Source organism: Natronobiforma cellulositropha, from assembly GCF_025629245.1.
Lineage (GTDB): Archaea > Halobacteriota > Halobacteria > Halobacteriales > Natrialbaceae > Natronobiforma > Natronobiforma cellulositropha.
The window spans coordinates 1-55,658 of the sequence record NZ_JANZXN010000022.1 but is presented as its reverse complement, the minus strand read 5'-3'; the positions used below and the strand labels follow the sequence as shown (position 1 = coordinate 55,658).

Below are 55,658 nucleotides of genomic sequence, written 5' to 3'. Positions count from 1 at the left end.
CCTCGTGGCCGAACGCGAGGACCTGATCGCGGACGAAGTCCGCGCCGAGGCGCTGACGGGCGTCGAAGACGGCGACGCGAGCCACCGCAAGACCTGGGACGTCGACGGCGTCGAGATCGAACTCGCCATCTCACCGGTGTCGGCGTCGGCGGCCTGAGAAGCGGATCGGGCACTCGAGAGAGAGAGCACGAGCGGTTTTTGCAGGCGACCCGCCGAGCGTCGCCGACACACGACCCGCCGGTCAGAACGCGTTGCCACAAGAGCCATACTCGTTCACGCAACACGATAGGTCGTGACGAGACGGGCCCTCCTCGCGATCGTCCTCTGCTGTCTGTGTTGTCTGGGAGCCATCGCCGTCGGCGGCGGCGGCGTCGCGGGCGATGCGGGCGGCGTGTCTGACACCGCGGAGGGGGTCGAGTTCCGCTCGAGTGGCGACGACGCGCTCGGCGCGCTCACCACGGATACGGGCGAGCGCGAGACGATCGAGAAGGAGACGGTGGTGCGCCACCTCCCCGACAGCCCCGGCGAGTTCGAAGCCGAGGTCCACCTCTCGGTTCCCGAGACGGTGACGGAACTCGAGCTCAGGCCGGACGCACAGGCCACGGTGGTCTCGAGCGACGGCTTCGAGGCGGCGGGCGGCGTCTACCGGTGGGACGGCGAGACGGCCGCCCCGGCGCTCACCTACCGCGTCGCGGCGAACCGGACCCACCTCGAGCGCCACCACCACTCGCCGGAGCAGGGAGACGGCTACTACTTCGTCGACGCCGGGTCGTGGGCGCTCGTCGCGGTGCCGAGTGACTCACTCGAGTGGTGGCAGACCGCACCGACGGGCGTCGAGCGGACGGTGACGGTGGACGGTCCCGGCGCGACCGGCGGCTCGATCGCCTTCCTCGGGGAGGCAGCCACCTACGAGCGCGAGACGAGTCGCGAGTCGATCGAACTCGTCGTCCCCGCGACCGCCTCGATGAGCGAGTCGCCCGAAGACGTCCTGGACGCGCTCGAGGAGGCGAGTGACGCGCTCGGAACCGTGAGCTGGGGCGAGGAGGTGTTCTTCGTCGCCGCGCCGACCCGGGTCGAGTGGGCCGCCGGAGGCATCCAGTACGGCGAGCGCGACGCCTGGGTGCGCGACGACGCGCCGCTCGCCGTCGCCAACGGCGTCTGGCTCCACGAGTACGTCCACACCCAGCAGGACTTCGCGATTCACCACGCAACGGCGGCCGAGACGGCCTGGCTGGTCGAAGCCCAGGCGGAGTACTACGCGGCGTTGCTGGCGCTCGAGAGCGGGTTGATCGAGTACCGGCAGTTCGAGCGCTTCCTCAGCGGGGGCCAGCGCTCGCCGTACGCCGACGGGGTGCTCGCCGACCGCTCGAGCTGGCACCACGAGTCGACCGACTACGTGAAGGGACCGCTGGTCTACGGTGCGATCGACCGACAGCTTCGCCTCGCGAGCGACGGCGAGTACTCCTCGCTCGAGGTGTTCAGAGACCTGAACCAGGCGGGCGAGCGGGTGACCGCCGAGACCTACTACGCGGCGCTCGAGCGCTACGGCAACCCCGAGGTGAGGGCGTTCGCCGAGCGGTACGTCGAGACGGCCGCCGTCCCGGAGACGTGGTCCGCACACGAACACCGGACCGCCTTCGAGGGTGAGCGGGCGCTGTTCACCTACGGTCTCGGGGACGCGTCGCCGACGGTGTCCGGTCCCTACCGGACGGGTCCGATCGCCCTCGGACTCGAGCGGACGGGCGACGGCGGGGCGGCCGGCGCAGCCGCGCTCGTCCCGGGGGAGACGGTTCACCTCCCCGTGACCGTCGAGAACGTCGGCGAGCGCGACGGCACGTACGACGCACGAGTGGTCGTCGACGGTGCGCTCGCCGACCAGCAGCGCGGGGAACTCGCGGCCGGTGAACGAGACGAGACCACGCTCGCGTGGACGCCCTCGCGCCCGGGTTCGTACGAACTCCGAGTGGGCGACGAGCGCTTCGGCGTCGACGTTCGCTCGCCGGCGGACGTGCGGGTGAGTGACCTCACCGTCGAGCCCGACCGCGTCGACCCCGGCGAGCCAGCGCAGGTGGTCGCGACCGTCGCGAACGACGCCGACCGGCCGGCGAACGCGACGCTACGGGTGCGAACCCCCGACGGCATCGCAGACGAGTGGACGGTCGCGCTCGGACCGGGTGAGTCGGCGACGCTCGAGACGGCCGTCAGCTTCCCGGCCGAGGGACGGTACGAACTCGCCGTCGGCGAGCACACGGCCGTCCTCGACGTCGGTGGCTCGTCGATCGGTGCTCACGCCGAGAACGCAGCCGACGCCCTCCCCGGATTTGGGGTACTCCTGGCGAGCGCAGTGGTCGTACTCGTCGCCGTCGCTCGAGCGAGACGGACGAACTGAGGGCGTCACTCCGAAGGTCCTGACAGACGGCGTCACTCGAGCAACAGTCCCGACCGGTGGCGTCACTCGAGACGAACTTCGAACCGGGCGTCTTCGTCGCCCGTCTCGGAGATACGCGTGACCGTCACCGGTTCGTCGTAGGCGGCGGCGACACCCTCGAGCAGGCCGTGCGCCAGCGCCGGATACGAGCGGTCGGACCGGTAGCTGACCTGGAGGCGGTCGGTCTCGAGCCGTTCACACGCGAGCGTCGGCGGCTTCGTCTCCCCCCGTTCGGTGGCGAGCGCGTCAGCGACCTCGGCGAGTGACTCGAGGAGGTCCTCGAACTCCCACTCCGTCCGGAGGTAGCTGCGAAACGTCCCGACGAACGGTTCGGCGAGGAAGTAGCCGACGTCGCGCTCGATGGCGTCCCTGCCGTGGCCCGACATCGAGGCGAGCGCGTCGACGAGTGCGTCGAACTCGGCGTCCTCGTAGTGGGTGACCGGCAGGTAGAGTTTCGCGTCGACGCCCGCGCGTTCGCGGACGGTCTCCCAGCTTCGCTCGCCAGCTTTCTCCGAGATGTACTGTTTGAGTGTGCGGTGGACGAGTCCGTGCATGGGTATGGTGAGTGGGAGCCGAGTCGCCCGTCTGGAGGCGGCGACAGCCGGCAGCGATTGCTACTGGCGAGTTGGCGCAGCGGTGTGTAGTCCGTTTCGGTCCGCGCGTACGCCTCGCGGTCTCACTCGAGACGTTCCGCGAGGACGGGGGCGACGGAGACGGCGCTCGCCGGCCGCTCGACCGTGTCGGTGCCGTAGATGGTCTCGACGCCCGCTCGAGAGAGTTTCGTGTAGGCGTTCGTGGTCAGCAGCGGGTGGACACAGGTGACGTAGACGCGGCCGACGCCGCGCTCGCCGAGGATGGCGACCGCCTCGCTCATGGTCGAACCGGTCGCGATGATGTCGTCGGTGACGACGACGTCCCGGCCGGTCACGTCGGCGTCACTCGGCGAGATGTCGACCTCGTCGCCCGAGAGGCGGGTCTTCTCGAAGTAGTCGACCTCGCCCTCGCCGTAGGCATCACGGACGGTCTCGGCGATCGAAATCGCGCCCGCGTCGGGCGAGAGAAACACCGGGTCGGTGAGGTCCCTCGGGAGCGGGTCGGCGAGGACGCCCGCGGCGTCGACCGCCTCGGCGGTCGGCTCGAAAAAGTCACAGACAGCCCGCTCGTGAGGGTTGACGGTGAGCACGCGGTCGGTACCCGTCGAGACGGCCTTCGCGATGGCCCGCGAGGAGATCGGCTGGCCCGCCTCGAAGGCGGCGTCCTGGCGGCTGTAGCCCATGTAGGGGACGACGGTCGTCACCTCCGCACAGCCCGCCTCGGCGAGGGCGTCCTGTAGCTGGAGGAGTTCGACGTGGGCGTCACTCGAGAGCGTCGAGGCGACGATCACCGCCTCCTCGGCGTCGAAATCGGGGACCGAGGCGAGCAGTTCGCCGTCGGGAAAGCGCTGGTAGTCGACGGGCGCGAGCGGGCGCTCGAGTTCGCGCGCGAGCGAAGCGGCGAGCACCTGCGACGTTGAGCCACTGACGATCATGGTCGACACCACAGGCCGCTGGGTAAACCGGTTTTCGTTCTGGCCGTCAGTCGTCGCTCGAGACCCCGGCGGCGTCCGCCGCCGCGCAGGGACCGCCCTCGGGCGTCGCGAGAATCGAGAGTTCGCCCGAGCGGTCGACGAGTACCAGCAGGTTGAGACAGGCCGGGTCGTTCCAGGTCGCGGGCGTCACCTCCGCGAACGAGCCACTGTCGAGGCGTGCGCGCACTCTGAACGGACCCGGCTCCTCCTGCCAGTCGCGCTCGAGGTCGCTGCTCGAGGTGTCCTCGTCGAGGACGTGGGTCGACCAGTGGGTGAGTCCGCCGTGGAACTCGACCTGGACGTCGATGGTGTGTTCCTGGCCGTGGGCGTTCTGGACGGAGACGTCACCGAGGACCGTTCCCGTCGGTGACGACCCGTCGCCGTCGTCGGTCTCGCCACTGCTCTGACAGCCTGCCAGTGCGGCCAGTGCGGCGACGCCACCGGAAGCGAGCAGGTGGCGGCGCGTCGTATCACTCATGAAGAGGTGGTTGTAACCTGAGTGGATTCACTCTTTCGGCAGACGCCCGTCGGACAACCAGCCGGTCTACCGCCCGTCTCAGCGCGAGTGAGCGTGCCGGAATCCATTTGGTCGCTGCCTCCCCAGTATCAGCCGATGAACGTCTTCGGCTCGAGTGGGACGCGCGGGGTCGCGAACGAGGAGTTGACGCCGGAGTTCGTGTTGCGGATCGCGAAGTCGGTCGGAACGGCCTGGCGAGCGGAGCGGGTCGCCATCGCCAGGGACACGCGCCGAACCGGACGGATGCTCGCCGACGCGGCCGCGAGCGGGCTGGCGAGCGTCGGCGTCGACGTCGAGCGTCTCGGCGTGCTCCCCACGCCGGGTGCGCAGTTCTACGCCGAACGCGAGGGCGTCGGTGTGATGGTCATCACCGCCTCGCACAACCCGCCGCAGTACAACGGCGTCAAACTCGTCGGCGACGACGGCGTCGAACTCACCGTCGCCGACCTCAGAGAGATCGAATCGACGCTCCTCGCCGAAGCGTTCGACACCGCCCCCTGGCACGCCACCGGCCGCGTCCGCGAAATCGAGGGCGTTCGCGAGACCTACGTCGACGAGTTGCTCTCGAGCGTCGACCGTGAGACCATCGCCGAGGGCGGTCTCACCGTCGCGCTCGACCCCGGCCACGGCGCTGGCTCGCTCACCAGCCCCGCATTCTTGCGCGAACTCGGCTGTCGCGTCGTCACCGTCAACGGGCAGCCAGACGGCCACTTCCCGGGCCGGGACCCCGAGCCGATCCCCGAGAACCTCGAAGACCTCGGCCGGCTCGTCCGTGCGAGCGGGGCCGACGTCGGGATCGCCCACGACGGCGACGCCGACCGGGCCATCTTCTTCGACGAGACCGGCACCTACCTCGAGGGCGACGCCACCTTCGCCGCGCTCGCCGCCGCAGAACTCGAGGCGGGCGATACCACGGTGTCGGCGGTCAACGTCTCCCAGCGCCTCGTCGACGTCGCGACCGACGTCGGCGCGAACCTCGAACTGACGCCGATCGGGTCGACCAACATCATCACCCGCATCGAAGAACTCGAGGCGAACGGCCGGCGCGTCCCCATCGCGGGCGAGGGCAACGGCGGCATCTTCTTCCCCGGCTACAGGCTCGCTCGCGACGGGGCGTACACGGCGGCACGGTTTCTCGAACTCGTCGCCGAGCGTCGGGCGAGCGAGATCGTCGCGCCCTTCGACGGCTACGCGAACGTCCGGCGCAACATCCACTACGAGTCGACGGCCGAGCGCGACGCGATGTTAGACGCCGCGGCCAACCAGGCGCAGGCCGCTGACGCCGAGCTCAACACCCGCGACGGCTACCGCCTCGACTACGGCGACGCCTGGGTACTCGCGCGCCCCTCCGGCACCGAACCGCTCGTCCGCATCTACGCCGAAGCGCGCGAGGAGACGCGTGCGGAGACGCTCGCCGCAGACATGCACGCGGCGCTCGCCGACGCCAAGGCCGCCGCCTGAAACGGATCGGACCCCACCAGGTCGGCATCGGCGCGGGCGAGACAGCAGGAACCGGTTTTCAGGAGTTGCGGCCGCCACTCGAGCGGCCGCGTTCACCCCAGGAGGAGCAGCCGATGCGTCCCGACGAGCGCGACGACCGCCACGACGATCAGTGCCCCCTCGAGCGGCGTCGAGAGCAAGCCGAGCGCGACGATCAGCGTCGTCGCACACGCTGGCGGGTGGCGAACCCGGACGAACAACATCCCCGCGACGGTAAGCACGGTCGCGAGGACGCCGCTGGCGGCCAGTCTGAGCCCGTCGAGCGAGGCTGGCTCGAGTGCGTTCGTCATGACGATACCCTCGGCGAGGGCGTGGTAGGCGAGCAGGCCCGCCAGCACACCGACGAGGTGGCCGCCGATCACGCGCCGCGGCGCGCTGGCGTCGCTGTGTGGAAACATCGCGAGGACGAACGCCGAGGGACCGAGGCTCGGAAACAGCATCGGCAGCCCCGAGAGCCACGCCACGAGCGCCGTGACCGAGACGAGCAGCCCCGTGTGTACCGTGGTTCCGACTCTGCCGTCCATGGGAGCGGGTACAGACTCGAGTGAGAAACCCCCTCGGTTTCGAGGCGACGCTCAGCTAACGATCGTCACCGGACAGGAAGCACGGCGGGCGAGCGCCTCCGCGACGCTCCCGAGTAACACCCGCGAGACGCCGCCGCGGCCGGCGCTCCCCACGACGAGTTCGTCGACCGCCCGTCCGTTCGCGTACTCGAGAATCGCCGCCGCTGGCTGTGGCCCGCTCGTGAGGGCCGTCTCGACCCCGATGCCGTGGGCGGCCGCCAGTTCCTCGGCCGTCTCGAAGCACGACGGCGTGGTCTCCGTCGGCGAGCCGTCGCTCACGTCGGCCTGGCCGCCGTAGTGGCTCTCGAGTTCGTCGACGACGTGGAGCACCGTGAACCGGGCGTCGGGAACGGTCTCGAGTGCGTACTCGAGCGCCGCGCGGGCGGGCGCGGAGTCGTCCATCGCGACGAGGACGTGGCGTGTCATCTTGGTGTCTCGGACTCGAGCGCCCCCCGAAGCCGCTCGTGTTCCGCGCGCAACGACTCGAGTCGAGCGGCGACCCGCCCGTCGGCGAGGCGCTCGCGCTCGTCGGGCGTGAGCTGTGAGCGCGCCGCCGCCGCCGTCTGTAAGCGCTCGTACTCGTCGTCGTAGGTGAGACGACGGATCTCCCTGAGCAGGGCGACGGTCGACTCGTCGGCGACGCGGGCGACGAACGGCTGGCGTTCCCGGAGGCGGATGCGAAGGCTCACCGCGTCGTCCGGCGGCCACTCGAGCGACAGCGCCGTCGCGTCGATTCCCTCGAGATAGGTCTGCTGGGTCGCCACCCGGCGTTTGAGTTCGGCGGCGTCGTCGACGTAGTGGTCGAGTTTCGAGTGCGAATACGAGGCGTACTCGAGCAGCGTTGGAACGGTATTCGTCCCGGCCTCGTTCTCGAAGACGTAGGCGCGGAGGTCCGCTGGCGGGCGTTCGAACGGCACGAACGGGTAGAGACGGCTCCGCTCGAGCAGCGAGAAGAGCGCACGTGCCGAGCGCTCGTGGACGTAGGCGGTGAACGCCTCCTCGATCGCCGCGTTGTAGCGGTCGATCGGCTCGCGGAGGCGCTCGACCGGCGCGTCGAGGTCGGTCTCACCCAGTTTGAGGGTACGTTCTGCCGCCGAAATCTCCGTCTCGAGAGCGCGCAGCCGCTCGGTGGCGGCGGTTCGTGCGTCGGTGATCGCCTCCCGGGCGGCCTCGCGGTCGTCGAGGACGGACCGGAACACGCTCGCCGGCTCGAGCGCGTCTTCGGCACGCTCGAAGTCAGACTCGTTCAGCCGCCGCTTGTCGATGGCGTCGAACGCCGCCTCGAACGCCTCCCGGTGTGGGAGGTCCGCCGGGAGGTTCTCGACCAGCGTCGAGAAGTGACCCTCGAGTTCGACGTAGGCAGCGAACGTCGAACGGCCGGTGCCGGTGGCGCGGTCGACGTAGCGCTCGAGCAGCGTCGCGGCGGTGTCGTAGGTCTCGCCACCGCGTTCGACCTGCTCCGTCCCGCCGAGGTCGTCGATCCGTCGCTCGACCGTTTCGAGACGGTCACGAGCACGCTCGAGACGCTCGAGCGGGTGCTCGCTGTCGTCGTCGTGGTACTGCAGCGACTCGCCCATCAGTAGACGTCGTCGGGGTCGAACACGCGCTCGCCGACGTTCTCACCCTCGAGCGTCCGGTAGAAACACGAGCGGTGGCCCGTGTGACAGGCACCGGCCTCCTGCTCGACGACGTACAGCAGTGTGTCGGCGTCGCAGTCGACACGGATCTCTTCGACGCGCTGGACGTGGCCGCTCGTCTTCCCCTTCTGCCAGAGCTGGTCGCGACTGCGCGAGTAATAGTGGGCGAGACCGCTCTCACGCGTCCGCTCGAGCGCCTCGGCCGAGACGTACGCGAGCATCAACACCTCGCCCGTCTCCGCGTCCTGGGCGACGGCGGGGACGAGTCCGTCGTCGTCGAACGCGACCTCGACATCGGTGACGGCGTCTTCCATGCGCGAGAGAACGGCCGTCGGCGCGATAGGTCTTTTGCCGGTGGATGTCGCCAACACTCGAGCAGTCACCGCCGGGAATCCAGCAGATTTCCGGGGGTAGATACGCCCTTCCGAGAGATAGCTATTGGCGATTTCCAAAATACTATGGAGATATCTTTATGCACATTTCGTATCAACTACAGCATACATCACTCGAGATAGACATGACCGGCTTCGAAAAGAGTGCGATCTGCCCCGAGTGCGAGGGGAGGTTGCGAACGATCGATACCGAACTGATCTGTGAAGAGTGCGGTCTCGTCGTCGACACGGACGCGATCGATCGCGGTCCCGAATGGCGGTCGTTCGACGGCAGTTCCAACCGGAAGCGAACCGGCGCACCGCTGACGCGCTCGCGTCACGACCGGGGACTCTCGACGGAAATCGGCTACGAGACGAGTCTCCGCCTCACGGGCCGAAAACGCCAGCAGGTGGCGCGCATGCGCCGTGAACACAGCCGCGCCCGGTTCGAGTCGAAAGCCGCACGGAACCAGATGGCGGGCTTCAGCGAGATCCGACGCATCGTCGCCCGACTCTCCCTTCCCGTCTGGACCACCGAACGCTCCTGCGTCCTCTTCGAATCCGCACAGAACGCCGACCTGCTGCGTGGACGGTCGATCGAAGGCTTCGCCGCCGCCACCGTCTACGCCACCTGCCGAACCAGCGCCATCTCGCGAACCATCGACGAGGTCGTCGCCGTCGCCCACGCCGACGAGGCGGAACTGAAAGCGGCCTACCGGGCACTCAACCGCGAACTCGAGATCCAGACCGGTCCCATCGACCCCGCCGAGTACCTCCCCCGATACGCCTCCCGACTCGAGTTAGCACGCTGTGTCGAACACCGCGCCAGCCAGTACGTCGCCGACCTCCGTGATGCCGGACTCATCGACGGCAAGAACCCGAGCGGCGTCGCCGCCGCCTGTCTGTACGCCGCCGCCATGCGCGTCGAAGAGAGCGACCCGATCACCCAGGCGGCCGCCGCCGAAACCGGCAACGTCTCCCCCGTGACGATCCGCTCGACGTTCGAGACGCTCAGAGACCTCAAGTGCGAGAGTCACTGAGCGCTCGAGCGATACAGAGACACTCTCGGACCACCGAACGCTGCACCCGGCGAGGAAGCACACCGATCAGGTCGTCCGCAGGTGATCCGTACTCGGCTCGTACACCTCGCCTTTCTGCTTGAGTTTCTCGATCTCGTGTTCGGCTTTCGAGCCATCCATCCCGATGTCGCTCGCCCGCTCGAGGACGACGTCGATCGGCGCCCCCTCGTCGTACTCGTCTTCGATCTCGCTGATGAGGCTCTTGATGTTCTTGATCCGGTCGCGCTGGGACTTCGAGGCCCCCGCCTCGACGATATCGGCGTCGAACTCACCCGTCTCGGGGTCGACGCCGATGTCCTGCATACACGAGCGAACGATCTCGATCACCCGCTCTGCGTCGTCGAGTTCGACCGTATCCGAGAGGCGCACCCGCGCGCTCGCCTCCGAGAGCCGGACCAGTCCCTCGAGTTTGCGTGCGGTGACCGGCACCGGCGCGTCCTCGTCGACGCCCTTCGAGCGGAGGTCGACGTAGAAGTCCCGGATCGCCTCGCGAGCCCCCTCTGTCATCCGCGGGTGGCACTTCTGTTTCGCGTGGGCGATGTACTTCCTGAGCATCTCCGCGTCGATCTCCGGGTCGACCTTCGCGGTCATCTCGTCGATCTCCTCCATGCTCACGTCCAGCGCGTTCATCTCCCGGCGCTGGGTGGTCAACTCGCCCGCGTAGTTGGTGTTCAAAATGTGCTCGGCGAGGTCGCGATCCTTCTCGAGATCCGGCTGGTCGGTCACCGTAAAGATCAGGTCGAACCGCGAGATGAGCGCCGGCTCGAGGTCGATCTGCTCGCTGATCGGCTCGTAGCGGTCGAACCGGCCGTACTTCGGGTTGGCCGCCCCGAGCAGCGAACACCGCGAGCGGAGCGTGGCGTTGATCCCCGCCTTCGAGATCGAAATCTTCTGTTGCTCGAGCGCCTCGTGCATCGCCGAGCGGTCTTCGGAGTTGTGAACGACCATTCCGTTCGCGATGAAATTGTGTGTTCCATCGACGGTGAGGTCGTAGACTCGCTCACCCTCGTTCTCGAGCCGTTCGATGTGAGTTATTTCACAAGGACGAACATCCCGGCCCGATGCAGCGGGTGTATCGGAAGCTACGGCTGCACCGCCATCGGTCGCGACGTGGTCTGTGACGTGAGGGATGAGCGTTTTGTCACCGACCTCGAGTTCACCGGCGGCCCGCTCAGTAACCCCTGCATCGGTATCGATGAAAAACGGGTGATCGAGCGTGGTCCTGAGCTGGTCTCCGGTTTCTATCGTCACTTCGACCAACTCAGTCGGTGGGTCGTACTCGTGAATTGCGAGGACGTGACGGTCGACGAGCGAGCCGGTTTCGTCCATCGATCGAACAGTGAACGGGCATCCCCGAATCGTTCGCCCGTTCTCGAGTTCTTCGGTCGTTCCATCGGCGATCGATTCGTGAGCGAGTTCTCGGATCGGAACGAGTCGATCACCGGTCCGTACCAGCGTCTCACCCGTCACACACCGCATCTTATCGAGTTCGTCGACCGCAGCGATACCCTGGTCTGCCAAGACGAGTGCGCCAGCCTCGAGCGTCCACTGCTGGCCGTCGCCGAAGTCGTCGCGAACCGCAGCGGCAGTGTTGTGGGTGACGACGCCGTTCGCGACGAAGTTGTGCGTCTGGGGAACTGTGAGATCGAACACTTCTTTCTCACCGGTATCGGCGGTGTCGACGACCCGATCCCAGCAGAGGTCCGCCTCGACGGCTTCCCTGACGAGTGGTTCAGCACCACCCAACTCGAGGTCGGTGAGCATCCGCCGCGCCCGCTCCCGACCGGGGTTATCACCGTGGTGGACGTTCATGTAGTACTCGCCCGCAGAACCCTCGGCTGCCACGAGCGCACCGCCGATCGGAACTCGTTCCTGCCGACGGACAGCATCACCGACGATTCCGTCTAGGGCGGCCCGTTTCCTCGGACAGTCGAAGCCGACCGCTCGCGCAAACTGCTCGATGTCGCGGCCGTAGCACTCGAGGTCGTACTGGACGTGTTTCGACGTGATCTCGTAGCCGTTCTCGAGTACCGAGGTTCCGCGTCGGTCGCGCTCACGGACCCGGGCGCGGATACCATACGTCTCCAACATCAGCTGGACCTGCCGAGCGAGCGGCTCGCTGATGGTCGAGAAGTGAATACTCGAACCGCCGTCCGTCCGTGCAGAAACCGACCCATCCGCATCCATCAGCCCTCGGAGGAACGCGTCTGCATGTTCTGCAGTCGTCAGGTTGGCATCGAGTTCCAGGTCCTCCTTCGGCGTCTTCATCCCGAGGTTCGCGAAGAAGCGTGCGACGGTCGCACTGTGGAGCCGAATACTGGGAACTCGCTCGTCCTGATACTCGATCTCCGGCCGTTTGTCGAACGTCGACTCGATGATCTCGATCGCCCGCTCGAGTATCGTCTCGTCACCGTTCGAGATCCGGATGCAGCCTCGGTTCTTGCCCCGACGCGAGACCATGAGGTCGCCGTCACCAAAGACGAGACCGATGAGATAGCAGAGATCCTCGTCGAACGCGTCCGGGATGCGAACGCTCTCCCCGTGACGGAGCATCGCTCGTTCGACCGTCAGATCAGCGAGGTCGAGACCGACTGCATCGAGAACGACCCGGAGGCGCTCGAGCGGGACGTACCGATTCCGGAGCGTATCGTACACGAAATCCTCCGGCAGTCCGAGTTCGCGTGCAGCCGCCCGCAGTGTTCCGTACTCCTCACAGAGGCGTCGACGTATGGAAACGATCGAGTCGTCCGAGAGTCTGAGCTTCTCGTTGGTAAACTCGAGATAGTCAGCAACCGGCGGAGAGGATCGAACGGTGTCGGTGTATCTCGGAACGCCCACGTAGTCTCCGGGTTCGATTTCTGAAATCGGCTTCCACTCGAGACCACCCTCACTGCAGGTCAACACTGGAGTGTTTCGGGACGCTTCGAGTGCTTTCCCGCACGAGGTCTCGATCCGTCGACACGGCTTCGGTGGCATCCGCCACACGTGCGAAGTCGAGCGCACCTCGAGCGCCCCCGTGTCGCGGTCGAACGTGTAGAGTCCGACGGCGTCCTCGAGTGCGGTTTCCTCGGAAACCGGCTCTGGGAGGCGCTCAGTCACCACGTCGCGAATCGGCTCGAGTCCGTTCTCAGTGTGGACGAGCGTCTCGCCGGTGACACAGAGACCCGCCGAGGAAGACCCCTTCCCCGACGTGTAGACCGACCGGGGAGCGATGTTCTGGATGTAGCCGAGCATCTGGGAGTTGTGGGAAACGATGCCGTTCGAGACGTAGTTGTGAGTACGCGCTACTTCGAGATCGTACACCCAGTCGTAGTCGGGCTGGATAGTGTGAATCGAGTCGATTCGGTCGACATCGACGACAGGGACAGTCGTACCGCCGTCAGCGGCGATGCCGTCGCTCGAGATCGTACCCTCGCTCGAGTCCGACGTGGCAGCGATTCGATCACCCTCGGTCAATCCATCCGCGCGAACCGCCCGATACCCGGTCTCAGTCGGAACGAACAACGGGTGTGAAGGCGTCACCTCGAGTTCGCGACCACTCGACGTTCGAATCCGATACATGTTCGGAGGCGCTTCTCGCTTCCAGACTTTAGTCGCACGGTGGGCTGAAATCGAGCCATCCTGTCGAAGCGACGGGACGTCGAGGTCGACCGAGTCCCACCAGCCATCGTCGATCGGCTTCGGGTCAGTGAGGTTCGATTCGACGAGTTCCCGAATGGGGACCGCTCGGCCGTCCGCAAGTGCCACCTTCGTGTCCCCTTTCACACATTTCCCGGTACCCGGGTCACCGATGAGCAGCATGTGTAAGTCGCCGCGGATCCGCGAGCCGTCGGGGAGCTCCTTGGTCACTCCGGAGAACAGCTGGAGGATCATCGCGAGTTTCTCCTCCTCGTAGCCGAAGATGGCGGGGGCGATGGAGGCGACCATCTGCTCGTAGATGTCGTCTTCGGCCGAGAGGCGGATAATCTCCTCGAGATCCTCCTCGGTGATGTTCATGTCCTCGAACTGCTCTTCGTCGATCTCGACGGAGATGCCCTCCATGTAGAAGTCGAAGATGGGCGATTTCTCCTGCTGACTGCCCTGTTGCTCGAGGCGGAGGACGCCGCAGGCGGAGACGTGGTCGCCGGGGGTGACCTGGCCGGTGATGTCGTCTTCGATGTGGACGTCGAGCGCCTGGGGAGTCTCCCCGCCGCGTAAGCCCTCGGGGCTCTCCTGGATGCGCAGTTTCTGGGCGTCGACGAACTCGGACTGGTCGAAGTTGACCCGGAAGGGACCCTGGCGCTCACAGCCCTGACACTCGTGGGGTTCCTGGAAGTCGCTGTTCGACTGCGGAACGCGAGTGAGCGTCCCGCAGAGCTGACACTCGAAGGCGGCTTCTTCGATCTTCGGGCGGACGTCGGTCGCCTTCCGGATGATGCCCCGAACCTGCACGAGACGGTTCATGTAGCGCGCGCGAATGTCACGAATCTCGGGTGACTCGGCGTCCGGAAGCCCGCGAATGCGGACGTGTGCCTGGCCGAGGCTGACGTCGATGGGGAGGTCGTAGAGACGGAGCGCCTCCTCGGCGTAGCGCGTCAGCTGTTCGGGCTGGTTGATGAAGTCGTCGGCGAGATCGGGGTCGAAACGGTAGAGGTCCTGCCACTCGATCGAGAGCGAGCGCTGCTCGTTCGGGTAGCGCTGGGCAAGCTGTTTGATGTCGTTGTCGTAGTAGTTCCTGAAGAACTGCTCGAACGCGTCGACGAGTTCCGTACTTCCGGCTTGCGCCATTGCTCACGGTGTAGTGCGTCTTCGGCTATAAAGAGTCGCATGGCGAGGCGAAAGTGGTCGGTCTCGAGTGGAAACGAGGGGGGGGTTGGCGAACGAGCAGACGTTGGAGCCGGGTCCGGATCGGAGACCGCTCGCCCCCAGAAACTGGACATTCGTATTCGAATGAGGCTACAGAGAGGTTTTTATCCACTCGAGCGGTCTCTACGCCTGAGAGCCATGCATCCACGTGAGTTCCCGGCCGACCGTCGGACGAACGTCCGCGACCAACTCGAGCGTGTAGAGCGCCGTCTCGGACAACTCGAGCAGACGCTCGCTGCGGTTGCGAGCGAGAACGGGAGGGTTCGGGTTGCCGGTCCCTGCACTCGCTGTGAGCGGAGTTTACTCCTCGCACGCGGCGACACGCTGTACTGTCCGTGCTGTGAGTACCGCCGGTCGCTGTGACCACGGTGGCGGTCGCGCGAGTCCGGTGACATCGCCGTCACTGGGGAGGTTAGGTGGCTCCGGTCCCAACCGATGAGTATGAGCGAGGAGAATCCAGTGACGGCCGAGAAGCCGGACAGTCCCGTGCACATGAGTGGGACCGACCACGTCACCATCTGGGGGAGCAACGAGGCGGATACGGTGGCGTTCTACCGCGACCTGCTGGGCATGCCGCTGGTGCTCCGCCAGCCGAACCTCGACGACCCCTCACAGACACACCTCTTTTTCGACACCGGAGACGGCCGGATCATCACCTTCTTCGTCAGTGACGACCGGCCGTCGAACCGCGGTCCCCAGCGCGGCGGCGTCGGTGCCGTCCACCACCTCGCGTTCTCGTTCCCGCCGGAGGAGTTCGAGAACGTGATGGCGGCCTTAGACGCCGACGGCCGGAGCTACAACGTCTTCGACCGGGGCATCTTCCAGTCGCTCTACACCCACGACAACAACGGACTGGTGATCGAACTCGCCACCGACAAGTTCGCGATTCCCGACGACCGCCGTGGCGAGGTGCTCGCGAAGACCCAGGAGATTCGTGAGGCCGCCGGCGCGCAGTTCGCCGAGGAAGAACACATGGCACAGGCGCTCGAGGAACTGGGGCTCCCGGCCGAACCCACCGACTTACCCGACGCAGCGACCGGTACCGGCGTCGACTGACCGGGCGTCTCGGCGGACAGACTCGGTCCCACGACCGATACGAATCCCGGTGACGACAGCCGGGAACCTATCGGCTGTCGGACCGTTCGACCGAGATTTAAGTCCGTGCGCATCATTACCACACGTCGATGAACGTACGGGACGCACTCGAGGCCGACGCCGACGCACTGGCGGCGATCGCCGGGTCGCCGACGGACGTGATGCGAAACCTCGTCCACGACCGCACGGTTCGGGTCGCCGAGGAGAACGCCCCCGACGAGAACGCGTCCGTCTCGGTCGACGAGAGCAAGTTCGACGGCTCGGATCCGGACGACCTCCTCGGGTTCGTCAGCTTCGACGCCAGCGGCGGGACGGTTCACGTGACGCAGCTCAACGGGACGGCTGACGCCTGCGAGCGACTCCTCGACGAGCCGATTCGCTTCGCCGAGTGTGAGTCGATGGCCGTCGAAGTACTGGCTCCGCGAGACGACGACGCCGTCTCACACGCGATCGGCCGCTTCGACTTCGACGAACAGGGGCTCGGGCCGCGCTTCGACGGCGAGCGGACGGTCCGGTTTCGGCTCGAGCCCGAGGAGTGACCGAGAGTGGAGACGACGGGGAGAACCGTGTGAGCGATCGAACGGCCGTATGCGGAGCCGTTAGCTGAACTTCTGGACGGTGACGTCGAGCGTGTCGAGGTCGACGATGGGCGCGTAGCCCGAGTCGGGGTCGATGTTGACGGACTTCTGGAAGTCGGTCTGGGCCTGCCAGCAGCCGGAGTTGATCGCCAGCACGTTGTGGTACTTGCCGAAGCCGAGTTTGTGGACGTGGCCGGTGTGGAAGATGTCGGGTACCTCGTCGATGACGAGGTAGTCCTTCTCTTCGGGTGCGAGGCGGGTGTGGCCGCCGAACTGTGGGGCGACGTGGCGCTTCTTCAGGAGGTGGTACATCGCCTTGTGTGGCTCGTCGTAACTCGCCTTCTCCGCGGGGAGTTCGGCGATCACCTCGTCCAGAGAGACGCCGTGGTACATCAGGACGGAGACGCCCTCGAGCGTGACCATCGACGGATTGCTCACGATGGTCGCGTCGTGAGCGGTCATGAGACCGCGGAGGTGCTCGTCGAATCCCGGCTGTGGCTCGGCGAGGCGGACGGCGTCGTGGTTGCCGGGGATCATCACGATCTCGATGTCACCGGGGACGCCTTTGAGGTACTCACTGAACGCCTCGTACTGCTCGTAGATGTCGACGATGTCGAGTTCCTCGTCCTGGTTCGGGTAGACGCCGACGCCCTCGACCATATCGCCGGCGATCAGCAAGTACTCGACGTGCTCGGCCGCCTCGGTGTGGAGCCAGTCGGTGAACGTGTTCCAGGCGTCGCCCATGAACTCCTGGCTGCCGACGTGGACGTCGCTGATGAGCGCCGCCTGGACGTGTCTGTCGGCGGTCGACGGCGTGTGCGTCCGCGGCACGTCCGGGAAGTACATCGAGTCGACGAACGCGATTCCGGCGTCGTCAGAGAGGGTCCCCTCCATCGCCAGCACCTCGTCACAGAGCAGTTCGTCGACGAAGCCCGCGAACTCGCGATCTTTCATCACCAGCCACGGAAACGTCCCGGTCGCGTCCTCGAGTTCGATCAGCCAGTGGCCGCTCGCCGTCGACCGGATGTCGTTGACCAGGCCGACCATCCCGACCTCACCGCCGCCGGGCATCTTCTGGATGGCCGTCGCCGGACGGTGGTTGACCCGCCCGCGGAGCTTCGAGCCGAGGCGCTCGAGTCGGTCGCGAAACACCGCCACGAAGTCACGGTACTCGCCGGTCCCCGTACTCTGGCCGGTCATGTCGCCGACGATTTCGACGGCACGCTGGGAGCTGTCACCGGAACGTTCGAACCCACCAGACCCCCCTGTTTCAGGTGGAGAAACGCCTGCCCCAGAGGAGGTGGGAGTGGTGGGTCCAGTCGAAGGAGAGGGGTCTGAGCCGTCGCTCCCGTGAGCCGACCGGTTCCCGTTTTTACCGGTCGCTCGAGACGTCGCCGACATCTCGGTCTCGGGGGACGTCTCGGTCTCGGGGGGCGTCTCGGTCCCGGGAGGCGGATCACTCACGGAGGAGGGGTCACTCGTGGGCTCGGTTCCGGCCTCGCGAACCGCACGCACGAGGTCGGTTCGGACGACCAGTGCGTCCTCGGGTACTCCCTCGACGACGCGCGCTAAGAGCGCCTCCGGGTCCTCACTCGCAGCGATCAGCGTTACGGCCTCGCGTTCGGCATTGTAGCCGTGGCTGGTGAGTTCGCTGACGATCCGCGCAACCCCCTCGAGTGGCACGTCTTCGGCATTCACGGGCGGTGAGAAAAGGGTGGCGAATCCGACCCCTGGAGCCGGGTTCTCCGTCTCGAGCGGCCGTGAACGCCCGGCGACACTGAACAGAAGGTTGATTGTGCGCCCCCGCAAAGCGATGACAATGACCGGTCCCGGTTCCGATGGTCCCTCCACGGATCCGCCTCGAGATGGCAGCGATCCGCCGTCGGATGAGCAGCCCACAGGGGGTGGAACAGACGACAGCGGGCACAGTCCCGACGACGAGCGGGGCGAGACGCCCGCACACACCGAGACGGACGACGACTCAGTCGACGGCTCGCGAGTCGACACCAACCAGCCCGATACCCGACAGTCGGCCGAGCAGCCGACCGGTCGGCCGGCGGAGACGGCGGGTGGTCAGGGGACGGATCCAGCGCCCACAGAGACGGCATCTACGGAGATGCCGGAAACGGCGGTGGAGGGGGCGGCAACCGGTGAGACGAATTCGGGTGGCGACTCGAGTCCACCGAAACCGGCGACATCGAACGGCGTCACGATCGAAGACGACGGCGTCGTCCGCTGGTTCTTCAAAACAGACAACGGCACCGTGGTCGCGGTTCGCGACGTCCTCAGCAGCGTCGCTATCGTCGCCGTCATCGGCTTACTCCTGTTCGGTATCAGCGGCGTCTGGCCGCCGCTGGTCGCCGTCGAGAGCGGGAGCATGGAGCCGAATATGCACAAGGGAGACCTGATCTTCGTCGCCGACGAGAACCGCTTCACTGGCGACAACTCGGTCGACGGAACGGGAGTCGTCCCGCTCGCCGACGCCGGAAACAGCGAGTACGAGAAGTTCGGCGAGCCCGGGGACGTGATCATCTTCATGCCCAACGGCAACGACCGGGCGACACCGATCATCCACCGAGCGCACTTCTGGGTCGAAGAGGGTGAAGACTGGGTCGAGAAGTACGCCGACCCGGAGTACACGAACGGACGGACGTGTGATCAGATCAGACACTGTCCGGCGAATCACGCCGGCTTCATCACGAAGGGGGACAATCCCAACACGAACTCGGTGTACGATCAAGCAGGAGCCGTAAACACCGACGTCGTCGCCCCCGAGTGGATCACCGGTAAAGGAATGTTTCGTGTCCCGTGGCTCGGCCACGTCAGACTCACGTTCGACCGGTACTTCTCCGCCGGACCGGGAATCGTGACGGCGACACCGGACGGCGAGCCAACCGCTGGGACGCCCGACTACGTCGGCCAGCCACTGCCACCGTCCGAACACGCCACGACCGCCGTCGGCATAGCAGGGGGTGTCGGGGTCGGGACCGTCGCAATCGCCGGCTGGAGACGCTACGGGCGCTGATCACCGGGCCACCTTCAGCAGAGAAGACTGAATCTCAGAGACTGGGTACGCCGAGCGCAGACAGTACACTGGCAGGCAGCACAGACACGCAGACGACCGACGACAGGACCGACCGGAACGAGACCCCCACGACGGACCGGTCGGACGAGATCCAGGCACTCGAGTCGAACCCCCACCGAAAGTTCCCGAGCGGTCTCGCTGACGAGCAGTCGGGCGGTCTCGAGGGGAAACAGAGGGGTGGTCGGAGAGAGGAGAGGTGAGGGCGGAAGGTGAGAGCGGTGGGAGAGAGTGGAAGGTGAGAGCGGTGAGGAGGTGGCCGCGGAGAGACCGGGTCGGTCAGTTGTCGAAGCGCGCCTGGACGAACGGCTGGATGTCGTCGATGTCGGAGAGACGCGAGTCGGAGAGTAAGACGACCTCGGTGTCCTCGAGCGGGACCGAGAGGCTGATCTCTTTGGTGCGGCCGTAGCGCCCTTTCGAGACGACGACGGCGTTGACGATGCCGAGCATGTCGAGTTCGCTGATGAGATCCGTCACCCGCCGCTGGGTCAGGATGTCGGCGTTGATCTCCTCACAGAGGCGCTTGTAGATGTTGAACACCTCGCCGGTGTTGATGCTGTGAACGCCGTTTTTCTCGAGGAGGATGATCGCGAAGAGGACGAGTTTACTCTGCGTTGGCAGGGTGCGGACCACCTCGACGACGCGGTCGAGTTCGATCTTGTCCTGGGCCTGACGGACGTGTTCTTCGACGATGGTCTCCGTCTGGGAGCGTTCGGCGAGTTCGCCCGCAGTCCGCAGGAGGTCGAGCGCGCGCCGAGCGTCACCGTGTTCCTGGGCGGCGAAGGCCGCACACAGCGGGATGACGTCCGGCGAGAGCGCGTCACCTTTGAACGCGACCTCGGAACGGTGCTGGAGGATGTCCCGGAGCTGGTTCGCGTCGTACGGCGGGAAGACGATCTCTTCCTCGCCGAGACTCGATTTGACGCGCGGGTCGAGAAAGTCGGTGAACTTCAGGTCGTTGCTGATCCCGATGATCGACACCCGCGAGTTCTGCAGTTCCGAGTTCATCCGCGAGAGGTTGTAGAGCGTGTCGTCGCCCGACTTCTCGACGAGTTTGTCGATCTCGTCGAGCATGATGACGACGACCCGCTCGGAGTAGTCGACCGCCTCGAAGAAGACGCTGTAGACGCGGTCGGTCGGCCACCCCGTCATCGGCACCTCCTCGAACGACTCGCGGTCTGCCTCGAGTTGCTCGCGACGAGCGGAGACCTCGTCGAGCGAATCGAACGGTGTCTCCGTGAGTGGGTGAGGGGGTGCCTCCTCGAGTTCGGTTTCCGAACCCGGATCGTCGCCACTCTCGAACCCCCCTACTTCAGGTGGAGATCCGCTATTCGAAGCGTCACGATTCGGTTTGGAAGAGGTTTTACCTTCGACCCGAACAGATCGTTTGTCGTCGGTTCGACCATCGGCAGGCGACGCGTCGACGTCTCCGTCGGGTGTGGTATCGCCTCCGTAGGTGTCGACTTCCTCGAGGAGGGCGTCGAGCGAATCGAGTCGCTCGTCGATGAGCCGTTCGTTCTCCTCGATGAACTTGTTCGCGAGCTGTGCGAGGACGCGGTACTGGGTGTCCGTCACCTCACAGTTGATGTACTCGACTTCGCAGGGAACGCTGTACTTTTTCGAGGTGCTCTCGAGTTCCTTGCTGACGAACTTCGCACTCGCGGTCTTTCCGGTACCGGTCTTTCCGTAGATGAGGATGTTAGACGGCGTCTCTCCCCTGAGTGCTGCGACGAGAATCGTCGCCATCTTGTTGATCTGGTCGCTACGGTGGGGAAGTTCGTGTGGCGTATACGACGGGCGAAGGACCTCCTTGTTCTCGAAGATCGGTTCGCCGCTGAGCAGGTCGTCGAACAGCCCCTGGTTCGACTCGTCGTCAGTCGGATCCAGGGTCGTCTCGTCCGATCCGAACCGAGCCCCGGATCCGAAGTCGACGCCTCGACCCGAACCGGCCATCTGTGGATTATCGTCTGACATTCGTCGTACGTGTACCCCTCTATTTCGACTGGAGTTGCGGGCCCGAAGTCGTGGATGTGACGCCGTATGAGGGTTCAGGAGGGCAGATTCCACACACGAATCCGTCGTTCGGGTCCAGTTGATGCAGACGAACCAGAGGAAGACCTAGCTATTAAATTCTTCCTTTCATCTCGCGGGATGGTCGGTTCTTCGTGACGGCCGACTCGAGGTAGGCACCGCCTTCGGTTCGTGTGGCGTCTCGTCTCCCACCTCTAGCGAGCTTCTAGAGTTTGTTTTGCGTGTACGTGAAGAGACGGAGCAACCTACCGGGACGACGAGTGTGAGAGAAAGAGAGTGTTCAGCGAAACGAGAGTGGACCGAGAGACCGTCGGTTCACCTCGAGCGGTACGTGGTCGTCCAGGTTGGCTGTCAGCTATCGAAACCGATCCTCGTGACAGTCTGTACAAAGAGAGAGTTTGATTAAGTGAGGGGTTTGAGGGAGGGAGCTGCCCCAACCCCCCACCCCTTCGTTTCTGGTGGAACGATCTCCGAGGGTGACCCCCAGCGAGTGATTCTGGTTTGGGAATCTTTATGTAGATGGTTGGGTTATTGGTCCGTAGCATCAAACACAGATCGATTCTACTAGAAGAGAGAGAAATAGTTACTAGAGTCTACTAGAACCACGTCTCACAGCGATCTAGATTACTAGAACGCTGATCTCGTCGAATTCTCCTCTCTCGAGTCCTCTCTGTCCGCTCATCGCCCTTTTCCGGGTTCATTTCACAGTTCGTTGTCCAGTTAATCCGCTCTCGGGCCACACCTCTTCGCTCTTTTCCAGTGGAAACGAAGGGGTGGGGGTCTCCGATCGGGGTTACAACGATAAACTGGTTGTCCCGAGCGAGCTTGTGTATGTCACTCACACTGCGTCCGTAACCCCGCCACCCCCCGTTTCGACTGGAACTACCTGACCGACCGTCGACCGCTGCCAGTCGTAGGACCCGACCGCTGCCAGTTGGAGGTGTGACCCGCTCGATCGAATTACGTCGGCGGTTTCGTCGACGAAGTCGAGAAGCGTTCCCCGGGACGCTGCTCGAGACGGCCGACACCTTCTCTCACCTGCTGGTGTCCATCCCGTATCACGTGTCCATCCCGAGTCACTCGTGACGGTGATACGGTCATTGTTGTTGGTACTCTAATACGTCTGACGTAGGCTTAAGTGAATCCGGTGCAGTACTACGCGCAGACGCACCCCCGCTGGTGTGCGGAGGCCCCAAGGATGGGATTGTTTACAGAACTCAAAGATAGCATCTCCCGTGCAACGGATCGCCTGTTCTCGGAACAGGAACCGAAGCGCATCGGCATCTACGGCCCGCCGAACGCTGGAAAGACGACACTCGCAAACCGCATCGCTCGAGACTGGACCGGTGACGCCATCGGCACGGAGAGTCACATTCCACACGAAACACGGCGCGCTCGCCGGAAAGAGAACGTCGAAATCGAACGCAACGGCAAGACGGTGACGATCGACATCGTCGACACGCCCGGCGTGACGACCAAAGTCGACTACGAGGAGTTCACCGACGAGATGAGCAAAGACGACGCTGTCCGTCGCTCTCGTGAGGCGACCGAAGGCGTCGCCGAGGCGATGCACTGGCTACGTGAGGACGTCGACGGCGTCATCTACGTACTCGACAGCGCCGAAGACCCGATCACGCAGGTGAACACGATGCTCATCGGTATCATCGAATCTCGTGACCTGCCCGTGCTCATCTTCGCGAACAAGATCGACCTCGACGAGTCGAGTGTCAAACGCATCGCGGAGGCGTTCCCCCAGCACGAGACCGTTCCCTTATCGGCGAAGGAGGGTGAAAACATGGACGAAGTGTACGACAACATCGCGGAGTACTTCGGGTGAGATGATGCCGGAAGCTACAGAGAAAGAGACCCCTGACGGCGTGCAGATCGATCTCATCAGCGGCCAGCGCATGGACGAGCTGGCCAGCATGGAGAAGATCCGAATGATCTTAGATGGCGTCCACGCGGGCAACATCGTCATCTTAGAGGAGGGGCTGACCCCCGACGAGGAGAGTAAACTCATCGAAGTGACGATGGCGGAGATCAGTCCCGACGAGTTCAACGGCATCGAGATCGAGACCTACCCGCGTTCGGCGTCGAAAGACTCCTCGCTACTCGGACGGCTCATGGGCAACGACGGCCCACCCGCGAAACTGACCGTGATCGGCCCGGCCAACCAGATCGAAACGCTCCACAAAGACGAGACGCTCATCAGCGCACTCGTCTCGAGAAACTGAGGTCGAGACGCGATGCCTCACCAGTGTACGAACTGCGGCCACACGTTTCCCGACGGCTCGAAGGAGATGCTGTCTGGCTGTCCCGATTGCGGCGGCAACAAGTTCCAGTTTACGCCCGCCCGTCCGCCGGAACGGACGAGTGACAACACCCAGCAGGCGGGATCGAAGGCGGACACCGCTGGCTCGAGCGCCCAGCGGGGCGCTCCCGGTCACGAGCGAGGTGGTGCACACGGGCGCGTATCGAGAGCCACCGAAACGGTCCGCGACTGGGTGACCACCGGCCGCGAGCGCGAGGAGAGCGGGTCCAACTCGAGTGAGACGGCCGAACGCGAGCGTTCTGACTCGTTTCCCGAGTGGCCCGACAGCGCCCGCCCACCGTCGGAGCGTTCGGGCGAGTCTTCGACGGACGAACCGGCGGGGGGTGCCCGACGGAACTCCCCAACGCAGTCACCCCCTGCTTCGGAGTCGGCGCGTCGAGACCGCAGTGTTCGTACCGGTTCGCGGTCGACGGAGAACCCGGAGGACACCGCACAGGCCGATGCGCGCAGCGCGGTCGTCTCGCCGGACGAACTCCCGCCACACTCCGGAACCGCCGGTGAGGAAGCGGACGGCGCTGACAAAGCGGACCCACCCGACCATGGCCGCGTCGTCAAGGAACCGAGCGGCGAGCGCCCCTCGCTCGAGCAGTTACGCGAGGAACTCAACGACCAGTTCGAGAGCATCAAGGTCGTCAAGCCGGGTCAGTACGAGTTGAACCTGATGGAGCTGTACGACCGCGAGGAGTACATCGTCTCCCTCCAGGAGGACGGCCGCTACGTGATCGACGTGCCCGATTCGTGGCGAGAAGGCGCGGACGACTCTTGAAACGCGTCCCACGCTGACTGCTCTCGATCAGCGCCCAACCGGTGTCTGACTGCTCCCGACGGGCGTCTGAACGCTTCTGACCGGATCCACCTTCTCCCGACGGGCGTCTGAACGCTTCTGACCGGATCCACCTTCCCCCGACGGACGTCTGAACGCTTCTGACCGGATCCACCTTCCCCCGACGGACGTCTGAACGCTTCTGACCGGATCCACCTTCCCCCGACGGGCGACTCTGCCTCCCAGGTGCCCCGCTGACCTCTCCTGACCGACCTGCTGACCCTTTCCGATCGGTTTGCTGGCTTCGACACAGACCGCTCGAGTCCTGCGGGCTTCGACACAGCCCCCGCGAGTCCTGCGGGACTGGTTGGTCTCGCTGACACCGTACCGTCACAGCTTCCGCCACCTCACCTACCCTCCACCGCCTCACCTGCCCTCCACCGCCTCACCTGCCCTCCACCGCCTCACCTGCCTTCCACCGCCTCACCTGCCCTCCATCGCCTTACCCACCCCCCACTGCCTCACCCCACCCCTTCGTTTCCAGTGCAACCCACCCGACACCGTACACTCGCTCCTCACTGAGCACGTTCCACTCGAAACGATGGGGTGGGGGGTGGGTGGGGGGGGGGGGTGCGAACGAAACCGGTCGTCCGTGCGGGCGAGACTGTCGGAGCTGGAGTTGTGGGTACCGGAAAGGTGGTGCGGGGACTCGACGCTGTGAGAGCCGGAAGGATGGATTTAAGCGAGCGGACTCGAACCACGGAGTATGAGCACTGCAACCAAGATCGTGTTGACCACAGTCGGCATCTCGGCGCTGCTGTCGATCTTGCTCGTCTTCCAGAGCGTCTTCGTGTAGATGTTCTCGCCGCGAGCGCTCTCGGAGCCGGTCGAAAGCGTTCGGAGAGCGCACGCTCCGGAGGCGCTCGTCTTCGACTGTACGCGTGACTTCGAGACGCTCGCACCCGCACAGGCCGAGGAACTCGCGCTCGTCGTCGACGCGCTCGAGCCCGCGACGTACCCCGACTCGTGGCTCCCCGACGACGCACCGCGGCTCCTCGAGCGCTACGCTGGCGCCGAGTTCACGATCGGCATGCCCGGTGACGGCAGTATCGTCTGGACGCACCAGACCGAGCCACCGGTCGTCCTCGTCAAGGCACGCATCGAAGGCTCGCCGGAGGCGTTTCTCGACTTCTTACTCGCGGAGGCGCTCGTCGAGGTCGGTCTCGGCGTTCCCGAACACTTTCTGGGCTTCTTCGAAACGTCGTACCGCGATCTCGACGAGGCGGTCCCGCTCGACCCGGCTGGCACCTATCAGATCGCGGCCGCGCTGTACGACGGCTGGATCGGACTCGAGACGCGCGAGGTGTTCGCCGAGTGGCACTCGAGCCAGCCAGCGCTCGGCGACGCCTGGCAGGACGCCGGTGACCGCCTGAGTGGGCGTGTCGAGACGCTGCCGCGGGCGGTCGCTCGCGGGGAGACCGACTTCGCCGACGCGATGGAACTCGCCTGCGCGGCGATCAAACACGCTCTCGAACTGCCTGCCCCGTTCGCTGCACTCGAAACCGAGGCCTACCGCGACCACGGTCCCACCTACGCCGTTCGCTGGGCGGAGAAGACGTTCGACGCGCTCGCCGAGTGACGGATACAGTCGGGCAGAGTCGGATACGGTGGGCAGTCGTCGCACGCCTCGTGTCCGACGGTGAATCGAGCGCGCTCAGAACTCGGCGCTGACGCTTCCGTCTTCTTTCAGGTCGACGACGCCGTCGAACAGCGCCCGGAACTGGTCGACGACGGCGTCGTCGTGGACCTCTTCGGAGAGGTGGAAGATGCCGATCGCGTCGTGTTCCTCGAGCGTCTCGAGGATGCGTTCGACGGCCTCGAGTGCGGGTCCTTCACCGGCGTAGTAGGCGAGTTCGGTGATCGAGTCGAAGCTGACTCGGCGTTTGCCGTCGGTGTTCTCGAGGAAACAGGCGACCTGCTCGACGATGGCGTCGACGTCGTCGGGTGCGGCGACGTAGTGGACGTTGTCACTCGATCGCCGGGAGTAGCCGCGTTCGATGCTCAGGGTGTCGAGGATGTCGGCGCGGGATTCGTCGACGTCGTAGTACTCGAGTTTCTGTTTGACTTCGCGCGCGGTCGTCCGCGTGGAGACGACGAGAAAGCGGTCGGTGTCGGTTTTGAGAAACTCGGTGTCCATCCGGTCGGTTTCACCGGTGCTCGGATGCAGCAGTAGTACGCTCGTCCCCCCTGGGACGGTGTCCGGTGTGTCCTCGATCTCGAGCGAGTACTCCATGTTGGCGGAGACAACTTTCGGAATCACCTTAAGAGTGCGGGTGTGCGCCTGGGATTCGGTTTCAATCGATCCCCCGACCCTCCTGTCGCAACAGGATCAGCATCGAGAGTCCCGAGATGAAGATGAGCAACAGGGCGGGGACCGCTGCGTACCGGTACGCCAGTGTGCGCTGGGCTTCCCAGACGATGATCACGAGCGTCTCCGTCCCGACCGGCTGGAGCATCAGCGTCACCGGAAGCTCTTTCATCGTCGTCAGGAAGACGAGGATCGCTCCGACGACGACGCCGGGAGCGATGAGGGGGAGCGTCACGCGACGGAACGTCTCGAGCGGCCCGGCGTTGAGGGTTCTGGCCGCCTCGATCGTCTTCTCGTCGAGCTGTAAGACCGACGAGCGAACGCTGCCGACCGCCTGTGGCAGGAAGCGAACGACGTAGGCGAAGACGAGCAACCAGACGCCCTGTCGGTAGAGCGAGGGAAGTGTTCGCGTTCCGAGGAACACCAGCGCGAGCGCGATGACGATGCCGGGGACGGCGAACCCGACGTAGGTCGCCCGCTCGAGGAGTCTCGAGAAGAACGTGTTCCGTCGGGCGGCGTAGTAGGCCACCGGCAGGGCGAACAGGCTCGCGACGAGCGCGGCGAGCAGTGCGAGGTAGACCGAGTTGAGCGCGAACTCCCACTGGAACTCGAGGGAGGGGATCGGTTCGCCCTGACTGCGAACGAGCCAGTTGGTGAAGACGGCGACGGGAACGACGAGTGTCAGTACGCCCAGCAGTGAGACGAACCCCATCGCGGGCCACTTCCAGGCACCGAGTCTGATCGTGGTTCCGCTTCCCGCCGTGGTGCGTGCGTCTTCGTCCCGGCCGATCCCCGCCTCGATGACGAGGACGACGGCGACGAGTGCGACCAACTGCAAGGCGAGCAACGCGGCGTACTCGACGGCGAAGCCGCGAAACTCCCAGTAGATCGTACTCGTGAACACGCGCGCGCCCATGAACGCGGGCGTGCCGAAGTCGCTGACGGCGTAGAGTGCAGCCAGGAGCGCGCCTGCGGCGATACCGGGTCTGATCTGGGGGAAGGTGACGCGGCGAAACGCCTCGAGCGGGCCGGCGTTGAGCGTCCGGGCGGCGTCGACGAGCGAACTGTCCATCGAGAGGAGTGCTGCTCGCGCCGTCAGGAAGACGTACGGGTAGGTGTAGAGCGTGATGATGAAGATGGCGCCGGAGAGACCGTCGATCCGGGGAATCGTCGCCCCGAGAACGCTGTCTATCTCGCCGCCGGAGCCGAACATTCCGACGAACGTGATCGCGCCGATGTAGCTCGGAATCACGAGCGGGAGCGCCGCGACGACGGTCCAGAAGCGTGGGTAAGGGAGGTCGGTCCGTACCGTCAGGACGGCGAGTGGGACGCCCAGCACGATCGAAAAGAGCGTGACCAGTACCATCAACGTCAGACTGTTGAGCGTCACCTGGAGGGTCTGACTCGAGAACAGGAGACCGTAGGCGTGGGCGGGGTCCTCGATCAGCGTCGCCTGCCAGAGAAGCCACGCCATCGGCGAGACGACCAGGAGTGCGACGATCGTACTCAACACGCCGAGTACAGCCATCGGCCGGTCGACGGTCTCGAGTCGGTCCCGGACGGTCTCGAATCGGCCCGAGGATGTAGACAGTGGCGAATTAGATTTCATTGGACAGAGACCCAACGGTTTCCTGGCAGGGGTGGCGGAAGACCGGCCGACCCCAGCGGATCGCGGTCGGCCGTCGAACTGGAACTCTGGTGCTCAGCCGTCACACAGCGCGTACGGTGGTCTCCCGCTCCGCCGCCCCGTCGTTGCGAGGTGGGTTATTTCTCGAGGACGAAAAGTACTCCTGAATGCTCGTGCGGATGGATCCACGCAGCGACGAGCGCGCAGGTAGTTCACAGGCGAGCACTCGAGTAGTGTCTGCTCGGCGATGAGCACTCGAGTGGTGTCTTCCCGGTGTCCTCAGACGGTCATTCCCTCCTCGTTGAGGAGGTTCTGTGCGTCCTGGAGATCCATGTCGAAGTTGCTCAGGTCGAACTCCGGCGGCTGGATGTCCTCGAGGTCGGGCAGTGGTCCGACGTAGTCGATGCCTTCGACGACCGGGTACTCGCCGTTGGCGTCCATCATGAACTCCTGGCCCTCTTCGGCGATGAGGTGTCTGATGAACTCCGCGACGAGTTCCGGATCGTCGACCTCGTTCATCACGCCGACGCCAGCGACGCTGAACAGACAGCCCGCGTCGTTGACCGTGTAGGCAGTCCTGATCGGTGCGTCGGGGTCCTCGTTGAGGATTCGTGCGGCGTAGTAGCTGTTTCCGAGTCCGACGATCGGGTCGTCGTCACCGCCCTGGTTGACGGCGACAGCCTGGCTGGTGCCGCCCGAAAAGAGCTGTGCGTCCTGGTCTTCGACCATCGCCCGGACCCACTCGCGGGTCGCTTCTTCGCCCTCGAGTTCGACCATCGCCTGGATGAACCCACGGAACGTCCCCGAGTTGGGTCGCGTCGAGATGATGCCCTGGAAGCGCTCGTCGGTGGCGAACTCCATGATGTCGGTCGGGAGGTCGTCGGCGTCGCCGTCCCACCGCTCGCTGTTGTACTGAATCGAGCGGACACGGCCGGTCACACCGGTCCAGTCACCGTCTGGGTGGCGGTAGCTGCTGGGGACGGCGTCGATCACGTCCTCGGGAAGCGGCTGGAGAATACCGTTGTTGTTCAGTTCGTTGAGTGCGCCGGGGTCCTGTGAGTACATCAGGTCGGCGGGCGTCGCGTCACCCTCCTGGATGAGCTGGTTCACGTAGACGTCGTTGTCGTCGTAGAAGACGTTGAGCGTGAGTCCGTCGTAGTGGTCTTCGAGCGCCTCGAACACGGGATCGATCTGATCGCGCGTCCGGCCCGAGTAGATGGTGATCTCCCCCTCCAGGTCGCCCAGGTCGTCCCAGTTCACTGCCGTCGATCCGACCGGACTCGCCATCGGCTGTGCGTCTGCGACGGCAGTGACGCTCGAGGAGCCGTCATCGTCGTCGTGACTGTGGTCGTCGTCGTGACTGTGATCGTCGCCACCGTGGTCATCGTCGTCGCCGCCGCTCGTACAGCCTGCCAGTCCTACCACGCCAGCGACCGAAGCGCTCGAGGCGAGCAGAAACTGTCGGCGGTCGGTTGTGAAACGGTCCGTGTCTGTCCCGTCTGGTGTTGCCATGTCTAGTTTTAGGTCGACCTAAAACACATATAGCTTGCGATCTCACGCGCCAGAAGTGGGTGAAGGGGGAAGATAGCCATCGCTCGTCGTCGGCCTGCCTCCGATGCCCACGGATTTTCGGCCGACCTAAACCCTTCACTCGAGTTAATTTAGGCTACCCTAAAGAATCTACCGATCCGTGGTGTGGGCTCCGTCCCGCGCGAGTACCGGGGCGCGCACGAAGGTGTTTTACTCGGCCCAGCATACGGTTCACTCGAGATGAGCGTTCGCGAGGAGTTCGACGCCTGGGCGGCCGACGGTCGAGACAAAGGTATGGAAGCGCGCCACTGGCACACGGCGAAACACGCGCTCGCGCGGATGCCGGTCGAAGCCGGTGAGACGGTCCTCGATCTGGGCTGTGGCAGCGGCTACGCCGGGCGGGCGCTCTGTGAGACTTACGAGGCGGGGCGGGTCGTCGGTCTCGACGGCTCGCCCGAGATGGCGCGAAACGCCGCGGGCTACACCGACGACCCGCGAATCGACTACGTCGTCGGCGACTTCGATACGCTGCCGTTCGCGACCGACTCGGTCGACCACGTCTGGACGATGGAAGCGTTCTACTACGCGCGCGACCCCCACCGGACGCTGCGCGAAATCGCCCGTATCCTCCGCCCCGGAGGCACCCTCTACTGTGCGGTCAACTACTACGAGGAGAACGTCCACTCCCACGGCTGGCAGGAGTTCATCTCCGTCGAGATGACCCGCTGGAGCCGCGAGGAGTACCGCGAAGCGTTTCGCGACGCCGGTCTCGCCGTCGCCGAACAGGACAACGTCCCGGACCGCGAGACCGAGATTCCCGACGCCGCGGCGTTCCCGACCGACGAGTGGGAGACGCGCGAGGCGATGGTCGAACGCTACCGCGAACTCGGCACCTTACTCACCGTCGGTGTGAGCCGCTAACCCCTCTATTTCCACTCGAGACCCCCTCGGTGCCGCTGTATCGACTCGGGGCTCGGCGGCTCCGTGACTCACAGCCGACTGCACACTGCGCGAAAAAGGGTGTATGGACCGACGACGTGAGCGGGTTCGTTCCTCGAGGCTCACCTCGCTCCGTAGCCTGGGATGTACGTGCAGTCCGAACACTCTGTGGTGACACTCGAGACGATGAGCTTCCCCGTACACTCGGGGCAGGTGTAGGTCTGGGCCGATCGCTTGGTGTGTGAAACCATACCCAACTCTCTCGCTGATGGTGTATAAAGCTAGCATGCAGCACAATCTCGAGACTAGATACGTCCTCATATCCCTAATACGCGGCCGTCACGCCCCGTGTCTCCCGACCCTGCGCCCAGATTCTCTCTTCGCGCCCAGACTCTCTCTCTCCGCGCCGTGGTCTCCTCACGCTCGCTCGAGGCGTTCACCCGCGGCAATTGCGACTTCGAGCCAGTTCTCCTCCGGCGGGAGCGGGCAGTCGAACGTCTCGCTGTAGGCACAGAAGGGCGTGTACGCCAGGTTGAAATCGAGGACGAGTTCCGCGCCGTCCGTCAGGTCGCCCTCGACGGTGAGTTCCATGTAGCGCCCGCCCGCGTAGGTCTGCTGGCCCGTCGTCTTGTCGCGAAACGGGACGAACAGCGTGCGGTCGCGCTCGTCCTGGTGGTAGGCGGTGAGCGTCAGCGAGCGCCGCTCGCCGGTGCTCGAGGGCACTTCGAAGGCGAGTCTCGACGCCCTGACGTAGCGGACCTCTCGCCCCGCGGTCGTCTCCATCAACACCGGTTCCTCGGGGTCGACGTCGCGGTCGACGGCCGCGCTCACCCGGTAGGCCGGGTCCGGTTCGAAGTACGCCACCCCCTCGAACTCCTCGCGCTCCCCGGGCGGAACCGGCGACTGGGGGTGCTCGGCGAAGAACTCGTCTTTCTCGGTGCGTTTCGCCTCGAGTTCCGCCCGCCAGCGCTCCGCGTCGAACGCGTCTGTCATAGTCGGGCTTCGGGTGCGAGACTCGAGTGTATTGTGATCCGTCGGCGCGCTCGAGGCAGTCCTGCTCGTCCGGCCACCCTCCGGTTCCAGTCGAAACTCCCGGTCTCTCGAGCGGTCCCGACACCGTCGAATACCGTCGCCCGAGACAATATCCAGTAGCTATAAGTCAATCGGTGGACAACACGCTCACGGAAGCCACGTCATCCAGAATGCGGGTACGCGTTGAAGTACCCCGGGTGTAGCAGCACCCGAGGCGTGGCTTCCATCCGCAACGGATCTGAAGCCATGACTCAGTACCAACCACGCGACCTTAAAACGCTCGCAAACGCACCGTACAGACCGCGAAACGCCGATTCTCGGAGTTACAACGCCCTCACTCGAGCGGCGCACATCCCCGCCCACCCGTCTCGGACCCGCGGAGGACGGCGATGAGCGAGGAGTACGCCCGCTGGGGCGGCGAGGAGTGGAACCCGCCGCGCTGTCCCCACTGCGAGAGCGTCGTCGTCGGGGTGACGGCGACGGGACCGTACACGATCAAAGCGTCCTGTGGCTGTTTCGTCACGCAGGAGGAGGCGAAGAACCTCCGAGGCTGAGAACGGTTCACACCAGGGTGGGACCTCGTCGGCTACGCGACGGTCCCTCAGCCGGGAGGCTCACGACCGCTCGAGTCGGCCCCGACACGCCAGCCTCTCACCCGCTCGAGAATTTATATACCATCCCGGACCAGGCTCCGCCAACCCTATGAGCGAGCGACGATGAGTACGGAGACAATGTCGAACTGGCGCGCCGTCTTCGGCCACGAGACCCCTTACGACGAGCAGGTCGACGGCATCGAGACGGCCATCGAAACCGCTCGAGACGGCGGCTTCCTCGCGCTCGAGGGGGCCTGCGGGACGGGGAAGACGATGATCGCCCTGACGGCGGGCATCGACCTCGTGCGTGACCCGGAGACGGACTTCGAGCGGGTGTTCGTCCTCACGAGCGTCAAACAGCAGCTGCGCCAGTTCGAAGCAGACCTCGAGACGATCAACGCGAACCTGCCCGACGAGCACCAGCCGGTGTCGGGGCTGACGCTCGTCGGGAAGGCCGACGTCTGTCCGTACAACCGCGAACACCTGGCCGGGTTCGACGACGCGACCGTCTACGACCGCTGTGAGACGCTGCGCGAGCGAACCCGCGACCTGACCGGCGAGGGCGGCCCGACCACCGCGGCGGCGCTGACCGCCAGCGCGCGCAGCCAGCAGATCGGGCTGGCCGACAGCGGCGACGACGGCTCCGGGGGGCGGTTTCTCGAGACCGCCGACGAGACGGCCGCCTACCCGCCCGAGATGCCCGCCTACAGCGACGGCGGCCCGGCCGGGAGCGAGGTCGAGTTCTGCCCCTTCTACGCGCAGTACCTCGCGGACCTGCCTGAGGAGGGCGAGGGCGACCCCGCCGAGGCGATTCCGTTCGACCTCACCCAGCACGGCTTGCTGACGGCCGACGAACTCGTCGCCCGCTCGGTTCGCCACGGCACCTGTCCGCACTCGGTGATGGGGGCGGCGCTCGGCCACGTCGAGGTCGTCATCGGCAACTACTACCACGCCTTCGACCCGACGACCGTCGCCGTCTTCACGGGCGCGTTGCTCGACGAGTCGACGTTCGTCGTCTGCGACGAGGCGCACATGCTCGAGCCTCGCGTGCGGAGTCTGGTGAGCGAGCGGGTCGCAGACGCCACCCTCCGGGACGCCGAGACCGAACTCACGCGGGTGCTCCAGCCGGTTCGCGCCGAACGCGAGGGGAGACGCACAGAAGGCGGGTCGAAGACCGCCGACGCCGACCTGGTTCGCGCCGAGTTGAACGCGACCGACGTCTCGCTCGAGGAGATCGAGGCGACCCGGAGCTTCCTCCGGGCGGTGCGCGAGGAACTCGACCGGCGGGTTCGCGCTCACCTCGAGCGCACACAGCCGGGCTGGCGCGCCCGGCTTCGGGACCTCCGGGACGACGAGATTCCGCTCCGGGACCCGGCGGTGCCGGGCGAGGACGAACTCAGCGAGTGGGCGACCCGCGAGGGGTTCAGCGACGCCCGCTGGGTGCGCGCCGAGTCGGTCGGCGCGGTCGTCGCCCGCATCCTCAACGAGGCAGAAGACGAAGAGCGCACGCGGGCGGCGCCCGCCGTCGGACGCGTCCTCGGCGAGTGGTACCGCCAGAATCACACCGAGTACTTCCGCGAGATCGAACTCGAGCGGACCTGGAACGAGACCGAACCCGGCGACACCTGGCGGCGGGCGTATTCGGCGCGACTCGCGCTGCACAACTGCGTCCCGAGCGACGCCATCGGCTCGCGTCTGGCCCGCTTCGGCGGCGGTATTCTGATGAGCGCGACCCTGGAACCGATCGACGTCTTCACCGACGTGACCGGTCTCTCGTATCTCGAGGGTGAGGGGCGTCCCGTCCTCGAGCGCCGCTATGGCTTACACTTTCCCGACGAGAACCGCGAGAGCTTCGCGGTCGCCGCGCCGAAGTTCACCTACGAGAACCGGGGACGGCCCGACGAGTCGACGCCGACCAGAGCACACTACGCCGACGCGCTCGTGCGAATCGCGCGCCTGCCCGGTAACGTGCTGGTCGGCATGCCGAGTTACGGCGAGGCAACGTGGGCGGCGGGTGTTCTCGAGGAGCGCCTCGCAGACGAGAAGACGGTGTTGCTCGACGCCTCGAGCGACGACGAGACCACCGAGTCGCTGAAAGACGCCTTCTTCGCCGGCGAGGGAAAGGTGCTGGTGACGAGTCTACGCGGGACGCTCACCGAGGGGGTCGACTACGGTGGGGATCGCCTCTCGGCGGCGGTCGTCTGTGGCGTCCCCATCGTCAACACGGCGAGTCCGCTGACGCAGGCGGTCAGGCGGGCCTACGACGACGCCTTCGGAAACGGCTTCGAGTACGCGCTGACGGTTCCAGCGGTCAGAAAAGCGCGCCAGGCGGTCGGTCGGGTGATCCGTAGCGAGGCGGACGTCGGCATCCGGCTCCTGCTCGACGAGCGCTACGCACGGGATAGCTGGGATTCAGTCCGTGGCTACCTCCCCGAGGACGAGCGCGCGGAGTTCCAGCCGGTCAGTCCCGACATGTTGGGCGTCGGTCTCGAGCGCTTCGAGCGGACGCTCGAGGGGCGTTGAACCTTAGCCCAGGAGGTAGCGAAGCTGTGGGTTCATCTGGACGATCTCGCTCTGTTCGAGTCTGGCGTCGAGACCGAGCAGGCGGCCAGCGCCCCACGCGCCCAGACCGAACAGCAGGACCATGTAGACGAACGAACTGTCGAAGACGTAGCCGTGGGCGATGGGGAGACCTGCGGCGAACCCGCCCTCGAAGGCACCGAGCCAGAACAGGAGCATCTGGAGACCGCCACAGAGGGCGGCGAACCGGAAGAAGACGCCGAAGAGGAGCGCCAGCCCGATCGCGATCTGGCCGTACATCACCATCGGCTCGACCAGCCAGAGGTGGTCAGTGAAGAACGCGAACAGGCCGCTGAAGGGGTTCGTCTCGTTGACTCCGTGGACCAGGAAGCCCTCCGCTGACCAGCCGCCGGGGTTCGTCCAGCCCTCGCTCGCCAGCTTCGAGAGTCCCGCCTGGAGGAAGACCCAGGCCATGAGCAGGCGCAGACCGACCATCGAGTAGCCGAGCCAGGTTTCGGAGTAGCCGAAGCTGACCGGTTTGCCGAACAGTTCCGTCTCGAGCGTCCGTTCTGCGGGTGAGTCCTGATCCATGATAATAGATCGTGTTCGACTATACCGTTCGAGGATCCTAACTGTTGTGGCCCGTGAGATGGCGGGCGCCGTCGGGGTCGGCCGCATTCACTCGAAACGGACCGTCCGCTGTCACCTCACCCCGGTCTCAGGAGGACTCGAGCGTCTCCGGTTCGACTCGGCCAGCTGCCGTTCGCTCGCGGATACGCGCACGGATCGCGCTGCTCGAGAGCAGCTCGTCTCCGTCCGGCTCGCGCGGGCTCGCGCGTCTGATCTCGCAGTCGACGTCCCAGGACTCGAGCGCGTCGGCGAGCGCTGCCTCGTCGTGGTGCTGGTCGTGGCCGAGGACGAGGACATCGGGATCGATCAGCCGTACCGGGACGGAGATATCAGAGGGGTGTCCGGAGTGGGCGTGGTCGACGACCTCGAGCGCCGCGACGAGTGCGCGCCGCTGGCCGAGCGGGAGGATGGGTTTGGGTTTGTGGGTGACACACTCGGGGGTGGCGACGACGACGTGGAGCTGATCGCCCATCGCGGCCGCCTCGCGGAGGTAGTGGAGGTGGCCGGGGTGGAGGATGTCGAAGGTTCCCTGCGCGAGCACGCGCGTCGGTCCCTCGTCAGTTGCTCGCGTGTTCGCGTCCGTCCGTGCCGGTGGCTCGTCGCTCACTCGGCCCACCTCGCGACGGTGGTCGTCGTCGGCGGTGGGCCGACGAACAGCGAGTAGAGCACCGTGGCGAAGCCGATGGCGGTGACGCCGCTCTGGAGGGCGACGCCGAGGGCGATGTCACCGCCGAGGTGGGCGAGACCGCCGATGGCTGAGCCGACGACGACGAGTGTGAAGCCGATGGCGAGCGCGCGCAGTGCGTGTGAGCCGGTTCGTCTGCACGCCCGGTAGGCGAACCAGGCGACGAGACCGCCGGTGGCGAAGGTCGCGGTGCTCGCGAGGACGATGATGGTGGTGTAGTCGTTCATGAGTGTCTCGAGTGTGGGGTTGAGTCGGTCGCGGCCGGTCCAGACAGCCGTCCGTAGACGTATCTTCACCCGCTGCCGTAGTCACTGGCAGTGGCGATTCTCACCGCGATAGAACGGCCATCGAACATCTCCGGGTCGCTCGAGGCGTCATCGGTGCTCGAACCGGCCGCCGACCCGGTCGATGACGACGAAACTCAGCGCCGTGACGACGAGTAAGACGGTCCCCATCGCGAGGGCGGGTCCGCTCCGCCGCCCGAGGTAGCGCTCGAGGGCGACCGGCATCGTGTAGGTGTCACCGCCGCTCGCGAGGATCACCGTCGAGGAGAACTCGCCGATCGAGATGGCGAAGGCGAACGCGGCCCCGGCGACGACGGCGCTCGCGACCAGCGGCAGTTCGATGTCGAGTAACGCCCGCGCGCGCGTGGCCCCGAGCGCGCGTGCCGATTCGACCATCGCCGGGTCGAGTCCGCCGAGCACCGGCGAGACGGTGCGGACGACGAACGGGTAGGCCGCGACGGCGTGGGCGGCGACGATGGCGGCGACGCCGGTGAACTGGAGGCGGGTGCCGCCGGGTAGCGAGACACCGAAGACGAGTCCCTGGAGCAAGCCGATGCCGAAGACGATGCCGCTGACGGCGAGGGGGACCATCGCCAGCGTGTCGATCACGGCACCCCACCGCGAGCGCGCCACCAGGACGGCGATCACGACCCCCATCGGCACCGCGAGCGCCAGCGTCGCGAGACCGAACAGCAGCGAGTTGCGGACCGCCGGCCACGGCAGCGTCTGGTAGCTCGCGCCGGTCGCCTGGCGCTCGGCGAGAAAGCGGTAGTGTGCCAGCGTGAACCCGCTCCCGTCGGTGAGACTGCCGAGGACGAGGCTCGCGAGCGGCCCGACGAAGACGACGAGCGCGAGCAGGCCGTAGCCGACGACGGCGAGGCGACGCGGCGCACAGAGCGTCTCGAGGCGCCAGTCGGGGAACAGCGCCTCGCGCGACGGCGGCCGTCCCACCCGTGCGACGCTCGCCTGTGCGGACTCGTAACGCAGGTAGGCGTAGGTGAGCGAGAGCGAGACGACGGTCTCGAGAATCGCGAGCGTGGCCGCCTCGGCGAACGCCAGCCTGCCGACGCGGTCGTAGACCCAGACCTCGACGGTCGCGAGCTGGAGACCGCCGAGGGCGAGCACGATGGGGAACGTCATGAACGTGAAGACGAAGGTGAGGAGCGCGCCGGTGAGCACCGCAGGCAGCAGCTGTGGGACGACCACGTCGAGAAACGCCCGGCGGCGACTCGCGCCGAGCGAGCGGGCGGTCTCGAGTGCGCTCACGTCGAGTGACTCCCAGGCGGCGACGGTGATGCGCGCGACCAGCGGCGCGTTGTAGAAGGCGTGGGCGAGGACCACCACCGCGAGGGGGTACCTCGAGAGGAACGGGTAGGGACCGAGACCGACGGTGCCGAGCAGGGTGTTGAGCGTCCCCGCCTGGCCGAACATGGCGTAGAAGCCCGCTGCGACGAGGATGCCGGGGAGGACGAACGGGAGGATGGTGAGCGAGCGCAGTGTCTGCCGGCCGCGAAACTCGTAGGTCGCCAGCACGTAGGCGGCGGGCAGGCCGAGTGCGAGGCTCGCGAGCGTCGACAGCGCCGCCTGGTAGGCCGTAAAGCCGAACAGGCCCATCCCGACCGCGGGGAAGCCGGCGCGCACCCAGGCGAACAGCGCCGAGAAGTGGGTCCCGAGCGCGAGCGGCTCCTCGAAGACGCCGGCGAGCGGGCCGACGTAGAACGGGTCGGTGAGCACCGCGTGAAACGCCGCGAGCGTGAGCCGGCCGTCCTCGAGGAACGCCTCGGCGAAGACCAGACCGATCGGGAGGTAGGCGACGACGCCGAGGACGGCCGCCGTCGCGAGCGCGGCGAGTGCGAGCGCGTGGCGGCCGGTCCACCCGGTGAGCGTGCGGACGACGCTGGTCGCAGGGGAGGTGGTCCCAGCGTCAGGCCCGCTCGAGTCGGCCACGGCTCACTGCGTCGCGAGCAGCCGCGCCCAGTCGTCGACCCACTCGTCGAGGTTGCCGCTGAGGTCGTCGTAGCCGAGCGCCACTGGCTCGTCCGGTTCGAACGCGTAGTCGGTGAACGACTCGTCGAGGTCGACGTACTCGTCGGCGACGGCGGGGAACTGGACGTTCCGGGTCGCGATCTCGGCCTGGGCGTCGCGCGAGAGCAGGAAGTCGATGAAGGCGTAGGCGAGGTCGCCCTTTTCGCTGTCGGTGAAGATGCCCACCCCCTCGGGGTTGGCGTAGCCCTGGCCGTCGAGGAAGCCGACCTGGTGGCGCGAGAGGTCGTGGCCGTCGGCGACGGCGTACACCTGGTCGGTCGAGTAGGAGACGACCATCGGGCGCTCTTCTTCGAGGTAGGCGAGGTAGGAGGACCACCAGTCGTCGCGGTCTGAGACGCCGTTCTCGAGCAGCGCCTCCCAGTACTCGAGGTAGCCGTCCTCGCCGAACTCGGCGATCGTCCAGAGTAAGAACGCCTGGCCCGGATCGGAGTACTGGGCGTTCTGGATCAGGAGGGCGTCCTCGAACTCCGGTTCGGTGAGGTCGTCGAACGAGGTCGGCTCGGGTACCTCGGTCTCGTCGTAGACGAGGCTGATGTAGCCCGTATCGTAGGGCACGACCCGGCCGTGGGGGTCGTCGAACTCGACCGATGGGTCCTCGCGGACGCGGTCGATTCGCTCGATCCGGTCGCGCTCGAGGCTGACGAACAGCTGTTCGTCGAGCGTATCGTCGATCCGGACGAGGTCGTCGACGTTGAGCCCGAGGTAGACGTCGGTCTCGACTTCGACGCCCTGCTGGGCGCGCTGGATGTAGTGGCCGACGTCGCCGTCGGGCACCGTCCACTCGAGTTCGATGCCGGGATAGGCCTCCTCGAACGCCTCCTCGATCCAGACGCCCGCGGGGTTCTCGTCTTCGAGCATCGAACTGTAGGTCGCGACCCAGAGTGTCCCCTCGAGTTCGTCCCCGTCGGGATCGCTCACGTTCGTCGCGTCGTCGGTCTCGTCTTCGAGGCCGTCGTCTTCGAGGCCGTCGGTGTCGTCCGTGCCGTTGTCCTGTGTCGCACAGCCAGCGAGGGAGACGCCGACACTCACCCCGCCGAGCGCTCGCAACAGCGTGCGTCGGTCCATTACCGAGTGTCTTCACTCGGTGGTCTTAAGCGGCGTGCCTGACGCGTCGGTGAAGAGAACAGTTTTGTGGATCCGAACGAAGCCCTTAGCCGTGACAGCGAATCGCCGGTACGTCCTCGCGGGCGTCGTCGTCGCCCTCGGCGTCGTCACGGGGGCGATCTTACTCGAGGTCCTCGGGACGATCATGTTCGCGATTACCGTCGCGTTCGTCCTCGCGCCGGTCCACCGCTGGCTGGTCAGACGCGGCATCAGCGAGTGGAGCGCGGGCGTGCTCGCGACGCTCGTCGGCTTCCTCTGTGTGTTCGTCGTGCTCGCACCGATCTTCCTCACGCTCTACTTGCGACTCGAGGACGTCCTCGCCTTCGTCGAGGGTCTCCCCGACGAGTTCTCGGTCACCGTCTTCGAGACGACGATGACCGTCGAGGCGACCGAGGTGCAGTCGCTCGCGATTTCGACGCTCCAGGGCATCGCGACCACGCTCGCGGCCAGTGCGCCGGTGCTCGCCGTGAAGGCGGCACTGTTCGTCCTCCTGCTGTTCGGCATCCTCCTCCAGGGCGACAGCGCCGCGCGCGCGGCCATCGCCCCCGTCCCGCGGGAGTATCGCGATATCGTCTTCGCGCTCGCGACGCGTGCTCGAGAGACGCTCTACGCCATCTACGTCCTGCAGGTCGCCACCGGCGTCGCCACCTTCGTCCTCGCGTACCCGTTCTTCTGGCTGCTCGGCTACGAATCGGCGCTCGTCCTCGCGGTCATCGCCGCCATCCTCCAGTTCGTCCCCATCATCGGTCCCAGTCTGCTCGTCGTCCCGCTCGCACTCTACCAGCTCGCCCTCGGCGACGTGAGCGCCGCCCTCCTCGTCGGCGTCGGCGGCGTCGCCCTCATCGCCTGGCTCCCCGACGTAACCGTCAGACCCCGACTCGCCCGCCGCTCGGCCGGACTCCCCGGCAGCCTCTACTTCGTCGGCTTCACCGGCGGTCTGTTCACTCTCGGCGCCATCGGCATCGTCGTCGGTCCCCTGCTCGTCGCCGTCTTCGTCGAAGCCGTCTCCTTACTCGCCGCCGAGGTCAACGCCGACCAGCCGCTCGAGGAACTCTCTGACCCGCACGACGCCGAGCGCGAGGACGAACTCGCCTTCGACGAAGGTGACGGTGACGACTCGAGTGAGGGCGACCGCGACGGCTCGGACGCACTCGAGACGGACGCACCCGGGGCGAGCCAGTCGGCGCTCGACCCCGACGCGTGACCGGCCAGCGCCCTCCCGCCGTCGGGGAGCGATCGGCCAGTGGCGCCCCCGACCGCACCGCCACCCGTCTTTTTAATACGTGTCCCGCTCTCGTACATGTATGGGAACGTTCATCAATGCACTCGTCGGCGCGGTCGCCGGTGTCCTCCTCTCGTTCATCCCCTTTTCGACGCTCCTCGGCGGTGCCGTCGCCGGGTTTCTCGAGGGACCCGACGGCCGCGAGGGGACGGTCACCGGGGCGATCTCGGGCCTGTTCATGCTGGTGCCGGTCGCCCTCGGCGGGTTCTTCGTCCTCGGCTTTCTCGGCTTCGGCGTCGGCGCTGGCGGAATCCCCGCCACTGGCTTCCTCTTCGCGCTGCTGTTCTTCGCCTTCTTCGCCCTCGTCACCCTCGCCTACACCGTCGGCCTCGCGGCGCTCGGCGGCTACCTCGGCGCGTACCTCGCCGGTGACTACCCCGACCAGCGAGTCGCCGTCTACGACGCCGTCGGCACCTCGCCACCGGACGGCCAGACGGCTACTCACTCCGAGGCCCGCCACGACCCGGCACGCGAGCGCCCCCACTCGAGGGGCGACCCAGACGAGTACGTCGACGTGACCGAACGCGTCGACGACGCCGACGCTGACCACGAGCGCTGACGCGCTCGAGTCGTCACTCGTAGCGCAGCGCGTCGATCGGATCGGTTCGCGCCGCGCGCCAGGCCGGATACAGCCCCGAGAGGACGCCGACGAGGACGCCGACGGCGATAGCGAGCGCGACGTACTCGAGCGGGTAGACGGGCGGGAGGTCGATGTACCACGCGCCGAGGTAGCCCGCCGCCAGGCCGAGACCGGTGCCGATCACCGCCCCGACGACGCCGAGGACGACCGCCTCCGTGAGGAAGAGTCCGAGTACGTCGCGGTTCTGTGCGCCGACGGCTTTCATGATGCCGATCTCGCGGGTGCGTTCGGTGACCGACACCAGCATGATGTTCGCGATGCCGATCGATCCCACCAGCAGCGAGATGGCGGCGATGCCGACGATGAAGTTCTGCAACAGGTCGAGGATGTCCTCGAGTTGCTGGAGCAGTTCCGTACTCGTCTGGAGGGTGACGACCTGATCCTCGCCGAGGCGCTCGCCCGCGTCCGACTCGGGACTCTCGAGGTAGTCTGTCGCAGCGGTTCGCGCCCGGTCGATCGCCGCCGCGTCCATCGACGCGGCCTCGACGACGATGGCGACGAAGCGGACGCCCTCGCCGTCGTCCTCGCCGCCGCCACCGACGCCACCGGCGGCCTCGCCGTAGTAGGGGTCGGTCGGGACGTAGACCCGCGGGGCGGCCTCGAACCCCTCGAACGGGCTGAGTCCCTCCGAAGTGTCCGTGATGCCGACGACCGTCACTGTCGCCGTCTGCCCGCCGAGGAAGGTGAGTTCGAGGTCGTCGCCGACGCTGACGTTCTCCTCGAACTGCGCTGCCATCGCCGGGTTGATCACCGCCTCGCGCTCGCCGTCTTCGAACTGTCTGCCCTCCCGGAGGTCGCCCTCGCGGATGTAGCTCGCTCCGGCAGCGATCAGACCGTCGCCCTGGGCGACCTGCTCGTCCCCGTCCGAAACCGCCTGCGTCTGAATCGACGCGTAGCCGTAGGCCGCCTCGACGCCCTCGAGATCGCTCACCGTCTCGAGGTCGGTCTCGCTGAACACCGGCTGTGCGCCCGCGAGCGGCCCGCCCTCGATGCCCTCGTCGGCGGCCCAGCCGTAGAGATTGCGCTGGTCGTCCGGGCTGATGTCGCCGATGATCCCCGCCTGCAGGCTCGCCCCGAGGGTGACGAACGCGATGACGGCCGCGATGCCGATGACGATACCCAGCGTGGTCAGCGTCGAGCGCAGGGTGTGGCCCCGAATCGAGCGCCAGGACAGCCGCAGGAACTCGAGCGGCCGCATCACTCTCTTCCCTCGCCCGCCGGTTCGATGCGCTCGATTCGCCCGTCGAGGAGGTGGACGGTCCGCTCTGCGCGGGCGGCGACGTGTGGCTCGTGGGTCACCATCACGACCGTGTTTCCGGCGGCGTGGAGGTCGTCGAACAGCGCGAGGATCCGCTCGCCGGTCTCGGTGTCGAGGTTGCCCGTCGGTTCGTCGGCGAGGACCAGCGCGGGGTCGTTGACCAGCGCGCGGGCGACCGCGACGCGCTGGCGCTGGCCGCCGGAGAGTTCGTTCGGCAGGTGGTCGGTCCGATCACCGAGTCCGACCTCCTCGAGCAGCGTCCGCGCGCGCTCGAGTCGCTCCGCGGTGGAGACGCCCTGGAACAGCTGTGGGAGGGCGACGTTCTCGAGCGCGGAGAGCCGCGGCATGAGGTTGAACGTCTGGAAGACGAAGCCGACCTCGCTCCCCCGGAGGCTGGTGCGCTCGCGCTCGCTCAGCGCCGTCACCTCGCGGCCGCCGACGGAAATCTCCCCCTCCGTGGGGGTGTCGAGACAGCCCACCAGGTGCATCAGCGTCGACTTTCCCGACCCACTCGGACCGACGATGGCGGTGTAGGAGCCGCGGGGAATCTCGAGGCTGACGCCGTCGAGGGCGTGGACCGGCTCGCCGACACGGTAGGTCTTGCGCACGTCTCGCAGGCTGACCGCACGCTCACCCGAACTCGTCATTGGCTCACCCACTACAGCCGGTGGGAAAAGCGTTTGTGGGTCGCCTTGGCGGCCGTCACTCTCTCATTGTTCCGCGCTGCCGGGAAGCCCACATCGTCGGGACAGTGTGAACCTATGCAGCCGGAGGCCGGTTCGTGGCCGGCGTGGATTCGACGACCGACGTGATGGTAGCGAGGCTCTCACCGCTCGGCCCGGTCTGCTCGAGGAGAGGGGCTTTTTCCACCAGCCCGGAGAGCAGTGACGCACCTTCTGGCCCGGTGTATACCTCGACGAGCGACTCGAGAGTTCTCGCCGCTTCGAGAGCGTCGCTACTCGAGCCATAGTTCGAAGGGTGGACGTTCCGTGCTAATGTCGCGAGGAGCGTCTCGACTGTCTCGTCTGCGGTGGCTGCGTTCGTCGTGACCGATCCCTCGAGGAGGTCGTCGAGCGAGGTGTAAGCGTCGATGTATACCCCGTAGGCCTCGACCAACTGGTCAAGTGCTTCGATATCTAACTCACGGGAGAGTTGCGAGAGGTGCGTGTACGAACGCGGTGACGGTGGCGTCTCAAGGTCGACGCTGACGTCGTCAGGTGCGCGTTCGACGAACGCCGCCTTCTCTTCTGCGTAGAGTTCGGCGAGCATGATTCCCGCGGCGGCCCCTCGAACCTCGTCTTCGACCATTCCTGAAGCTGCCGACGCTGGCGCACTGATTCCCGCGTACGCAACAATCCCGTATACGAGTGCGACTGCCCACTCGTCGAGCCCCCAGCTTGGCAAGTAGCCGAGCAGGTACGCGACCACGGGAATGAGAAACGAGATGGTGAGGAGTACGTACGAGATCAGGTGAACTTGTCTACGAGAGCTTCCCAGCATGAGCCAGAAACTATCTTGAACGTATCGATAGAGGACGATCAGGGAAGCGATGAGAAATCCCAGTATCGGTGAAAGTGAGTTCAGAAATGTGACCAGCCAGAACGCAGCGGTTGCGATGAGGAGCATCCCCCCGATCATCAACAAGTGCGTGATCGGATTTTTCAACGTTGGATACGCCGAGGAGATGTCAGCCGGTGCCAGCAGCCCGAAAAAGACGTAGCACCCCACGCCGATTCCGAAAACGACACCCGCTGCGAAGGTGACGAACGCAGGGAGTGAAGTGAGGCTGGCGAGCATATTCGGCTGCGAGAGGCTCTCGATGAACCCGAAGTAGAGGAGCCCACTCATCCCAGCGGTCCACCCGACGATCACCGAGAGTACTGCCGCGTACGCGGCGTACCGCCGTGGAAAGAGCCGACCGAACGCGATTGCTCCGTACACACCGATCACTGATTTCTCCACGAATGAGAAGTTGTCAACGCCACGCTGCTCGTCGAACAACTCTTCTCGAGTATCCGGTACCATGTTGATTAAGATTCTGATAATAGTAGATGAGAGTTACTATATTCNCTATATATGCCAGCTCGTCCGATCTGGCCATTGGACACCGGATGGACTGATGAATCGGCGATGACTCGCAATCCACCGATGACGCGTTCGGGCCTGAGACGCCCCATTCCGAACGTCTAAACACGGCCCTATATTCTCTAACACATATTGCCACAGTTGAGAGCGGTGGGCAATCACTACTGGGACGCTGTCGAAAAATTGTGTATCACTGGCAGCTCGAGGAGATAATCAGCAGTCGACGGTTCACGGGTGCTCCCCCCGCCGTCGGTGTCTCAGCTCGAGCGGCCAGAGGTACAAGCTATTTGTCGCCGCCGCTCGCTCGTCGAAGCATGAAGACAGGTGGCGGATCGGACGCGGCGAAGCGCCGGGCGGGCGAACGGGCGGCCGAGGAGGTCGAAGACGGGATGGTCGTCGGTCTCGGCACCGGCTCGACGACGGCCTACGCCATCGAGGCGGTCGGGCGCGCAGTCGACGACGGGCTCGCGGTCAGGGGCGTCCCGACTTCCTTCAGCGCTCGTCGTCTGGCTATCGAGCGCTCGATTCCGCTGGTCGGCCTCGACGAAGTCGAGCGGGTCGACCTCGCGATCGACGGTGCGGACCAGGTCGCCGACGACGGCGCGCTCGTCAAGGGTGGCGGTGCGGCCCACGCCCGCGAGAAACTCGTCGCCGCCGCCGCCGACCGCTTCGTCGTCGTCGCAGACCCCTCGAAACGCGTCGACCGACTCGAGCGCTCGGTGCCGCTCGAGGTCCTCCCCGACGCGCTCCCGGTCGTCACGCGCGCGGTCCGGGCGCGCTCGGGTGAGCCAACGCTCCGGGAGGCCGTCCACAAGGACGGCCCGGTCGTGACCGACAACGGCAACCTCGTCCTCGACTGCGCGTTCGGGACGATCGACGACCCCGAGGCGCTGGCGACGGCGCTGGCGACGATCCCGGGCGTCGTCGAACACGGCCTGTTCGTCGACATGGCCGACACCGTCTACGTCGGCACCGACGAGGGACTCGAAGTGCTGGAGTGGTGATCCGACTCCCCAAAACTCATCAATCTTATATACACTCTCGAGTACGCGACTGACGTCGATTTTTATCAAAACTATCCGTTTCGAAACAGGTATGGCGTCCGGCTGAGTCGGTCCCCAGCGTGATACGTACCGCTCTCCGCTGGCGTTCGGCCCCGCGCGCTCACCGCCTGCTCGTGGCGCTCGCGCTGGTTGTCGTCCTCGCGTGTGCGCTCGCTCTCGGCTCGACCGCCGCGACACCGGCCACAGCACCGGCTGCAACGTCGGCCACACAGCCGATCGATGGCTGTGCGGTGATCGACGAATCCGGCACCTACGAACTGACGGTGAACGCCACGACGAACGCGACCTGTCTCGAGATCACGGCGAGTGACGTGCACGTCGAGGGCAACGGCCACGTGATCGCCGGAGCCGACCTCGACGCCTCGGCCGCCGCTGGCATCGCCGTCACCGACGCCGCGAACGTGACGGTGCGAAACGTCACCGTCACCGGCTGGGGTGCGGGCGAGAACGAAACCGTGGAGCGTGCTGGCATCGCCGTCGAGAACGTGACCGACGGGACGCTCGAGTCGGTCCACGCGCTCGAGAACGACGTCGGTCTCTCGCTCGCCGACTCGCCCGGGGCGACCCTCACCGACGTGGCCGTCCGTGAGAGCGCGGGCTGGGACGTCAGACTCGAGGCGTCTGCGACGGCGATCGACGGCCTGGCGCTCGAGAACGCGACGGTCTCGCTCGAGGCGGCGACGCTCGCCGTCCGTTCGACGCCGGTTCCGGAGCCAGTGCCGGCCGGAAACGCACCGGTTGGCTTCCTCGACGTCGACGCTCCACCGGCTGCCGTCCACGCCATCTCGCTGGCCTACGATCCGGACGCCGTCTCGAGACCGGGTGATCTGGCGGTCGTGACGGCTGCCGCCTCGACGGCCGCCACGGACGCTGACACCTGGGTCCCGAACGACGCGGTGGCGTTCGCGGCCGACACGGCTGCGTCGTCCGTCACCACGACCGTCACTGGCTCCGCTACACTCGGCGTCGTCACTTCCGACCCAATCCCCGTCGACGACTGTCGCGACCTCGACGCGCCCGGGGTGTACGAGCTGACTGAGCCGATCGGGGGCAGCGAGACGTGTCTCGAGATCACCGCCGACGACGTGACGCTCGACGGGGCGGGCTACTCCGTCGGCGGCCGCGAGCGCCCGGGCGCAGACCAGCACGGCGTCCGTGCGGTGAACGTCTCGAACGCGACCGTGAGAGACCTCCTCGTCGGCGGGTGGGGTGTGAGAGACGAGGGCCGCCTCGAGCAGGCTGCGGGTGTCTCCTTCGAGAACGTCACCGGCGGCGTTATCGAGGACGTGCGTGCGATCCAGAACGAACAGGGGGTGTCCCTGGTCGACTCGCGCTCGGTGGTGGTTCGCGAGATCGATACCGCGGACAACTTCGCCGGGGTCGCCCTCTGGCACTCGAGCGAGAACACGGTCACCGACGTGGAGGCGACCGGTAACGTCGACGGGGTCTGGCTCTGGCGCTCCGAGCGCAACGCCTTCGGATCCGTCGCGATCAGCGACGCCTACTACGGGGTTGCGACGGTCCGCTCCGACGGCAACCGCTTCGTGGACACCACCGTCACCGACGCAACACACGGCCACTTCCTCCTCTCGGCCGACGCGAACGCGGTGGTGAACACCACCATCACCGACGCAGACCGCGGCGTCGTCTTCGACGGCTCGAGCCACAACCTCCTCACAGAGAGCACCGTCTCCGGTGGCGAGACCGCCGTCGTGCTCCGTGCCGAGAGCAACGCGAACGCGGTGACCGCGAGCGTCCTCGCCGACACGCTCGAGGGCGTCGTCGTGCGCGGTGGCTCGAACGAGACCGCGATCACCGGGACGGCCGTCGACGCGACGACGAATACGGTGGCCGTGGCGGACGCGGTTGGAACGGCCATGACGGACCTCGAAGTCGGCGGTGAGACGCTCTCGTTCGACGCCGAGAACGTCTCCGTCGCGTCGGTCCCGCTCGAGTCCGCGCCAGCGCTCACGCCCGAGAGCCACGCGCCGGTCGGCGCGCCGCTCACGGTCGAGGCGACCGGGGCGGAGCCGTACCTTGCGCTCACGCTCACGTACGCGAACGCCTCGCTGGGTGACGCCGTCGACGCCGAGACGCTCGGTCTCTGGCGGGCTGACGACGGAGCGGAGTCGTGGTCGCGCGTCGCCGACTCGAGCGCCGAACCGGCGAACCGGACGGTCTCGGCGACGCTCACCGAGGGTGGCGTCGTCGGCGTCTTCGGTCTCGAGACGTACCCGCTCGAGGTCTCGCTCGTCGATGCTCGCGGCGAACCAGTCACGAACGCCACGACGGTCACCGTGGCCGACGCGGAGACTGGCGGGATTCGAGCGATCGAGACGGCCACGGACGCGAGCGCCTCGTTCGCACTCCAGAACGGCACCTACGAGCTACTCGCCGACGCGCCGGGTACCGATACCGCGTCGGCAGCCGTCACCGTCGACGGCGACGCGACCGCGGTGACGGTCGAACTCCCGGCGCTCGAGACCGACGCCGACTGAGTCACGCGAACTCACTCGAGCGCGTGCGCCATCAGGTACGCGCTCGTGCCGAGGAGGTAGCCGACGACGCCGAGGGCGACGAACGCCCCGAGCCAGAAGAGTCCGTCCGTGACGGCTCCGAGGTCGCCGGTCAGCCCGAGGGTCGTGAGTCCCTCTACGACGAGCGAGCCGCCGACGACGACGCCAGGAACCAGTCCGATCGCTGCCGCGGGTGGTGCCCCGCGGACGAGAAACGCCGAGAGCGCACCAATGGCGACCGTCGCCGCCGCGAGCGGGACCGACACGTCGGGCAGGGCGCCAGCGAACAGCCCGAGCCAGACGACGGCGAGCGCCACCCCGCCGACGGCTGGCGGAAACCAGGTCGGCACCGAGCGATCCATGGTGTAGTTCTCGACGCTCATGCGCGCCACCACGCGCTCATCCGTGATGTACGTTACCGTCGTTCACTCACCGGTCGCTGTCTCGGGGTCGTCAGTCGGCTCGCCTGCTCGCCCCGAGAACAGCGCAACCACGAGGTAACACACCCCGAGTGCGCGTGCGAACGGCACCACCCACGGGCGTACCTCGATCTCGTCGGGGTTCTCGTAGGCGACGGCGAGACCGGCTGCGAGCGCACTCCGAGGTGCCGACAGGAGTGCCAGGCCGAGTGCGCCGAAGAGGTGGCTGACAGTTGGCGAGTGCAGGCGGCCGCTGAGTGCGAGCCAGCCGAAACACAGTCCCTCGAGTCGGGCCATCGGGAGCGTCCACGGCCGCAAGATGCCGTCGTCCGGGTTCTCGAAGGCGACGCGTTCGGCCGCCGAGACGATCCGGTCGGGGACGGCGACCTCGAGTGCCGCGAACGCGAGCAGGAGCGGGCGAATCATACGGTTCGTAGGCGGGCCCACAAGAAAAGGGTACGTGCGTTCTGCTCGAGCCAGAACGGATACCTTTTCGTGGCGCTGTTCGAAGGCGGAGGTGAGAGGGAGATGCCCGAGACATCCGACCGGAAAGACGACCACATCCGTATCATCGAAGAAGAAGACGTCGAGACCACTGGGACCGGCTTCGAGGACGTCGAACTCGTCCACGAGGCGCTCCCGGAGATCCACCGCGACGAGATCGACACCTCGATCGACCTCTTCGGTCACGACCTCGCCGCGCCCATCGTGATCGAGAGCATGACCGGCGGGCACCCCAACACGACGAAGATCAACCGCAACCTCGCGGCGGCCGCCGAGGAGACGGGTATCGCGATGGGCGTCGGCAGCCAGCGCGCAGGCCTCGAACTCGACGACGAGGCCTTACTCGAGTCCTACACCGTCGTCCGCGAGGCCGCCCCCGACGCCTTCCTCTACGGGAACGTCGGTGCGGCCCAGCTGCTCGAGTACGATGTCGACGACGTCGAGCGCGCCGTCGAGATGATCGGGGCGGACGCGATGGCGATCCACCTGAACTTCTTACAGGAGGCCGTCCAGCCCGAAGGCGACGTCGACGCCCGGGGCTGTCTCGAGCGCATCGAGGTGGTCGCCTCGGACCTCAGCGTCCCGGTGATCGTCAAAGAGACCGGCAACGGCATCTCGGGGTCGACCGCCCAGCGGCTGGCCGATGCCGGCGTCGACGCCATCGACGTGGCGGGCAAGGGCGGGACGACCTGGTCGGGCATCGAGTCCTACCGGGCCGCCGCCGTCGGAGCGACCCGCCAGCAACAGGTCGGACAGCTGTTTCGCGCCTGGGGCGTCCCGACGGCCGTCAGTACGCTCGAGTCGGCGGCCGTCCATGACACCGTCATCGCGAGCGGCGGCGTCCGCTCCGGACTCGACGTGGCGAAGGCCATCGCGCTCGGGGCGAGCGCTGGCGGTCTCGCCAAGCCGTTTCTCGCCCCCGCCGGACGCGGCGAGGAGGCGGTCGTCGAACTGATCGAGCAGCTGCGACTCGAGTTGCTCACGGCGATGTTCGTCACCGGATCGGCGTCGGTCACCGAGTTACAGACCGCAGAGTACGTCGTCCTCGGCCGAACGAAGGCGTTCCTCGACGGACGCGCCGACGGTATCTGAGACCGTCACTCGCTGCTCTGCGTTTCCAGACCGTCGCTCACAGGGCGTCCGCTCACGGCGTTCGCGTCGATAAAAATGGCTCCGATGGCCTGCCTTACAGGTCGCGGGGCTGGACCGTCTTTCGGTCGTTCGCTTCGGCGCGGCGGGCAGCGTCGGCGAGCAGCTCGGAAACTTCCTCGTCGAGGGCGTCGTAGAAGTCCGAGGCAACGTTCTTGTCATCGAGTGCTTCCTTCACTGCGGCTTTGACGATAAGGTCTGCCATACGAGTTACCCGTTCCCGTTTCCCCTTTATAAGAGTTATGTTTAATACCCGGGATACAGGCCTTCTGACGGGCCGTTTCGGGGGTTTCGCCCCTCCCAACCACCAGAAAGTATATGACTAATGACTATCCCGACGGGTGAATCACGCGTCAATTGCACGTAGACGCGCTCGCGCGCGCTCTCGCTGGACCCGGTCGCGTTGCATCCGTGACGACGGATTTAGTGTCTTCGCGCACGCCACCTCACCCATGCGCGACCTACTCGAGCGAGTCGCCGATGGCGACCTCACCCCGGTACAGGCCGAAGCGGAACTCGCGGGCTACGTCACCGACGACGCGGGCCGGTTCGATGCGGCCCGCGAGCGCAGACGGGGCATTCCCGAAGCCATCCTCGCCGACGGCAAGACGCCGGCCCAGGTCGCCGGACTCGCCAGCGTCGCCCTCGAGACCACCGGTCGCGCACTCCTCACACGCGTGGACGACGACCACGCCACCGCCCTCGAGTCGGCGCTCGCCGACGACCACCCGGCGGCGACGCTCGAGCGACGCGGCTCGACGCTCGTCGCCCACGCCGACGGCTACGAGCGCCCGACGCTCGAGGCGACCGTCGGCGTCGTCACCGCGGGGACGGTCGACGGCCCGGTCGCCGACGAGACCCAGGTCGTTCTCGAGGAGGTGGGCGCGACCGTCGAGCGCATCGACGACGTCGGCGTCGCCGCCCTCGACCGGATCCTCGACCAGCTCGAGCGGCTGCGTGCGGTGGACGTCCTCGTCGTCGTCGCCGGTCGCGAGGGGGCGCTCCCGACGGTCGTCGCGGGGCTGGTCGATGTGCCCGTCATCGCGGTGCCGGTCTCGAGTGGCTACGGCCACGGCGGCGACGGCGAGGCGGCGCTCCTCGGGATGCTCCAGTCGTGTACGGTGCTCTCTGTCGTCAACGTCGACGCAGGGTTCGTCGCCGGGGCACAGGCGGCGCTGATCGCGCGAGCGATCGACGCGGCCGGACAGCGGAACGGGGATTAGACAAAAAAACCTCTCCTATCGAAAAATCCTTACGGGTGTTGGGAAAGACTATTTAATGTCTCGTGCCGTAGCCTCAGGTGCCGGTTGTCCGGCGACGATCATGCCCGACTGTGACCACTGCGGTGCGCACGTCTCCGAACGGTTCGCACGCGTCTTCGCCGACGAGTTCGGCGAGGTCCACGCCTGTACCAGCTGCTCGGCGAACGCCGGGATCGCCGAAGTCGCGAGAGAACGTGCTCGAAGCACCTGACCCGCCCTGAGGAATCGGCGCAGCGAAACCACCACGTGCCCCCGACGAACCTTTTTATCCACCGGCGTAACCCCCACCATGAGCGAGCGCGACGCGACTTCCCACCTCGTCTACGTCCTCGAGTGTGCCGACGGATCACTCTACACCGGCTACACGACCGACCTCGAGCGGCGGGTCCGCGAGCACAACGCCGGCGAGGGTGCGAAGTACACCCGGGGACGGACGCCGGTCACCGTCGTTCACCACGAATCCTACGGCTCGCGCTCGGCGGCGATGTCCCGTGAGTACGAGATCAAACAGCTCTCACGCGCGGCGAAACTCGACCTCGTCGGTCTCGAGTGAGCGCTTTGCCCCCACCACCGACCCTGGTGCTTCTTTGGCGCTCGAGGTGGTACGTTCTCCGTTCCGATGGTGGACGTTCACGCAACACCGGGTGACGATGGACCGACCGACGGCGACGAGGACACGCGCGTCTCCGACGGTGTCGAGACACCCGCGCGCGGGCGCTCGGGCGAGCCAGGGCCTGCAGACGGCGCTCCGGACCGCCAGCTCGAGCGGCGCGCGCTGCTCTTGGCCGTCGGCGCTGGTGGAGCGGCGCTGCTCTCGAGGGCGGTCGCTGCGCAGGACGAGGAGACCGAACCGCCGGACGACGAACCGGCAGACGAAGCCGAGGCGGAGGACGAAGAAGCGGACGAGGCGGACGAAGCGACCGACGAGGAGGGTGCGGATGAACCTGCCGCGGGTGAAACGGAGACGGTCGCCGTCGTCGACTACGCCTACGAACCCGGCACCGACAGCCCGCACGTCATCGCCCCAGGAACGACCGTCGAGTGGATCTGGGAGACGGACAACCACAACATCGTCGTCGACGCCCAGCCGGACGAGGCCGACTGGCCCGGGCACGAACCGATCGAGAACACCGGCTTCGAGTACGAGTACACCTTCGAGGTCGAGGGTGACTACGAGTACCACTGTACCCCGCACATCGGTCTCGGAATGGTCGCCTCGATCACCGTCACCGACGATCCCGACGCCGCTGCCGGAGAGGGACCGATAGATCTGGTGCCGCCGTCGGCGATGCTGTTGGTCGTCGCGACGACCGTCTCGCTCGTCGCCGTCCTCGGTCTCTCCTACGTCTTCATGAAGTACGGTGGCCCGCCTGCCGAGTGAGTCGCAGGAACCTGACCGACCACCCCCGACTGCCCACCCGCTCCCATCGTCTTTTTTACACCTGCCAGTGAGATGGGTGTATGGAGACTATCAGTTTCGGCACCGACGGCTGGCGAGCGACGCTCGAGGAGTTTACGACCGCACGCGTACGGATGGTCGGCCAGGCCGTCGCGACCTACCTCAGAGACGAGGGACTCGAGGGACCCGTCGCCGTCGGCTACGACGCCCGTGAGAGTTCGCGTGGCTTCGCCGAGGAACTGACGCGCGTCCTCTGTGCGAACGGCTTCGATGTGCTGCTCTCTGCGCGCGACCGGCCCACGCCGCTGTTCGCCTACGGCATCGTCGAGCGCGACCTCGCGGGGGCGCTCGTCGTCACCGCCTCGCACAATCCACCCGAGTACAACGGTGTGAAGTTCATCCCGAGCGACGGCGCACCCGCCCTCCCCCACGTGATGGACGCCATCGCCGACCGCCTCGCCGAACCCGAGTCGCTGCCCGAGACCGATCACGGGCGCGCACGCGAGGTCGACTTCGTCTCACCGCACGCAGACCACGCGCTCTCGCTGGTCGACGCCGACCTCTCCGGACTCACCGTCGCCTACGACGCCATGCACGGCAGCGGCCGGGACACCACCGACGCCGTCCTCGAGTCCGCCGGGGCGACCGTCGAGCGCCTGCGCTGTTCGTACGACCCCGCCTTCGGCGGCTCCGCACCCGAACCGGCGGCGGCGAACCTCACAGATCTCGTCGAGGCAGTGACCGACGGCGAGACCGACCTCGGCATCGCCAACGACGGCGACGCCGACCGCCTCGCGGTGGTCACGCCCGAGCGGGGCTACGTCGACGAGAACCTCTTTTTCGCCGCGCTCTACGACTACCTGCTCGAGTCCGGCCGCTCGGGACCGGCGGTCAGAACCGTCTCGACGACCTACCTGGTCGACCGTGTCGGTGCGGCCCACGGCGAGACCGTCCACGAGGTGCCCGTCGGCTTCAAGTGGGTCGCGAAGGGGATGGCCGACCACGACGCCCTCGTCGGCGGCGAGGAGTCCGGCGGCTTCACCATCGACGGCCACATCCGGGAGAAAGACGGCGTCCTCATGGCGCTCGTCGCCGCAGCCATGCACGCCGCCGAACCGATCGACGAGCGCATCGACCGCCTCCTCGAGACCCACGGGGCGGTCACCCAGGACAAAACCAGCGTCGAGTGCCCCGACGCCGAGAAAGTGCGCGTCCTCGACGACCTCGAAGCCGAGATTCCGGAGACGGTCGCCGGCGTCGCCGTCGACGACATCAACACTGCCGACGGCTTCAAACTCGCACTCGCCGACGGCTCCTGGGTGCTCGTCCGGCCCAGCGGCACCGAACCCGTCCTCCGGGTCTACGCCGAAGCCGAAGACGACGAGCGCGTCGCGGCGCTGCTCGAGGCAGGCGCTGCGCTGGTTCGGCCGCTGGTCGCTGCGTGATCGCCGTCGTGTCTCACTCGCGACGGCTGAACCAGTAGCGAGTCTGTGCCTGCCGTCGGTTGACTCCCTGTGGCAGTTCGGCCGAACAGTTCTCACAGAAGCGATAGCCCACCTCGTTTTGCGTCTCACAGCTGACACACCAGCCAGCGACCGTCGACGGATCGACGGCGTAGTTCGCGGGGTCGTACTGGGCGGGTAACACCGGTCTCGGTGACGCCTCCGTCGGCGTTCTCACGAGCGCGTAGCCAGCGGCCGCGAGGACGATCGCGCAGACGGCGATCCAGAACAGCCAGCTCATCACCGAAGAGAGACGCTCGAGACACATAAACCTACACCAATAATAATTATCTCAGGGGGCTGCGTGCTCCGGCCAGTCGGCTATCCGTCTCGGGACCGAACACGACGCTATGACCGACGACCTCGCACGGATGGAACTGGGGGCCGACGCCTGGCACCAGGACGAGGAAGGTGGCTACTACATCGACTGTCCGGAGTGTGGCTCGGCCGCGACGCTCTCGAACGTCACCGCCCACGGCCGGTGTAACGGCTACCTCGAGCAGTACCACTCGGACACCGACGTCGACGAGCGCGAGCTGTCCTGTACGGCCCTCCTCACGCTCGAACTCGCCTACACCTCGGACCCGGACGCCGGTATCGGCGACCCGCACGTCGCGAACGAAGACGAGAGCGCTGCAGAAGACGAGGGAGCCGTTTCAGGTGCGGACGCCCCCGGGGTGCGCGCGACCGTCGACACGGACGACTCGAGCGAGTGAGCGACCGCCGGTTGACATCCTCACCGCGCCTAAAGGCGCGGGAATCCTCACGTTGGGGGTCTCGGCTCATGCCGAACCACCACGCGAGCGACTTTCTCCTAACGGTGGATACTCCG

The 55,658-nt window shown here is 66.3% G+C and carries 54 protein-coding genes (1 of these 54 running past the window's edge); 27 read left to right on the top strand and 27 right to left on the bottom strand.

All coding sequences use genetic code 11. The features are described 5' to 3' along the window. Positions 1–157, top strand: the 3' portion of a protein-coding gene (gene ileS / locus N0B15_RS11135) for an isoleucine--tRNA ligase (protein ID WP_263019782.1). Its footprint begins 3,056 nt before the window's first position; only the last 157 of its 3,213 coding nucleotides appear in the window; its start codon lies off the left edge, out of view; its stop codon occupies positions 155–157. A 135-nt stretch (positions 158–292) separates the two neighbouring features. Continuing rightward, positions 293–2,389 carry a CARDB domain-containing protein gene (locus N0B15_RS11130; protein WP_263019781.1) on the top strand — a complete coding sequence of 699 codons (2,097 nt, stop codon included), beginning with the start codon at positions 293–295 and terminating at the stop codon, positions 2,387–2,389. A gap of 62 nt (positions 2,390–2,451) precedes the next feature. Here the strand turns inward: N0B15_RS11130 and N0B15_RS11125 are convergent, their stop codons facing one another. The 3 genes from N0B15_RS11125 to N0B15_RS11115 all read right to left on the bottom strand — a co-directional run bounded on the left by N0B15_RS11125 (position 2,452) and on the right by N0B15_RS11115 (position 4,473). Further along, a complete protein-coding gene (locus tag N0B15_RS11125; RefSeq protein ID WP_263019780.1) occupies positions 2,452–2,982 on the bottom strand; it encodes a heme NO-binding domain-containing protein in 531 nt (176 codons plus the stop codon). Positions 2,983–3,104: 122 nt separating this feature from the next. Then, positions 3,105–3,956, bottom strand: coding sequence for a ribose-phosphate diphosphokinase (locus N0B15_RS11120; RefSeq protein ID WP_263019779.1), 852 nt, complete (start codon positions 3,954–3,956; stop codon positions 3,105–3,107). A gap of 46 nt (positions 3,957–4,002) precedes the next feature. Beyond that, positions 4,003–4,473, bottom strand: coding sequence for a hypothetical protein (locus N0B15_RS11115; RefSeq protein WP_263019778.1), 471 nt, complete (start codon positions 4,471–4,473; stop codon positions 4,003–4,005). A gap of 135 nt (positions 4,474–4,608) precedes the next feature. Between N0B15_RS11115 and glmM the strand changes: the two genes are divergently transcribed. Then, positions 4,609–5,973, top strand: a complete 1,365-nt coding sequence (gene glmM, locus N0B15_RS11110) for a phosphoglucosamine mutase (protein ID WP_263019777.1) — start codon at positions 4,609–4,611, stop codon at positions 5,971–5,973. Between the two features lie 92 nt (positions 5,974–6,065). Here glmM and N0B15_RS11105 read toward each other — a convergent pair whose 3' ends face one another. From N0B15_RS11105 to hisI, 4 genes are read right to left on the bottom strand one after another with little or no spacing between them, the layout of a single operon-like run. Beyond that, positions 6,066–6,536 carry an HPP family protein gene (locus N0B15_RS11105; protein WP_263019776.1) on the bottom strand — a complete coding sequence of 157 codons (471 nt, stop codon included), beginning with the start codon at positions 6,534–6,536 and terminating at the stop codon, positions 6,066–6,068. A gap of 51 nt (positions 6,537–6,587) precedes the next feature. Next, positions 6,588–7,001, bottom strand: a complete 414-nt coding sequence (locus N0B15_RS11100; RefSeq protein ID WP_263019775.1) for a universal stress protein — start codon at positions 6,999–7,001, stop codon at positions 6,588–6,590. After that, on the bottom strand, positions 6,998–8,152 hold the full coding sequence (locus N0B15_RS11095) for a DUF7118 family protein (RefSeq protein WP_263019774.1): 1,155 nt from the start codon (positions 8,150–8,152) through the stop codon (positions 6,998–7,000). The genes N0B15_RS11100 and N0B15_RS11095 overlap by 4 nt, the downstream gene beginning before the upstream one ends. After that, positions 8,152–8,526 carry a phosphoribosyl-AMP cyclohydrolase gene (gene hisI, locus N0B15_RS11090; RefSeq protein ID WP_263019773.1) on the bottom strand — a complete coding sequence of 125 codons (375 nt, stop codon included), beginning with the start codon at positions 8,524–8,526 and terminating at the stop codon, positions 8,152–8,154. Before hisI ends, N0B15_RS11095 begins: the two co-directional genes overlap by 1 nt. 203 nt (positions 8,527–8,729) lie before the next feature. Here hisI and N0B15_RS11085 point away from each other — a divergent pair, with 203 nt between their 5' ends. Next, a complete protein-coding gene (locus N0B15_RS11085; protein ID WP_263019772.1) occupies positions 8,730–9,623 on the top strand; it encodes a transcription initiation factor IIB in 894 nt (297 codons plus the stop codon). A gap of 66 nt (positions 9,624–9,689) precedes the next feature. On the opposite strand, the gene N0B15_RS11080 is transcribed toward N0B15_RS11085, so the two are convergent. After that, entirely contained in the window at positions 9,690–14,429 is a 4,740-nt protein-coding gene (locus N0B15_RS11080; RefSeq protein WP_263019771.1) for an LAGLIDADG family homing endonuclease, read from the bottom strand. Positions 14,430–14,645: 216 nt separating this feature from the next. Between N0B15_RS11080 and N0B15_RS11075 the strand changes: the two genes are divergently transcribed. From N0B15_RS11075 to N0B15_RS11065, 3 genes are all read left to right on the top strand, one after another. After that, positions 14,646–14,870, top strand: a complete 225-nt coding sequence (locus N0B15_RS11075) for a DUF2333 family protein (protein ID WP_263019770.1) — start codon at positions 14,646–14,648, stop codon at positions 14,868–14,870. Positions 14,871–14,942: 72 nt separating this feature from the next. Further along, positions 14,943–15,563 carry a VOC family protein gene (locus tag N0B15_RS11070; RefSeq protein WP_425494229.1) on the top strand — a complete coding sequence of 207 codons (621 nt, stop codon included), beginning with the start codon at positions 14,943–14,945 and terminating at the stop codon, positions 15,561–15,563. A 128-nt stretch (positions 15,564–15,691) separates the two neighbouring features. Further along, positions 15,692–16,141: a hypothetical protein gene (locus N0B15_RS11065; protein WP_263019768.1), complete on the top strand. Its 450-nt coding sequence runs from the start codon at positions 15,692–15,694 to the stop codon at positions 16,139–16,141. Between the two features lie 60 nt (positions 16,142–16,201). Here the strand turns inward: N0B15_RS11065 and N0B15_RS11060 are convergent, their stop codons facing one another. Beyond that, positions 16,202–17,863 (bottom strand): DNA-directed DNA polymerase II small subunit, encoded by a 1,662-nt coding sequence (locus tag N0B15_RS11060; protein ID WP_263019767.1) that lies wholly within the window; start codon positions 17,861–17,863, stop codon positions 16,202–16,204. A gap of 136 nt (positions 17,864–17,999) precedes the next feature. On the opposite strand from N0B15_RS11060, the gene N0B15_RS11055 reads away from it, so the two are divergent. Beyond that, on the top strand, positions 18,000–19,205 hold the full coding sequence (locus N0B15_RS11055; RefSeq protein WP_263019766.1) for a S26 family signal peptidase: 1,206 nt from the start codon (positions 18,000–18,002) through the stop codon (positions 19,203–19,205). Between the two features lie 336 nt (positions 19,206–19,541). Here the strand turns inward: N0B15_RS11055 and N0B15_RS11050 are convergent, their stop codons facing one another. Further along, positions 19,542–21,236: a Cdc6/Cdc18 family protein gene (locus tag N0B15_RS11050; RefSeq protein ID WP_263019765.1), complete on the bottom strand. Its 1,695-nt coding sequence runs from the start codon at positions 21,234–21,236 to the stop codon at positions 19,542–19,544. A gap of 1,255 nt (positions 21,237–22,491) precedes the next feature. Here N0B15_RS11050 and N0B15_RS11045 point away from each other — a divergent pair. The 5 genes from N0B15_RS11045 (at position 22,492) to N0B15_RS11030 (ending at position 26,027) form a co-directional block, all read left to right on the top strand. After that, on the top strand, positions 22,492–23,130 hold the full coding sequence (locus N0B15_RS11045) for an Era-like GTP-binding protein (protein WP_263019764.1): 639 nt from the start codon (positions 22,492–22,494) through the stop codon (positions 23,128–23,130). A 4-nt stretch (positions 23,131–23,134) separates the two neighbouring features. Then, positions 23,135–23,527 carry a DUF2073 domain-containing protein gene (locus N0B15_RS11040; RefSeq protein ID WP_263019763.1) on the top strand — a complete coding sequence of 131 codons (393 nt, stop codon included), beginning with the start codon at positions 23,135–23,137 and terminating at the stop codon, positions 23,525–23,527. Between the two features lie 12 nt (positions 23,528–23,539). After that, complete coding sequence (locus tag N0B15_RS11035) at positions 23,540–24,391, top strand: Zn-ribbon domain-containing protein (protein WP_263019762.1); 852 nt, start codon at positions 23,540–23,542, stop codon at positions 24,389–24,391. A gap of 763 nt (positions 24,392–25,154) precedes the next feature. Beyond that, positions 25,155–25,244 carry a hypothetical protein gene (locus tag N0B15_RS18335; RefSeq protein WP_425494228.1) on the top strand — a complete coding sequence of 30 codons (90 nt, stop codon included), beginning with the start codon at positions 25,155–25,157 and terminating at the stop codon, positions 25,242–25,244. Then, the gene (locus tag N0B15_RS11030; protein WP_263019761.1) at positions 25,245–26,027 is read left to right on the top strand and encodes a DUF7089 family protein; all 783 of its coding nucleotides are present in this window, start codon (positions 25,245–25,247) and stop codon (positions 26,025–26,027) included. A gap of 75 nt (positions 26,028–26,102) precedes the next feature. Here the strand turns inward: N0B15_RS11030 and N0B15_RS11025 are convergent, their stop codons facing one another. From N0B15_RS11025 to N0B15_RS11015, 3 genes are all read right to left on the bottom strand, one after another. Further along, positions 26,103–26,681, bottom strand: coding sequence for a DUF7090 family protein (locus N0B15_RS11025; RefSeq protein ID WP_263019760.1), 579 nt, complete (start codon positions 26,679–26,681; stop codon positions 26,103–26,105). 61 nt (positions 26,682–26,742) lie between these two features. Further along, positions 26,743–28,365 (bottom strand): ABC transporter permease, encoded by a 1,623-nt coding sequence (locus tag N0B15_RS11020; protein ID WP_263019759.1) that lies wholly within the window; start codon positions 28,363–28,365, stop codon positions 26,743–26,745. A gap of 297 nt (positions 28,366–28,662) precedes the next feature. Beyond that, positions 28,663–29,895: an extracellular solute-binding protein gene (locus tag N0B15_RS11015; RefSeq protein ID WP_263019758.1), complete on the bottom strand. Its 1,233-nt coding sequence runs from the start codon at positions 29,893–29,895 to the stop codon at positions 28,663–28,665. Positions 29,896–30,153: 258 nt separating this feature from the next. Between N0B15_RS11015 and N0B15_RS11010 the strand changes: the two genes are divergently transcribed. Beyond that, positions 30,154–30,834, top strand: a complete 681-nt coding sequence (locus tag N0B15_RS11010; RefSeq protein ID WP_263019757.1) for a class I SAM-dependent methyltransferase — start codon at positions 30,154–30,156, stop codon at positions 30,832–30,834. A 140-nt stretch (positions 30,835–30,974) separates the two neighbouring features. Here the strand turns inward: N0B15_RS11010 and N0B15_RS11005 are convergent, their stop codons facing one another. Then, positions 30,975–31,103: a hypothetical protein gene (locus N0B15_RS11005; protein ID WP_263019756.1), complete on the bottom strand. Its 129-nt coding sequence runs from the start codon at positions 31,101–31,103 to the stop codon at positions 30,975–30,977. A gap of 166 nt (positions 31,104–31,269) precedes the next feature. Continuing rightward, entirely contained in the window at positions 31,270–31,845 is a 576-nt protein-coding gene (locus tag N0B15_RS11000; protein WP_263019755.1) for a DUF1684 domain-containing protein, read from the bottom strand. Between the two features lie 428 nt (positions 31,846–32,273). On the opposite strand from N0B15_RS11000, the gene N0B15_RS10995 reads away from it, so the two are divergent. Beyond that, positions 32,274–32,438, top strand: coding sequence for a hypothetical protein (locus N0B15_RS10995; protein WP_263019754.1), 165 nt, complete (start codon positions 32,274–32,276; stop codon positions 32,436–32,438). A gap of 177 nt (positions 32,439–32,615) precedes the next feature. Beyond that, a complete protein-coding gene (locus N0B15_RS10990; protein ID WP_263019866.1) occupies positions 32,616–35,000 on the top strand; it encodes an ATP-dependent DNA helicase in 2,385 nt (794 codons plus the stop codon). A gap of 3 nt (positions 35,001–35,003) precedes the next feature. On the opposite strand, the gene N0B15_RS10985 is transcribed toward N0B15_RS10990, so the two are convergent. From N0B15_RS10985 to N0B15_RS10965, 5 genes are all read right to left on the bottom strand, one after another. After that, the gene (locus tag N0B15_RS10985; RefSeq protein WP_263019753.1) at positions 35,004–35,588 is read right to left on the bottom strand and encodes a DoxX family protein; all 585 of its coding nucleotides are present in this window, start codon (positions 35,586–35,588) and stop codon (positions 35,004–35,006) included. A 127-nt stretch (positions 35,589–35,715) separates the two neighbouring features. Then, the gene (locus N0B15_RS10980) at positions 35,716–36,168 is read right to left on the bottom strand and encodes an FAD synthase family protein (RefSeq protein WP_425494232.1); all 453 of its coding nucleotides are present in this window, start codon (positions 36,166–36,168) and stop codon (positions 35,716–35,718) included. A 62-nt stretch (positions 36,169–36,230) separates the two neighbouring features. Further along, positions 36,231–36,539, bottom strand: a complete 309-nt coding sequence (locus N0B15_RS10975; RefSeq protein ID WP_263019751.1) for a DUF7521 family protein — start codon at positions 36,537–36,539, stop codon at positions 36,231–36,233. Between the two features lie 147 nt (positions 36,540–36,686). Then, complete coding sequence (locus N0B15_RS10970) at positions 36,687–38,543, bottom strand: ABC transporter permease (RefSeq protein WP_263019750.1); 1,857 nt, start codon at positions 38,541–38,543, stop codon at positions 36,687–36,689. 3 nt (positions 38,544–38,546) lie between these two features. Next, positions 38,547–39,707: a thiamine ABC transporter substrate-binding protein gene (locus tag N0B15_RS10965; protein WP_263019749.1), complete on the bottom strand. Its 1,161-nt coding sequence runs from the start codon at positions 39,705–39,707 to the stop codon at positions 38,547–38,549. Positions 39,708–39,798: 91 nt separating this feature from the next. On the opposite strand from N0B15_RS10965, the gene N0B15_RS10960 reads away from it, so the two are divergent. Next, entirely contained in the window at positions 39,799–40,950 is a 1,152-nt protein-coding gene (locus N0B15_RS10960; protein WP_263019748.1) for an AI-2E family transporter, read from the top strand. Positions 40,951–41,050: 100 nt separating this feature from the next. After that, positions 41,051–41,587, top strand: a complete 537-nt coding sequence (locus tag N0B15_RS10955; RefSeq protein ID WP_263019747.1) for a DUF5518 domain-containing protein — start codon at positions 41,051–41,053, stop codon at positions 41,585–41,587. Between the two features lie 13 nt (positions 41,588–41,600). On the opposite strand, the gene N0B15_RS10950 is transcribed toward N0B15_RS10955, so the two are convergent. The 3 genes from N0B15_RS10950 to N0B15_RS10940 form a co-directional block, all read right to left on the bottom strand. After that, positions 41,601–42,866: an ABC transporter permease gene (locus tag N0B15_RS10950; protein WP_263019746.1), complete on the bottom strand. Its 1,266-nt coding sequence runs from the start codon at positions 42,864–42,866 to the stop codon at positions 41,601–41,603. Beyond that, entirely contained in the window at positions 42,866–43,573 is a 708-nt protein-coding gene (locus N0B15_RS10945) for an ABC transporter ATP-binding protein (RefSeq protein ID WP_263019745.1), read from the bottom strand. The genes N0B15_RS10950 and N0B15_RS10945 overlap by 1 nt, the downstream gene beginning before the upstream one ends. A 112-nt stretch (positions 43,574–43,685) precedes the next feature. Further along, on the bottom strand, positions 43,686–44,951 hold the full coding sequence (locus N0B15_RS10940; protein ID WP_263019744.1) for a hypothetical protein: 1,266 nt from the start codon (positions 44,949–44,951) through the stop codon (positions 43,686–43,688). 374 nt (positions 44,952–45,325) lie between these two features. Here N0B15_RS10940 and rpiA point away from each other — a divergent pair, with 374 nt between their 5' ends. Then, positions 45,326–46,015 (top strand): ribose-5-phosphate isomerase RpiA, encoded by a 690-nt coding sequence (gene rpiA / locus N0B15_RS10935; protein WP_263019743.1) that lies wholly within the window; start codon positions 45,326–45,328, stop codon positions 46,013–46,015. Positions 46,016–46,134: 119 nt separating this feature from the next. Then, complete coding sequence (locus tag N0B15_RS10930; protein WP_263019742.1) at positions 46,135–48,573, top strand: NosD domain-containing protein; 2,439 nt, start codon at positions 46,135–46,137, stop codon at positions 48,571–48,573. An 11-nt stretch (positions 48,574–48,584) separates the two neighbouring features. On the opposite strand, the gene N0B15_RS10925 is transcribed toward N0B15_RS10930, so the two are convergent. Together N0B15_RS10925 and N0B15_RS10920 are read right to left on the bottom strand one after the other, a co-directional pair. Beyond that, positions 48,585–48,974, bottom strand: a complete 390-nt coding sequence (locus N0B15_RS10925) for a hypothetical protein (protein WP_263019741.1) — start codon at positions 48,972–48,974, stop codon at positions 48,585–48,587. Between the two features lie 42 nt (positions 48,975–49,016). Beyond that, positions 49,017–49,436 (bottom strand): hypothetical protein, encoded by a 420-nt coding sequence (locus N0B15_RS10920; protein WP_263019740.1) that lies wholly within the window; start codon positions 49,434–49,436, stop codon positions 49,017–49,019. 102 nt (positions 49,437–49,538) lie between these two features. Here N0B15_RS10920 and fni point away from each other — a divergent pair, with 102 nt between their 5' ends. After that, the gene (fni, locus tag N0B15_RS10915; RefSeq protein ID WP_263019739.1) at positions 49,539–50,606 is read left to right on the top strand and encodes a type 2 isopentenyl-diphosphate Delta-isomerase; all 1,068 of its coding nucleotides are present in this window, start codon (positions 49,539–49,541) and stop codon (positions 50,604–50,606) included. A 94-nt stretch (positions 50,607–50,700) separates the two neighbouring features. On the opposite strand, the gene N0B15_RS10910 is transcribed toward fni, so the two are convergent. After that, positions 50,701–50,868: a DUF1931 family protein gene (locus tag N0B15_RS10910; protein ID WP_263019738.1), complete on the bottom strand. Its 168-nt coding sequence runs from the start codon at positions 50,866–50,868 to the stop codon at positions 50,701–50,703. A gap of 247 nt (positions 50,869–51,115) precedes the next feature. Between N0B15_RS10910 and larB the strand changes: the two genes are divergently transcribed. The 5 genes from larB to N0B15_RS10885 all read left to right on the top strand — a co-directional run bounded on the left by larB (position 51,116) and on the right by N0B15_RS10885 (position 54,769). Continuing rightward, positions 51,116–51,886: a nickel pincer cofactor biosynthesis protein LarB gene (gene larB / locus N0B15_RS10905; RefSeq protein WP_263019737.1), complete on the top strand. Its 771-nt coding sequence runs from the start codon at positions 51,116–51,118 to the stop codon at positions 51,884–51,886. A 100-nt stretch (positions 51,887–51,986) separates the two neighbouring features. Beyond that, on the top strand, positions 51,987–52,136 hold the full coding sequence (locus N0B15_RS10900) for a DUF7563 family protein (protein WP_425494231.1): 150 nt from the start codon (positions 51,987–51,989) through the stop codon (positions 52,134–52,136). 78 nt (positions 52,137–52,214) lie between these two features. After that, complete coding sequence (locus N0B15_RS10895) at positions 52,215–52,478, top strand: GIY-YIG nuclease family protein (RefSeq protein WP_263019736.1); 264 nt, start codon at positions 52,215–52,217, stop codon at positions 52,476–52,478. A 66-nt stretch (positions 52,479–52,544) separates the two neighbouring features. Further along, positions 52,545–53,306 (top strand): cupredoxin domain-containing protein, encoded by a 762-nt coding sequence (locus N0B15_RS10890; protein WP_263019735.1) that lies wholly within the window; start codon positions 52,545–52,547, stop codon positions 53,304–53,306. A gap of 80 nt (positions 53,307–53,386) precedes the next feature. Next, positions 53,387–54,769: a phosphohexomutase domain-containing protein gene (locus tag N0B15_RS10885; protein ID WP_263019734.1), complete on the top strand. Its 1,383-nt coding sequence runs from the start codon at positions 53,387–53,389 to the stop codon at positions 54,767–54,769. Positions 54,770–54,782: 13 nt separating this feature from the next. Here N0B15_RS10885 and N0B15_RS10880 read toward each other — a convergent pair whose 3' ends face one another. Continuing rightward, positions 54,783–55,067 carry a hypothetical protein gene (locus N0B15_RS10880; RefSeq protein WP_263019733.1) on the bottom strand — a complete coding sequence of 95 codons (285 nt, stop codon included), beginning with the start codon at positions 55,065–55,067 and terminating at the stop codon, positions 54,783–54,785. Between the two features lie 109 nt (positions 55,068–55,176). Between N0B15_RS10880 and N0B15_RS10875 the strand changes: the two genes are divergently transcribed. Continuing rightward, entirely contained in the window at positions 55,177–55,542 is a 366-nt protein-coding gene (locus tag N0B15_RS10875; protein ID WP_263019732.1) for a hypothetical protein, read from the top strand. Positions 55,543–55,658 lie beyond the last annotated feature (116 nt).

What these genes read in the sequence shown, in the direction of transcription:
- N0B15_RS11125 (WP_263019780.1), bottom strand. Translation starts at nt 2,982, where the DNA reads ATGCACGGACTCGTCCACCGCACACTCAAACAGTACATCTCGGAGAAA.
- N0B15_RS11120 (WP_263019779.1), bottom strand. Translation starts at nt 3,956, where the DNA reads ATGATCGTCAGTGGCTCAACGTCGCAGGTGCTCGCCGCTTCGCTCGCG.
- N0B15_RS11115 (WP_263019778.1), bottom strand. Translation starts at nt 4,473, where the DNA reads ATGAGTGATACGACGCGCCGCCACCTGCTCGCTTCCGGTGGCGTCGCC.
- glmM (WP_263019777.1), top strand. Translation starts at nt 4,609, where the DNA reads ATGAACGTCTTCGGCTCGAGTGGGACGCGCGGGGTCGCGAACGAGGAG.
- N0B15_RS11105 (WP_263019776.1), bottom strand. Translation starts at nt 6,536, where the DNA reads ATGGACGGCAGAGTCGGAACCACGGTACACACGGGGCTGCTCGTCTCG.
- N0B15_RS11100 (WP_263019775.1), bottom strand. Translation starts at nt 7,001, where the DNA reads ATGACACGCCACGTCCTCGTCGCGATGGACGACTCCGCGCCCGCCCGC.
- N0B15_RS11095 (WP_263019774.1), bottom strand. Translation starts at nt 8,152, where the DNA reads ATGGGCGAGTCGCTGCAGTACCACGACGACGACAGCGAGCACCCGCTC.
- hisI (WP_263019773.1), bottom strand. Translation starts at nt 8,526, where the DNA reads ATGGAAGACGCCGTCACCGATGTCGAGGTCGCGTTCGACGACGACGGA.
- N0B15_RS11085 (WP_263019772.1), top strand. Translation starts at nt 8,730, where the DNA reads ATGACCGGCTTCGAAAAGAGTGCGATCTGCCCCGAGTGCGAGGGGAGG.
- N0B15_RS11080 (WP_263019771.1), bottom strand. Translation starts at nt 14,429, where the DNA reads ATGGCGCAAGCCGGAAGTACGGAACTCGTCGACGCGTTCGAGCAGTTC.
- N0B15_RS11075 (WP_263019770.1), top strand. Translation starts at nt 14,646, where the DNA reads ATGCATCCACGTGAGTTCCCGGCCGACCGTCGGACGAACGTCCGCGAC.
- N0B15_RS11070 (WP_425494229.1), top strand. Translation starts at nt 14,943, where the DNA reads ATGAGTATGAGCGAGGAGAATCCAGTGACGGCCGAGAAGCCGGACAGT.
- N0B15_RS11065 (WP_263019768.1), top strand. Translation starts at nt 15,692, where the DNA reads ATGAACGTACGGGACGCACTCGAGGCCGACGCCGACGCACTGGCGGCG.
- N0B15_RS11055 (WP_263019766.1), top strand. Translation starts at nt 18,000, where the DNA reads ATGACCGGTCCCGGTTCCGATGGTCCCTCCACGGATCCGCCTCGAGAT.
- N0B15_RS11050 (WP_263019765.1), bottom strand. Translation starts at nt 21,236, where the DNA reads ATGTCAGACGATAATCCACAGATGGCCGGTTCGGGTCGAGGCGTCGAC.
- N0B15_RS11045 (WP_263019764.1), top strand. Translation starts at nt 22,492, where the DNA reads ATGGGATTGTTTACAGAACTCAAAGATAGCATCTCCCGTGCAACGGAT.
- N0B15_RS11040 (WP_263019763.1), top strand. Translation starts at nt 23,135, where the DNA reads ATGCCGGAAGCTACAGAGAAAGAGACCCCTGACGGCGTGCAGATCGAT.
- N0B15_RS11035 (WP_263019762.1), top strand. Translation starts at nt 23,540, where the DNA reads ATGCCTCACCAGTGTACGAACTGCGGCCACACGTTTCCCGACGGCTCG.
- N0B15_RS18335 (WP_425494228.1), top strand. Translation starts at nt 25,155, where the DNA reads ATGAGCACTGCAACCAAGATCGTGTTGACCACAGTCGGCATCTCGGCG.
- N0B15_RS11030 (WP_263019761.1), top strand. Translation starts at nt 25,245, where the DNA reads ATGTTCTCGCCGCGAGCGCTCTCGGAGCCGGTCGAAAGCGTTCGGAGA.
- N0B15_RS11025 (WP_263019760.1), bottom strand. Translation starts at nt 26,681, where the DNA reads ATGGAGTACTCGCTCGAGATCGAGGACACACCGGACACCGTCCCAGGG.
- N0B15_RS11020 (WP_263019759.1), bottom strand. Translation starts at nt 28,365, where the DNA reads ATGAAATCTAATTCGCCACTGTCTACATCCTCGGGCCGATTCGAGACC.
- N0B15_RS11015 (WP_263019758.1), bottom strand. Translation starts at nt 29,895, where the DNA reads ATGGCAACACCAGACGGGACAGACACGGACCGTTTCACAACCGACCGC.
- N0B15_RS11010 (WP_263019757.1), top strand. Translation starts at nt 30,154, where the DNA reads ATGAGCGTTCGCGAGGAGTTCGACGCCTGGGCGGCCGACGGTCGAGAC.
- N0B15_RS11005 (WP_263019756.1), bottom strand. Translation starts at nt 31,103, where the DNA reads ATGGTTTCACACACCAAGCGATCGGCCCAGACCTACACCTGCCCCGAG.
- N0B15_RS11000 (WP_263019755.1), bottom strand. Translation starts at nt 31,845, where the DNA reads ATGACAGACGCGTTCGACGCGGAGCGCTGGCGGGCGGAACTCGAGGCG.
- N0B15_RS10995 (WP_263019754.1), top strand. Translation starts at nt 32,274, where the DNA reads ATGAGCGAGGAGTACGCCCGCTGGGGCGGCGAGGAGTGGAACCCGCCG.
- N0B15_RS10990 (WP_263019866.1), top strand. Translation starts at nt 32,616, where the DNA reads ATGTCGAACTGGCGCGCCGTCTTCGGCCACGAGACCCCTTACGACGAG.
- N0B15_RS10985 (WP_263019753.1), bottom strand. Translation starts at nt 35,588, where the DNA reads ATGGATCAGGACTCACCCGCAGAACGGACGCTCGAGACGGAACTGTTC.
- N0B15_RS10975 (WP_263019751.1), bottom strand. Translation starts at nt 36,539, where the DNA reads ATGAACGACTACACCACCATCATCGTCCTCGCGAGCACCGCGACCTTC.
- N0B15_RS10965 (WP_263019749.1), bottom strand. Translation starts at nt 39,707, where the DNA reads ATGGACCGACGCACGCTGTTGCGAGCGCTCGGCGGGGTGAGTGTCGGC.
- N0B15_RS10955 (WP_263019747.1), top strand. Translation starts at nt 41,051, where the DNA reads ATGGGAACGTTCATCAATGCACTCGTCGGCGCGGTCGCCGGTGTCCTC.
- N0B15_RS10950 (WP_263019746.1), bottom strand. Translation starts at nt 42,866, where the DNA reads ATGCGGCCGCTCGAGTTCCTGCGGCTGTCCTGGCGCTCGATTCGGGGC.
- N0B15_RS10945 (WP_263019745.1), bottom strand. Translation starts at nt 43,573, where the DNA reads ATGACGAGTTCGGGTGAGCGTGCGGTCAGCCTGCGAGACGTGCGCAAG.
- N0B15_RS10940 (WP_263019744.1), bottom strand. Translation starts at nt 44,951, where the DNA reads ATGGTACCGGATACTCGAGAAGAGTTGTTCGACGAGCAGCGTGGCGTT.
- rpiA (WP_263019743.1), top strand. Translation starts at nt 45,326, where the DNA reads ATGAAGACAGGTGGCGGATCGGACGCGGCGAAGCGCCGGGCGGGCGAA.
- N0B15_RS10925 (WP_263019741.1), bottom strand. Translation starts at nt 48,974, where the DNA reads ATGAGCGTCGAGAACTACACCATGGATCGCTCGGTGCCGACCTGGTTT.
- N0B15_RS10920 (WP_263019740.1), bottom strand. Translation starts at nt 49,436, where the DNA reads ATGATTCGCCCGCTCCTGCTCGCGTTCGCGGCACTCGAGGTCGCCGTC.
- fni (WP_263019739.1), top strand. Translation starts at nt 49,539, where the DNA reads ATGCCCGAGACATCCGACCGGAAAGACGACCACATCCGTATCATCGAA.
- N0B15_RS10910 (WP_263019738.1), bottom strand. Translation starts at nt 50,868, where the DNA reads ATGGCAGACCTTATCGTCAAAGCCGCAGTGAAGGAAGCACTCGATGAC.
- larB (WP_263019737.1), top strand. Translation starts at nt 51,116, where the DNA reads ATGCGCGACCTACTCGAGCGAGTCGCCGATGGCGACCTCACCCCGGTA.
- N0B15_RS10900 (WP_425494231.1), top strand. Translation starts at nt 51,987, where the DNA reads ATGCCCGACTGTGACCACTGCGGTGCGCACGTCTCCGAACGGTTCGCA.
- N0B15_RS10895 (WP_263019736.1), top strand. Translation starts at nt 52,215, where the DNA reads ATGAGCGAGCGCGACGCGACTTCCCACCTCGTCTACGTCCTCGAGTGT.
- N0B15_RS10890 (WP_263019735.1), top strand. Translation starts at nt 52,545, where the DNA reads ATGGTGGACGTTCACGCAACACCGGGTGACGATGGACCGACCGACGGC.
- N0B15_RS10885 (WP_263019734.1), top strand. Translation starts at nt 53,387, where the DNA reads ATGGAGACTATCAGTTTCGGCACCGACGGCTGGCGAGCGACGCTCGAG.
- N0B15_RS10880 (WP_263019733.1), bottom strand. Translation starts at nt 55,067, where the DNA reads ATGAGCTGGCTGTTCTGGATCGCCGTCTGCGCGATCGTCCTCGCGGCC.
- N0B15_RS10875 (WP_263019732.1), top strand. Translation starts at nt 55,177, where the DNA reads ATGACCGACGACCTCGCACGGATGGAACTGGGGGCCGACGCCTGGCAC.